Raw genomic sequence first — 57,671 nt, 5'->3', positions numbered from 1 at the left:
TGATTATAACCACACACTAATAAATTATATCATATATCTAAGTGTTTTAATAGTTTTGTAATATAATTAAATTTATGAAAAGAGTTACTTTGTTAAAGAATTCTTGTGATATTTTTATTGGGCAATTTAAAGTATAAATATAATTTTTTTGCATTTAAAAAAGCTCATCTCAAAAGAGAAGAGCTTTTTTAATATATTGTAAAACTAATTAATCATATTCAACTATTTATCTTATTTGAAATAGTTTCTAGAATAGACCCCCAAACTTAACAAATAATGGAGCAAATACTAATGAAACTATTGTCATAAGCTTAATTAATATATTAATAGAAGGTCCTGATGTATCCTTGAAAGGATCACCAACAGTGTCACCAACAACAGCAGCTTTGTGAGCTTCACTACCTTTACCACCATGATTTCCTTCTTCTATATACTTCTTAGCATTATCCCAAGCTCCACCTGCATTAGCCATAAAGATAGCCATAAGAACTCCAGTAACAAGTGCTCCAGCAAGTAAGCCTCCTAAAGCCTCAGTACCAAGAATTAATCCTGTAGCAACTGGTGCTAATACTGCAAGCACACCTGGTATAATCATTTCTCTTAAAGCAGCTGCAGTACTTATATCAACACATCTTTTATATTCTGGTTTAGCTTTACCTTCCATAATTCCAGGTATTGATTTAAATTGTCTTCTAACCTCTTCAATCATACTAAATGCAGCTTTACCAACTGCTTGCATAGTAATAGCTGAGAATAAGAATGGTAACATACCACCTATTAATAAACCTACTATTACAGTCGGTTTAGTTAAATCAATTCCATTTTCTAATAGTCCAACAGCCTGAGTATAAGAAGCAAATAATGCCAGAGCTGTTAAAGCAGCTGAACCAATAGCAAAACCTTTACCTATAGCAGCTGTTGTATTTCCTACAGCATCTAATTTATCAGTTATCTTTCTAACATTACCTGGCAATTCACACATTTCTGCTATACCACCAGCGTTATCAGCAATCGGTCCATATGCATCTACAGCAACTGTCATTCCAGCTGTTGATAACATACCTACTGCTGCTAGAGCAATACCATATAAACCTGCTATATTATAAGCAAATAAAATACCTACAGCAATAACTAATATTGGTAATGCTGTTGAAGCCATACCAACTGAAAGACCACTTATTATATTAGTTGAACTTCCAGTTTCTGATTCATCAGCAATTCTTTGAACTGGCTTATACTCAGTAGCTGTGTAGTACTCAGTAATTTTAGCAATTACTAGCCCAACTACTAAACCAGCTGTGATAGCCCAAAACGGGTTTAATGACTCTAATATTTGTCTACTTAATATAAATGCAACGATGACAGTAATTCCTGCACTTACAAATGTACCTAAGTCTAATGACTTTTGAGGATCAGCGCCTTCTTTTGCTCTCACAAAGAAAGTACCAATAATAGATGCTAAAATCCCAGTTGCAGCAAGTAATAGTGGGAATAAAGCACCATCTGCTTGAAATTCTAATAAACCTAATGTTATAGCAGAAATGATTGAACCTACATAAGATTCGAATAGGTCAGCTCCCATTCCAGCTACGTCTCCTACGTTGTCTCCTACATTGTCAGCAATAACTGCTGGATTTCGTGGATCATCTTCAGGTATTCCAGCTTCAACTTTTCCAACAAGATCAGCCCCTACGTCAGCTGCCTTAGTGTAAATACCTCCACCAACACGTCCAAATAATGCAATTGATGAAGCTCCTAGTCCAAATCCTGTTATAGTTTTTGCTGCATCTCTTAGTCCTTCTACACCTTCAACATCCCTTGTAAATATGAAATAGAGTGTTCCTATTCCTAAAAGTCCTAGACCCACAACAGACATACCCATTACTGCTCCACCAGAAAAAGCAACACTTAAAGCTTTGTTGATTCCTGATTCCTTTGCAGCATTTGCTGTCCTAACGTTTGCCTTAGTAGCTACTTTCATTCCAAAGAAACCTGCTAAAGCTGAGAAGATAGCCCCTACTAGGAATGATATGGATGTTCCCCAATCAATTCCAAATCCTAATATAATGAAAAGTACAATTACGAATATTGCCAATGATTTGTATTCTCTTGAAAGGAAAGCCATTGCTCCCTCTTGGATATGAGAAGAAATTTCTTTCATTCTTTCGTTCCCTACAGCTACTTTATTAATAGTAGAAGCTTTATATAATGCGAATAATAATGCGATGACACCAACTACCGGTGCTAAGTACAGTAGTTCCAATTTCTTATCCTCCTTTGTATTCAGTTTTATTGAACTGCTACTAATATTAGTGCGCAAACTACGAATGCTATTGCTGCTACTGCCGTAACTTTACTAAGTATACCTTCATAGCTTCTTCCTTTATTCTTACCCCATAAACTTTCTGCCCCACCTGCGATAGAGCCTGAAAGTCCAGCACTTTTTCCAGACTGTAGTAAGATACTAATTATAAGAATCAAACTTGGTATTAAAATTAAAATTTTTAAGAACGTTCCCATTTTTCCACCTCCCGATTTCTAGTAAACATCAATATTTTAACACAGGAATACGATAAAAGCAATATTTATTTCTTATCCATAAGCTTATTAATAATGTTATTTCTAGCAGTTATTAGTTAAAATTTCTACTGAAAATCTATTAATCTACTATATATCAATGCTGTACTTGATTAATTTTTCTTATAGGATTCTCACTAAAATTATTTCCATTAAATTCAATTTTAAATCTTTAAAACTAGAATTCTTTTAATAATTTACAATTACTAAAAATAATTAAATTATATGTTATTATTTCTTATTTAAAATAATAAGGGAGAATTCTCTCCCTTATTATTTGATGAAATATGCTTTTTATTCAGTCTTATCTCACTTATTTAAGGTTATAGAATACGTCCAATCCTTTATATTGTGAAGTTCCTCCTAGGAACTCTTCTAATCTAAGAAGTTGATTATATTTAGCCACTCTATCTGTTCTTGATGGTGCACCAGTCTTGATTTGACCAGCGTTTGTTGCAACAACAAAGTCTGCAATTGTAGTGTCCTCTGTTTCTCCTGATCTATGGGATACAACTGCTGTATATCCTGCTCTCTTAGCCATTTCAATTGCCTCTAAAGTCTCTGTTATAGAGCCAATTTGATTTAATTTTATAAGAATTGAGTTAGCAGATCCATTTTCTATACCTTTCTTAAGCCTTTCAGTGTTAGTTACAAATAGATCATCACCAACAATTTGGATTTTATTGCCCAACTTATCAGTCATAAGCTTCCAGCCATCCCAATCTTCTTCATCCAATCCATCTTCAATAGATATGATTGGATATTTTTCAACTAAGTTACTATAGAAATCTACCATTTCAGAAGAACTTAATTTTTTACCTTCTGCTTCTAAATTATATGTTTTGCTTTCGTTGTCATAGATTTCAGTAGCAGCTACATCCAATGCTAACATAATTTCTTCGCCTGGCTTATATCCTGCTTGTTTTATAGCTTCAACAATTGTTGAAAGTGCTTCTTCATTAGATGATAAGTTTGGCGCAAAGCCACCTTCATCTCCAACTGCTGTATTATGTCCTTTAGATTTTAGAACTTTTTTCAAGTTATGGAATACTTCTGTTCCCATTCTTAATGCTTCTTTAAAGCTAGGTGCTCCAACAGGCATTACCATAAATTCTTGAATATCAACATTATTATCTGCATGCTTACCACCATTTAATATGTTCATCATAGGAACTGGCAATGTTCTAGCATTTACTCCACCTATATACTGATATAAGTCTAAACCTACAAAGTCAGCTGCTGCTTTAGCTACTGCTAAAGAAACTCCTAATATTGCATTTGCTCCTAATTTCTCTTTGTTTGGTGTTCCATCTAACTCTATCATTGCTAAATCTATTCCAACTTGGTCTCTTGCATCAAATCCTACTATTTCAGGTGCTATTATTTCATTAACATTAGCTACTGCTTGAGTAACACCTTTTCCCATATATCTATTTTCATCGCCATCTCTCAATTCAACTGCTTCAAAAGCTCCTGTAGAAGCTCCTGATGGAACTGCTGCTGTTCCAAAGGCTCCATTTTCAGTGAAAACTTCAACCTCTACTGTAGGATTACCTCTTGAGTCTAATATTTCTCTTGCAAAAATCTCAGTAATAATTGGCATTGTACTACCTCCTTAAATTTTTATATTGAAGAAACCACACGCATTTATGCGTTAGAGCTTCCTCATTTATTTTATAACAACATCATAGATTAAGCTATTATTTAGATGTAGCTTAGCCTCTATGTTTATTTAATAATTAATGATTCTCCTGTCATTTCCTGGGGAATATTCAAGTTTAACATTTCGAGTAAAGTAGGTGCTATATCTGCTAAAATTCCTTCGCGTAATTTCAAATCACCTTCACCAACAACTATACATGGTACTTTATTTGTAGTATGAGCTGTCAACGTCTTGCCAGACTCCTTATCAAGCATCTCTTCAGCATTTCCATGATCTGCTGTAATCAAGGCATTTCCTCCAGTTTTTACTATTTCATCAATAACTTCACCCAGACATTCATCTACTGTTTCGATTGCCTTTTTAGCTGCACCAATATCACCAGTATGTCCAACCATATCGGCATTAGCAAAATTAAGTACCATAAAGTCGTACTTATCTTCTCTAATTTTTTCTAATACTTGGTTTTTCACTTCTATTGCACTCATCTCTGGCTTCATATCATATGTTGCAACCTTTGGAGATGGTATAAGCACCCTTTCTTCATTAGGATTTGGTTCTTCCACTCCACCATTAAAGAAGAAAGTAACATGAGCATATTTTTCAGTTTCTGCTATCCTTAGCTGGGACAATCCTTCTTTACTTATAAACTCTCCAAGAGTATTTGAATATTTTTGAGGTTTATATGCTACATCTACCCCCTCAATAGTTTTGTCGTATTGAGTCATACAAACAAAATGAACATCTACCTTTTTCTTTCTATCAAATCCCTCAAAATCCTTGTCCACAAATGCTCTCGTTATTTGTCTAGCTCTATCAGGCCTGAAATTAAAGAAAATTATTGAATCTTTTGATTCTACTAATCCAACTGGCTTGTCATTTTTAAATACAACTGAAGGCTTAACAAACTCATCTGTTTCATCCTCACCGTATGCACGATTAATAATTTCAGTAGACGAACCGCCTTCCATACCCGTACCCATTGTCATTGCGTCATAAGCCAGCTTAGTTCTTTGCCATCTCTTATCTCTGTCCATAGCATAATATCTTCCTGCTATAGTGGCAATCTTTCCGACTCCAATTTCTTTCATCATGCTTTCTAACTCTTCCAAATACCCTTTTGCACTTGTTGGTGGCACATCTCTTCCATCAAGAAAACAATGTACATATACGTCTTCAAAATCATTCTCTTTAGCTAATTCTAAAAGAGCATAAAGATGTCTATTATGACTATGTACTCCTCCATCGGAAAGAAGTCCCATCAAATGAAGTTTAGTATTATTCTTTTTGGCATATTGTACTGCTTCAACTAATTCTTTTTTCTTATGAAATTCTTTATTCTCTATTGCTTTAGTTATCCTTGTGAGTTCCTGATATACAATTCTTCCAGCACCTATATTTAGATGACCAACTTCTGAGTTTCCCATCTGCCCGTCGGGTAGGCCTACTGACGACCCACTTGCTGTAAGAGTAGTGGATGGGTACTCTTGGTTTAATCGTTTAAAGTTGGGGGTACTTGCTGCCGTAACAGCATTCCCCTCATACTTTTCACCTAGTCCCCATCCATCAAGAATAACTAGTGCAGTCATTTTTTTTGGCATGAAAACACCCCTTATTAAAAATTAACTATATCAAGAAAATCTTTAGCTTTTAAGCTAGCTCCACCTACTAGAGCACCATCAATATCTGACTGGTTCATTATCTCTGTCGCATTATTAGGCTTTACACTTCCGCCATATTGAATTCTAACTTCTTCAGAAATATCTACACCATATTTTTCTTCAATTATTTCTCTAATGTAAGAAATCATGTCATTTGCATCATCACTAGAAGCTGTTTTGCCAGTTCCTATTGCCCATATTGGTTCATAAGCTATAACAACCTTTAACATATTTTTTGAATCAATATCTTCTAATGCTTTAATAATCTGAGTGTTAACCTTATCTTTAGCTTTTCCATTTTCTCTTTCGTCTAAAGTTTCTCCAACGCAGATTATTGGATTAATATCATAATTTAATGCCGCTTTTACTTTTTTGTTTACTGTTTCATCAGTTTCATTAAAGTATTGTCTTCTCTCAGAATGACCTATAATTACATAGTCAACCCCAATATCCTTTAGCATAACTGGTGATATCTCTCCTGTATAGGCTCCGTTGTCTTCCCAATGCATGTTTTGAGCACCAATTTTTAATTTAGTGCCCTCTACTTCTTTTTTTATTGCACTTAATCCTACAGAAGGAGAGCAAACTACTACTTCAACATCTGTTTTATTAGTTTCATCTTTAATCTGATTTACTAGTTCTATTGCCTCTCCTATGGTTTTGTTCATTTTCCAATTTCCTGCTATAATTGGTATTCTCACAAAATCCCTCCTTACTTATCATCTATTGATTCTATTCCTGGCAAAGTTTTTCCTTCAAAGAACTCTAAAGAAGCACCTCCACCAGTAGATATATGACTCATTTTATCTGATAATCCAGTTTTTTCAACTGCTAAGGCACTATCGCCACCACCTATTATTGTTACTCCTCCAGTTTGTGACATTGCTTCAGCAATTGCTTCTGTACCCTTTGCGAAGTTCTCCATTTCAAAAACTCCCATTGGTCCATTCCATATGATTGTTTTCCCTGATTTTATCTCTTTACCAAAGATACTTCTTGTTTCTTCTCCGACATCAAGTCCCATCATATCTTCTGGAATATCGTCTATACTTACTGTTTTAATATCTGTATCATTTTTAAATTCTTTGGCAACTACAACATCTATAGGAAGTAATAATTTAACTCCCTTTGCTTCAGCCTTCTCTAATAAGCTTTTAGCTAAATCAATTTTATCCTCTTCCAAAAGAGATTTACCAATCCCATAACCTTGAGCCTTTAAGAAGGTAAACATCATTCCGCCACCTATAAGTAAGCTATCTACCTTATCAATTAAGTTTTCTATTACACTTATCTTATCTGAAACTTTTGCTCCTCCTAGAATAGCTATAAATGGTCTTTCAGGATTTGACATAGCTTTACCCATTATTTCAATCTCTTTATTTACTAAAAATCCTACTGCTGAAGGTAAATACTCAGATACTCCTACATTAGAAGCATGGGCCCTATGAGCTGTACCAAATGCATCGTTGATAAATACATCAGCTAAAGAAGCTAAGTTCTTTGCAAAATCAGGATTGTTTTTCTTTTCTTCTTTTCTAAATCTAGTGTTTTGTAATAGGATTACATCTCCATTTTTCATACCATTAGTAGCCATTATAGCTACATCATTTACTACTTCCGATTCATCAATAAATTTGACTTCTTTGTTTAATAGATTAGCTAACCTTTGTGCCACTGGAGCTAGACTGTATTTTGGATTTGCTTCTCCCTTTGGTCTTCCTAGGTGAGACATTAATATAACCTTCCCGCCCTTTTCGATTATGTACTCTATAGTAGGAAGTGCACTTTTAATTCTTCTATCGTCGGTTATATTTCCGTTTTCATCCATAGGCACGTTAAAGTCACATCTAACAAGAACCTTTTTTCCTTCAAGCTCTAAATCAGACACAATTTTTTTATTTAACATTTTAACCCTCCTAATGAAAATATAAGAATCCAGCAAAGAAGCAAACTCTCTCTGGATTCTCATACATATTTATTTTATATACTTACTATAACCCTTTTTGAGCAATATATTTAGCTAAATCTACAACTCTAGATGAGTATCCCCACTCATTATCATACCAAGATACTATCTTAATCATGTTTCCAATACCCATTGTAGATAATCCGTCAACTATGGATGAATGAGAGTCTTTTTTATAATCAACAGAAACTAATGGCTCTTCTGAGAATCCTAAAATACCTTTTAATTCTCCTTCAGCAGCTTCTTTTAATACTTTGTTTATTTCTTCTGTAGTTGCTTCTTTCTCAGTTTCAAATACTACGTCAACAACTGATACAGTAGGAGTAGGAACTCTCATTGCCATACCATTAAGTTTACCTTTTAGTTCAGGTATAACTAGTGCAACTGCTTTAGCTGCTCCTGTTGTAGTTGGTATTATTGATTCTGCTGCAGCTCTTGCTCTTCTTAAATCTTTATTATGAGTACCATCTAAGATTCTTTGGTCATTTGTATAAGAGTGAACAGTAGTCATAAGTCCTCTTTTAATTCCAAAGTTATCTAAAATAACCTTAGCAAATGGAGCTAAGCAGTTTGTTGTGCAAGATGCATTTGATATAATGTTATGGTTCTTAGGATCATAATCTCCTTCATTAACTCCCATAACTACTGTAACATCTTCACCTTTTGCAGGAGCACTTATTAGTACCTTCTTAGCTCCAGCAGTAATATGCTTAGATGCGCCTTCTTTATCTCTGAATATACCTGTAGATTCTATTACTAGTTCTACTCCTAATTCTCCCCAAGGCAATGCCTCTGGATTTCTCTCTCCTAGAACTTTAATTCTTTTTCCATTAATGATTAAATCATTATTATCAACTTCAACTGTACCTTCAAATCTGCCAAAGCATGAGTCGTACTTAAATAGATGTGCCAAATCTTCCACTTTACCAGGATTGTTTATAGCAACCACTTCAAAGTCAGTCACATTACTTTCCATAGCGTATCTTAACACGTTTCTCCCAATTCTTCCAAATCCATTAACAGCAACTTTCATAGTCATTAATATACCTCCTAAAATTTATATTTAGCTGATTTGTTCAGCTTATTTCACTATCTCTATTATTTCTCTAGCTACTCCTTCATCCATAATTAATGTCATATCCTTTTTTAAAGATGAAATAGCTATGATAGCTTCTGCTTTCTTTTTACCACATGCCACTCCTACTACATTTTTTACTTTCTTAAAGTCATCAAGTGATAACCCTACAGTACTAGATTCCCATACCTGTTCACCTTTAGTATTAAAATAATACCCGAAAGCTTCAGCTACAGCACCTTTTTCTAAAATTTCTTTTATTTTATCATCAGGAATCATTCTTCTATTTGCCATTTCTTCAGCATTACCTAGACCAAATACTAACACATCAATTTTTTTAATTAAGTTCTTCAATTCCTTAACCTCAGGTATCTGTATAATGGTATCCAATGCTTCCTTATCTAAACTATCTGGTACATGAAGGAGCTTATAGCTTCCTCCCAACTTTTTAGCTAAGTTAACAGCCACATTATTTGCTTGGCTTTCAAAATTCTTTCCTAAACCACCTCTTGCAGGTATAACTAAAATATTACTATGTATATCTTGTTTAGGCATCTCATTGGCAACTTGGGCCATTGTGCTACCACCAGTTATCCCAATAATATTATTATCCTTTAGCATTGTCTTAATACATAAAGAAGATGTCTTTCCTACATCCTTTAATATATATTCATCTTCATCAAAACTTCCAGGAACAACTAGAATCTTCTTAATATTTAGAACCTTTTCTAGTTTACTCTCTAAGCTTTTCAAATCCTTCAGACTGTGTATGAAATCCTTTAGTTTGTCTACTATTATCTGTCCCTCATCTGTTACTGTCATTCCAAGGGGATTAATTTCAACTAGATTTTGTTCTCTAAGGACATTCACTTCAGTTCTAATTACTCTTTCACCTATACCTATTTTATTTGCTAAGGTACGTCTTCCTACTGGTTGATTATAGTAAATATTTCTTAAAATGTTATATCTTTTCTCAAGAATTTCAGTTAATTCAGGAAGAATTTTCTTCTGCAATTCAAGTATTTCATCCATTATAAAACTCTCCTTTATATGGATTACAAACATATGCTACAATTTTTATCTACCCAGTATTTATTTACCCAAATACCATAAAATTATGAAACTAAATATTGACATTATTAAAATACAAATGTAAAATGGCATAGCATATGTTTATTGAGTAGAAAACTTGTCTAAGGGACATTAAATGTCCCGCATATGCCATTGGCGTCCCGTTATGCTCAAAAAAATATCCTTACACTCTTATTATAGGTTAGAGTAAAGGATATTTCAAGTAAATTAGAAAAATATTTTTTTAATATCTTCTTCTTCCAGAAGAAGAAGGTATTCTTAACTCATCTCGATATTTAGCAACAGTTCTTCTAGATATTTTTATATTTTTTTCCTTTAGTAAGTTAGCAATACTTTGATCACTTAAGGGTTTTTCGGGTTTTTCTTTTTCTATTAATTCTTCTATCATTGATTTAATACTAGTAGAAGAAACTCCACCACCCTGACCTTCTACACCACTAGTAAAGAAAAACTTTAACTCAAATATTCCTCTAGGGGTTTGAATATACTTACCAGTAGTTGCTCTGCTTACTGTAGATTCATGTACATCAATATCTTCTGCTACTTCCTTCAATGTTAGAGGTTTTAAATGCTTTTTACCCATATCAAAGAAATCCTTCTGAAACTTTACAATTGACTTTGCAACATTATAAATTGTCATTCTTCTCTGCTCAATACTTCTAATAATCCACATTGCTGAATTTAATTTATCATTTAAAAATTGAGAAATATTTTCTTCCTTTGATTTTGATAGTAACTGCTTATAATACTTATTGATATTCAGTCTAGGTGCTGTAGAATCGTTTAGAATAATGATATACTCACCATCAATAAATTCAAGAGTTAAATCTGGTGTTATAAATTTAATATCATCCTCATCACTAGCAAATCCCCTTCCAGGCTTAGGCTCTAATGTCTTTATTAAATCACAGATTCCTTGAGCTTCTTTTTTCTGAATATTTAATTCTTTAGATATATTAGATATCCTATTTTTAGCTACATCTCCTAAGTGATTGTTAATGACATTTTTAATATTATCATTTAACTGTTTTTTTATCTCCAATTGGACTAAAAGGCACTCTTGAAGGGTTCTACTTGCAACTCCAATAGGATCAAAGGTTTGTATCACTTTTAATACATTTTCTACCTTATCAATTTCTACAGATACTTGTGATGCTATTTCTTCTATATTTGTATTCAAATACCCATTTTTATTAATACTCTCAATAATTAACTCTCCTACTTCTCTCTCTATATCGGAAAATACCGTTAAATTGAGTTGGAATAACAGATGTTCCCTAAGTGTTACCTTTGAAGATAAATAGCTTTCAAATCCTTGGCTTTCATTTTTTTGTCTTTTTATACTTCCTTTGTAACTTATATCATCATATTTCCCTAAATATTCCTTCCAGTCTATATCTTCATTCTTATCTTTATAATCATCAATATTTTCTGTCTTATTGTTTTTATTTTCCATTTCGAGCAATGGATTTATTTCCATCTCAGTTTCTATAAACTGATACAATTCTTGACTGGTGAACTGTAGCATTTGAATAGCTTGTCTAAGCTCTGGAGTCATTATTAACTTTTGGGATTGCTCTAGGTTTAATTCAAAACCAAGCCTCATATTTTTCACTCCCACTATTATAAATATTTTTAAACATTAGCAATAAAGGAAAACGTTGTCATTAATGTCATTTCCTGTATTCACCAATTTTCTATCACTTACTATAAACATATGAATCTTTCTATTTTATTATACCAAAAATAGTGCTATTACAAAAGTAATGTTATTTAAAAGACATTCTTTACATAAAAGGAACAAAAAAAATAGCTAAATAAGAAAAATATTTCTTTCCTTACTTAACTATCATACTATTTTATATTTTCAATTCAAACATAATTCCACAACTAATATACCCATCTATCTCTTAGATTTATCATATGGTATACCTTCTGCCTTTGGTGCTCTCGATCTCTTTGATGTAAATGCAAGTACTATCAAGGTAGCAATATATGGTAGCATTTTATAATATGTCTGATCTATTCCTAAATTATCCAAGAATGGTATCAGAGAAATAGAATATGCCAATGTTCTAAGGAAAGCAAAGAATAGAGCTGCAAATAGAATCTTAATAGGATTCCATTGCCCAAAAATCATTACAGCTAAAGCTAAAAAACCAAATCCTGCTACTCCAGTATGACCACTTACATTTCCGTCCATTACACCAACGGAATAGAAAAATCCTCCTATTCCAGCTAAAATACCTGAGATCGTTACCCCTGCATATCTCATTTTATAAACATTAATACCTACTGAGTCAGCAGCATGAGGATGTTCGCCACACGCACGAAGTCTCAACCCAAATTTAGTTTTATAGAATACGATAACAGCAACTATAAGAAAAGCAAATCCTATCATTACTGTAAGATATGTTCTTTGGAAAAACATCTCTCCCAATACCGGAATCTTAGACAAAATAGGTATTTCCTTGATATAAAAATTCATATTTGTAGTTATACCATCACTATTAAAGAACATCTTTGAGAATAGCAATATAACTGCTGGAATAAGCATATTAAGAGAAGTACCAGTAATAACTTGATTAGCCTTCATATTAACCGATGCAAAAGATAATAACAACGAGTATATTGACCCTGAAATCGCTGCAATTAACATCCCCAAGAGTAAAATAGTTTGAGGTTCCATGCCTGAATTTTGTACGATGAAAACAAATAGTGCACCGAAAAAAGCTCCAAAAAGCATTATTCCCTCAAGTGCAATATTGATAATACCACTAGTTTCACTGTACATACCACCTAATGCAACTAAAAGTAGTGGTATTGCTACGGGAAGCATATTTTGTATCAAATAATATATAGTATCCATTATTCTGCCTCCTTTGTATCGTTATCAGATGTTTCATTAGTATCAATCTCTTCTGTATTTGCTGATACTTCCTGTTGATAGCTTTTTGTTCTAAACTTCTTCTTAATAAATTTAGTTATTGCTGCATTCATTATCATAGCAAAGGCAGAGAAGTATATAATAACAGCTATAACAACATCTATTATTTCCGGCTTATATCCTACAAGACTTGCCAAAGTACCTCCTCTTTGAATATGAGAAATAAATAATGAGGATAAAATAATACCTATAGGATGTGAATTACCTAAAAGTGCAACTGCAATACCATTGAATCCATTAGCTGCAATAATATTAATAGGTTCATATGTCATACTACTACCAGCTATTGCAGACGGTGCCAATATCGCAAATGCTCCTCCAAGTCCTGAAAGGCCTCCAGCAATTACCATTGTAATAATTATATTTGTTTTTCCTTTCATTCCTGCATACTCACTAGCATGCTTGTTAAGACCTGTTGCCTTCAATTCATAACCAAAGGTAGTCTTCTGAAGTACGATATAAAGAATAATCCCAATAATTATAGCAAGAATAATACCCACGTTCACATTAGAACCCGTAATTCCAAGGGAAGGTAGTTGTACATCACTGGGTAAGTAGTTTGTTCTCGTTTTAGTAGATATATACATAACAGAATTGCCTTGAACCAACATATCTACTAAATACATTCCTATATAATTGAGCATTATTGTTGTTATAACTTCATTTACATTTAAAAGTGCTTTAAAAATACCTGGAATCAATCCTAATAACATTCCTCCTACCATACCAGCTATAACTGCTACAATCCAGTGAACACTACTAGGTAATTCCCACATAAATCCTACATATAGGGCAAAAAACATTCCCATTGTATACTGTCCTGATGCCCCTATATTAAATAGTCCCATTTTAAATGCAAAGCCTACCGATAGACCTGTCATCAAAATCGGAGTTGCAAAATAAAAAACATCACCAAAGCGACTGAATCCTCCCAAAAGTACGTATCTAAATCCCGCTAATGCGTTCCCTGGTATAGCAAACAGCATTACAAAAAAGCCAAAAATCAAACCAAGTAAAATTGCCATACCTGCAGATGAGAATGAAGAAAATCCGCTGCTTTGAGTTATATTTTTAAAACTAATTCTATTTTTTAAAATATTTCTATTCTCCATCTTTATTCTCCTTTATGCCATCACGTTTTGCTCCTGACATGTAAAGTCCAAGTTCCTGTACAGTTGTTGTCTTTGGATCAAGTTCACCAACAATTTCTCCTTCATATATAACTAAAATACGATCACTTACATTCATTACTTCCTCAAGCTCTAATGATACTAAAAATACTGCCTTACCAGCATCACGTCTTGCAATAAGCTGTTTATGAACATACTCTATAGCACCTACATCTAGCCCTCTTGTGGGTTGTACAGCTATAAGAAGTTCGTGCTCTTTATCAATTTCTCTTGCTATAATTGCCTTCTGTTGATTTCCTCCAGACATACTTCTTGTAATAGTTTCTGACCCTTTACCACTTCTAATATCATATTCATCTATAAGTCTTTCTGCATATTTTCTTACTTCATTAAATTTAATAAATCCACTGTTTTGAAACTCTGGTTGCCAATATCTTTGAAGAACCAAATTTTCTTCTAATTTATAATCCAAAACTAGACCATGCTTATGCCTATCTTCTGGAATATGACTCATACCATCTATAGAGCGCTGTCTAATCGAAGATTTAGTTATATCTTTTCCACAAAGATTAATAACTCCTGAACTTGGTTTTTCCAATCCTGTCAAGGCATTTACAAACTCTGACTGACCATTCCCCTCAATCCCTGCAAGACAAACCACCTCTCCTGCTCTAACATCGAAGGATACATCCTTTACTGCATTATTTTTATGAGTTTTAGAAGGTACAGTAAGATTTTTCACAGAGAGAACTACATCTCCAACCTCTGGTTCCTTTTTATCTACTTTAAAACTTATATCACGTCCTACCATCATCTTTGAAAGCTCTTCTTTTGTTGTATTCTTGACATCTACTGTTCCAATGTACTTACCCTTACGAAGTACTGTACACTGATCTGCAACCTCCATTATTTCATTAAGCTTATGAGTGATAAAAAGAATGGACTTACCTTCATTAGCAAATTCTTTCATAATATGAAGAAGTTCTTTAATTTCCTGTGGAGTTAAAACAGCTGTAGGCTCATCAAAAATTAAAATTTCATTATCTCTGTAAAGCATTTTAAGAATTTCAACCCTTTGCTGCATTCCCACTGTAATATTTTCTATTAAAGCATCTGGATCTATTTTTAAACCATACTTCTCACTTAAGTCCATAACTTTTTCTCTTGCCTCTTTTTGTTGGAGAAAACCCATCTTATTAGGTTCAACTCCTAGAATTATATTTTCAAGTACAGTAAAAATCTCTACAAGCTTAAAGTGCTGATGGACCATTCCAATGCCAAGTGCATTAGCATCATTAGGATTACTAATATTAACAATCTTCCCATTCTTTTTTATTTCTCCACCTTCTGGTTGATAAAGACCAAATAGCACACTCATAAGAGTAGATTTACCAGCACCATTTTCACCTAATAGTGCATGTATTTCTCCTTTTTTTAATCTTAAGGTAATATTGTCATTAGCAATAATACCAGGAAATTTTTTTGTAATATTAAGCATTTCAACAATATAATTTTCCACGTTAACCTCTTCCCATTATAATTATTTTTTTACTTCGCATCAACTTCCTATATAAAAAATGGAGGAAAACATTTGCCTTCCTCCATTTTGTAACATAACAATTTCAATTTCATAAGGCTTAGCTTAGATTTATATTAAAATCATTCTATTACCTTGTAGTAACATTAACCTTTTCAAGATTTAATGAATTCGTAAGCTCTTCAGCTGTAGCATATCCTGTTGGATCTTCAACTTCTATTTGACGTGTAACTGAAACACTTCCATCTGCTAATTCAGCAAACACTTCATTATATGCTTGCTCATCAAAGCTCTCAAATCTATCAAATGCGTCTCCGTTGCTTTCACCTAATACAACTGTTGGAAGTCCAACTCCATCATTTGAAGCATCAAAATATGTTGTTTTACCAGCATAAGTATCCCAACTATCTGTATTGTAAATAGAATCAAGTACACTTTCTACAGAAGCTGATAAACCTTTTGTAGCTGAAGTCATAACAGTTTCACTGTCATATCTTTGGTCAACATCAACGCCAATAACTTTTGCATCTGACTCACTAGCTGCTGACATAACACTCTTACCAACTGATCCACCAGCAGCAAAAATTACTTCTACACCTTCTTGATACATAGTTTTTGCTGTTGCTTTATTAGTATCGTTCTCGTCAAAGTTTCCTGTATAATGGTATGTCACTTTGATTGTTCCATCATCTAATCCCAACTCAGTAGCAGCATCTTCAGCCCCTTGAAGGAATCCATATCCAAACGCTTGAACAGCTGGTACAGCCATACCACCCATAAATCCAAGGTCAGTCATTCCGTCCATAACAGCTGCATATCCAGCTAAGAATCCTGACTGTTCTTCTTTGTACATTATACTTGCAACATTATCTTTGATTTCATTTGATGCATAGTCTGCTGTATGTGGTGTTCCATCAAGAAGTATAAACTTAACCTCAGGGTATTTTGTTTGAGCTTCATAAACTGGAACCTCAAATAAAAATCCTGGCGTTACAACTACCTCTGCACCACCTGTAACTGCAAGGTCAATAGCTGCTAAATAGCCTGCATCTGACGCCTCTTCAGGCTTTATATATGTATGTGAAATATCTTCTTTCTCAGCAAAAGCAACTACACCCTCCCAAGCACCTTGATTAAATGATTTGTCATCAATATTACCTTTGTCAGTAATAAGTGCTATTTCAGCACCTTTATCACTTCCAGCACATCCTGCTAGACTCGTAACTAATAATAAAGCTACTAAAGAAATAGTTAATAATTTTTTCATTTTTGCCCCTCCTTTATTTAATCAAACAACCTCAATGATATTATACCCTTTTAAAAGAATAATTACAACTTCAATTTTCTCTACGGGATTATTTGTAATAATATCAATCAGCAAAGTAATTATGATAAATACAAAATACGACAGTAAACAATTGAGCGAAGCTTTGCGGATTCTAAAAAACTCTGCAGGCTTCGCTACAATTATTACTTATTTTTCATATAATGTGAAAACCAAAATGAAAATCATGGTTTTTTTTAATTAACTTATATAAATTTTATGACGAGTAATTGTCTCAAAATTTATTTTAGAACTATTACCTTAAAACTTAACAAGGATCTGATTCTTGAGCTACGTATCCTGCTTTAGCAAGTATTCCAACAGCCTTATCTAATTTTTCTTCATTTACCATTACGATAGGACCTGTACAACCCATTCCACTTTCAGCATAGATTCCATTTTTCCATAAGACCTTAACTGCATCTTCAAGATCCATTATATCTATACCCGAAACTGAACCTGTTACAACTTCTTTTGGTGGTGCAGTTATTTCTTCATCTTCACCTTCAGATTTCTTATTGTCTTTCTTAAGTCCTTTTAGAATATCTTGTAGCTTAGACTTATTTGCCTTTTTAAATTCAGCTTTGCATATTTCATTTACTTTATTCTTGGCAAGTTCCCCAGCATACTCAATAGCATTTGCTACAACTGGTACCCCTGATGCCCTAGAAAGGATTAATATTGTTCTTTCATATCCTTCACCAATTCCTGGTCCATATCCAAAGCCCATAGCTTCATAACTTCCACCTGTTGTATATGAAGAGAATATCTTCATTAAGAGATTTCCTGTTAATGAATCAGTAATCATTACATCTGGAGTTCCTGTTAGTAGGTCATTCCCTCTCATTACTGATCCACCGTCAGCCCTCATTGATTCTGAGAAGTTTATATCATATCCATTTGTTTTAAGTTCTTTTAATGCTCTTTCTACTTGTCTTGCTCCATCAACATTTAAAATTCCTACAGTTGGATTTTCAATGCCCATAGATTTTGCAGTTATTATACCGTATACACCATTTTTGACCATACCTTCCACTCTATGAGGTGATGATGTTCCTGTTGTAGTAGCTATAAACATTTCTTTCCCAACACCTGGAGTAACGACTCTTCCTATTGTTGATACTCCTATGGGGAAGTTATAGTGCATAGTTACAGCACTTTGGATTTCTCCACTGTCTAATAGCTCTTCCATTTTTTTATGTTGCTCTTCTTCAGTATTAGCTTCAACTATTTTTAAGTCAGTATCTACTTTAGGTCCTATTAGAACAACTTCCATTGTACTATTTCTTTTTTGAGCCATCTCTGCACCTTTAACAAGGTTTTCTACACCATGCTCACTTCCTAAAATTGTAATACCTACTCTGACTTTTTCTCCAAACTGACCTGTCTCCAAACCTTCAGCAATATCATTAAATACTTTCCCAATCATTTGTTTTACATTATTATCTGCCATTTTATATCACCTCTAATTTCCTAATAGATGTGACGCAAATTCTTTCATCGCCTCTGCTACTAATCCCTTAACTTCTGCTTCTGACACACCTTTTCCTTCGTCAACTTTTCCACTATTTTTTTCTAATACTATAGATACACCATCAAATAGATTAGTCATACGTCCAAGGAAAAGACTTCCTTTACCAACTATCATAGCTCTACTGATTTCACCCTTTGCCATTGCTTCTCTAGCAAATCCTGCATAAGGAATTCCCGAAGGTATATGTCCTTGAGTTGGCGCCCAACCTGGCATACCATGTTCTTTAACAAAATTAGGTAATTCTTTTCTGTCTAATTCCTTTCTCTTAACTCCAAGAGCAGCTATCATCTTATAGTTAGATGTTGGAACATCTCCTGCTCCTGCTGGCTTAGTTATATCTGGATTTTGCATTTCTACTGAGTATTTATCTATATCTGTAATCTTTAAATCACCTTTATCTAGTGGTGCAGTAATTAAAGCAGTAATTACTGCTTGAGGTGATGAACCAGTACCTACTGTATGACGACCTACTAAATCAGTTCTTAATACTGGGTTAACTCCATCGTTTTTGCTCACTAGTACAGCAAATCCCCCTAAAACATCTTCAAGGACTGGCATTTCTTTTTTAACGTGGTCTTTACCATTCATTCCTAGCTTTGCAGTTGCTCCACCAGCAACAATCACTACATTTTCATATACTCCAGCTTGAACTAATGCAGATGCTTCAATTAAAGCGTGGGTAGGTGCTGCACAGAAACCTCTTGTATCTGAACCAGTGGCATTTACACAACCTGCTACCTCTGCGATAGATTTTGCAAAGTTACCTCCGCCTCTTTGGTTCATATCTCCACATGCTTCCTCTGAACACTCTATTACATAGCCAATATCTTCTGGGTTTATATCATTTTTATTAATAAGGTTTAGCATAGCTAGTACACCAGAAGCCTTTACTACTAGATTCTCAAATATTGTATGTGCATTTAAGTTAATGTCAATTTCATGAGCTCTTTTGACACAACCAACTATTTTATTATTATTATATATTGGCTCAGCGTGAAGCTCATTTATTGCTTTATTTATATCTTCCATCTCGTCGCCTTCTTTAAGTTTAGCAACCATTTCATCAGTAATTAAAGGATGGTTCTCTAGCTTTTCTTTAGCGACTTTTGTGATTTCATTATTAAGCTTTACAAGATCAAATACATCTACTATTTTTAGAAGTCCTATAAATTCATCCTGTGGCATTATCTCACCAAATTTACCAAATCTACCTGCATCATCTATCTTTTTATCATACCAAGGCATCTTATACTCAGATAAATCTCCTGGGGTTATGTTTCCAATATATGTTTGGTTTGGTGGATAACTTACTACTTCTTCAAAACTTCTTAAATGCTCAGGTAATTTTTTTAAATACTCTGACTCTGGATTAACTATTCTCTCAGATGTTTGTGTTGTTCCATTATGAATTATCATGTCTGGCGTATGTACTAATACATATCCAGCTCCCTTTACTACAGAAAATGCCATTATATTCACCTCCGAAAATTTTAAAAAAAGTTAAAGTAGTTTAAATGAACATATCAAAAAAGTCACCGATTTTTACTAAGTATTTCATATATTCATTCAAACATACCCCTAGTTTATGAAAGTTTATTATTACTTTTAAAAGGGTGATGTTGCCATCACCCTCTATGATTTAAAAGTTAGCTAGCTAAAGCTTATAGCATATAGCCACTTTAATTACTTGTCAAAAACAGTTTGAGTATCAACTTCAGTTTCTAAAGCTACTAAAGCTTTCTCAACTAATTTTCTTCTTAAGGTTTTTTCTTCAGCTGCATCTAAGCTTGGGTTTCCAAGTGGATGAGGAATAGCAATAGTTGGAACTATTCTATTTGCACCTACTGTTAATGAGATAGGTACTACTGTACACATATGAACTACAGGAATTCCTGCACGTTCTATTTCTTTTACCATTGTTGCACCGCAACGTGTACAAGTGCCTCAGGTAGATGTTAATATAACTGCATCTACTCCATCTGCAACTAGTTCTTTAGCAAATTCTGCTGCAAATGCTTTTGAGCTTGCAACAGCAGTACCGTTACCAGTTGTAGTATAGAAGTACTTATATAATTCTCCAATCTTACCTTCTTTTTCCATATCTCTTAGTACATCAACAGGAAGTACTCTATCTGAATCATTGTTAGCATATGTTGGGTCGTACCCACCATGAGCTGTTTCATAGGTCTCTTCTGTTAAATCCATAACACCATCAATATCGTACTTACCATACTTTGAAGCACTTGAAGATTCTATATGATCTGGGTTACCCTTTGGTACAATACCTCCAGAAGTAACCAAAGCTATTTTTGCCTTAGAAATATCTTTAACAGCTGGATTTGGATCTACTCTGTCAAAGTCAGGCATTGGGAATTCTGTAGTGAAGTCCTGGCCCGTTAGTTTCTTAACAAGCATGTCAACAGCTCTTGCAGCACCTCTTTTTTCTGCAAAATAGTTCTTTCTTATACCTCTTGAGAAGTATCCTTCTTCATCTGGTGCTCCGATTTCTTCACCTTTAGCTAACTTAATAGCAAATGGAGCCATTGCTTTAACAGCTTTTCTCATACCTGCTGCACTGTTCTTAGTTGATATAATGTATACACTCTTCTTGAACATATCTGCTCCAGGGTTTTCTTCGTACATACCAGTTAAAACAGGGATACCTAATTCATTTTGTACTGCATCAGCTATAGTTCCACAAGCAACACCATATCTCCCGGCATTAAATGCTGGTCCTGCTACGAAAATATCAGGATTGTATTTCTTAACCATTTCGATTACTTCTGCTTGTGCTTCTTCTAAGTTTTCATTAAAGTAAGAGTCTCCACAGATAACAGTTGCTACTATTTCTGCTTCGTCACCGAATCTCTTGTTAAACTCCATACCTGGACCAACTATACCTTCTCTTACTTCTGGCTTGTAGTCAGCTTTTTCTTCTCCACCAATTCCAGCGAAGAACTGATTTATATAGTGAACTACTTTAATTTTACTCATTAGTTTCCCCCCTCTCTAGGTTTTTGGGTTTAGTATTTGTTATTTTAAAGTCATATTCTTCATTAGTCGTTAAATTTACAGAATTCGTCTCTAATATCTGTCATTTCTTCAATGATTTCATCTACATCAAGAACCATTTCCATCATACCAATTTGCTCGTCATAAACTTCAGCATCTACTTCATCCTTGAATTCTGGCTCTACTACGTGGAAAACTCTAAGTCCTAACTGGACTCCTGCTAATGGACCTGCAAACGTAGGGTCTCCTGCTGTAACAGTTTCAGCCGCTAAACCAGCAGCCTCTCCTTCAGCTGCACCTAAAAGAACAACTATGTTCTCAGCGCCATGCTTCTCTGTTAAATCTTTAACCCTTTGTTGATTTTCTAAGTCCATTGCTCCTGCAGCCGTTCAGACAAAACACTCAGTTGATGAGAAAACAACTTCTGCTTCTGTAGACTTTAAACATTCTTCAATAGCTGGACCTGGTATTCCATCTCTATCTCCAATAATGATAACTTTTTTGCCATCATAACGTCCCATTTTCGCACATCCTTTCAGTTTTTTATTTTATATTAATATCCTTTTGCTGTTAGCTTATTAAATCCTAGTTCATTTGTGGCTCCAGTAATAGCTTGAAGCTCAACTACAATTGAACCATCCTCTTTTAAACTACCATCAAAACCACCAGCTATACTATTAACTGGTTGTGTATATCCAATAATCTTATCCATAGGTGGTAACTCAATAACTTCGTTAGCATTACCGCCAGTAACAACTGCGTTTGCTAATGAGTCTGCATCTGCTAATGATTGAGATGCTCCATCTCTACCAGCATACTCATCTGTAACAATTACAGTTTTTATACCTTTTTTCTCAATCTTTACGCAGTTCATAATTAGATCAGTATCTGGGTTACCAAAACCTTCTTGAGATATAACTACTCCATCTACTCCTAGGTATTCAGATAATTTAGCTGCCCAGTTTGATGATCTTTCTTTATCGGCAAGGTAAACATTTTCATTAGTAATTATCATACCTACGAAGTTTACCTCTTTACCATGCTTCTCAAATAAGTCATGGATAATTGGATTATTTAAATGGTGATAAGTTGTGTTTTTATCACAAGCAGAAACACAGTTACCACTTATTATAGCTCCATCCATAATTTCAGTTGGGTTTATTAAAGTAGATAGTGTTTGTTTAGCATCTACTCCATATACATACGTATCATGTAATAACCCTTGACTTTGAAGCATTTGAACATATGCTACCTTTGGAAGGTTAGGATATTTTTCAACGCTCTTTAGAAGAGGTAATGACTCATACTCCTTAACCTCATCTGGTGTTACATCCTTACCAGCTTCTCCTAAATACGCAGCTGACTTTAACCCAGCCATTCTTAAAGCTTTTTCATGCTCATGTTGCTTTAACCCATCCTTTGGTTGACATACTAATACAACATTGTTTAGCTTTGAAAATGGTGTGTACTCAGCACCAGGTCCAGTCATATCTACAATACCTTCCTGGAAACCAACCACTTTACCAGTTGTAACTACTGCTGCGCCCTTTAATACATGAGTCTTTCCTGACCCAACTGTATCTACCTTAGAAAGTACTCCAGGGAATATCCCTCCTGGTCCTTCAACTTTAACTCTAGGCTCGATTACATCCTTTACAGGTGTAATTCTTGTGCTTTCACCAGGCTTTGCTAATTCAACTTCAACACTTTTAATGTTTTCATCTTCACATATTAAGTTAATCAATTCTTCTTTATTAACAAATAAAGTGTTGTTTTCTACTTTTGTCACATCGCCAAATTGAACATCCTTAATTAGAATGTTTCCTAATTCTAAGCGCATAGGTTCACCTCCTCTTGATATTTCCACTTTTGTTAAAATAAAATGTTACATATTATATGCAAAGTATATAAATGCTTGCGCATTTATATACTTAAAGCCATATTTTGTTTATTAGATTAGTAAGCTATTAGCTAAACCTTATTTAAATAGTTACTATAAAAAAGTAAAATTAGATATACTTTTTAATCATTTCTTCAACATTTGCTCTTGTAGCGTCTTCTTTAACTTTTTCATCTACTTTTTCGCCATCTTTATAGATAGCTATAACAGGTAATCCTAATATTTTTTGTTTTATTGCTAATCTTCTTGCTTTTGTAGTATCTAATTTACAGAATTTAAGTTGCTCACCGTATTGACCTTCTAATTCTTCAATATGTGGCATTAATGCTTTACAAGGCTCGCATCCTTCACTCCAGAAATCAACTAGAACATATCCCTCTGCATTTAATACTTCTTCTTCAAAAGTCTTCTTATCTACTGCTAACATTAAAATCCCCTCCACTTTTTATTATTTTTTTAAATTTAATCATTATGCTAACTAATTTTACTTATTCTTCAAAATTATTCTCAATATATTTCTCAGCTTGCACTGCTGCAATAGCTCCATCAGCAGTTGCTGTTACTACCTGTCTTAACGATTTAACTCTACAATCTCCTGCTGCGAATACACCATCAATGTTAGTCTTCATATTATCATCAGTTTTTATATATCCTCTTTCCATATCTACCATTTCTTCAAATAGACTAGTTTGAGGTAAATAACCAACAAATACGAATACACCAAATGTTCCATCTTCTTCATCAGCAACTATTTCAGTTTCTTCTCCTGTTTCTCTGTTTTTTAGAGTCATAGATTCTAATATTCCATCTCCTCTTAACTCTTTGATTTCAGAATTCCATATGAAATCTATTTTGTCATTCTTGAAAGCCTTTTCCTGAATTGATTTAGCAGCCCTTAAGGTATCTCTTCTATGTACTATAGTAACCTTCCTAGCAAATTTAGTAAGGAACATAGCTTCTTCAACTGCTGAGTCTCCTCCACCAATTACATATACTTCTAAATCTTCAAAGAAAGCTCCATCACAAGTTGCACAGTAAGATACTCCTTTACCTGTTAATTTCTTTTCTCCAGGTGCACCAAGTAATCTTGGCTTAGCTCCAGTAGCAATTATAACTGCCTTTGCTTGATATTCTGCTTTCTCTCCTTTGATAACTTTAATCTTGTCTTGAAGATTGATTTCCTTTACTTCATCTAAAACTTTTTCAGCTCCAAATCCTTCTGCCTGTTCTACCATTCTTGCTACAAGACTTGGTCCAGTTGCATCTTCAATTGATCCTGGATAGTTCGCAACTTCCTCAGTTGTAACAATCTGACCACCTGCTTTTTCTTTTTCAAGAATCAAAGTCTTCATGTTAGCTCTAGCAGCATACAATCCAGCTGCTAATCCAGCAGGTCCAGACCCAATTATTACTACGTCATAAATATTTGCCATTAAAATCACCCCTAATTATTATTTTTTATTTTTTAATTGATATTGTATATAGATATATTTTACAAATTCTACAAAAACTCATATTTTTTTCACTGTGTTTTCATTGTAACAATACCCATTAACAACCTATTTTATTCTACAAATCCTTATTTTATGCTACTTAAAGCATTATTAATGATTGATAAATCTATCACTTGAAAATCTTCTTTAATTTCTGAAGTCCACTCAGTAACTTCTTTACCTTTAATGAATTTTTTAGTGGTATCTATACTTTGCTCAATAATCATCAATGAATCCATATCCAATTCACCTTGTTTTTCTTCTATGATTATTGACTTATATGGAGTCTCATAAGGCTTAACACTTCCAGATAGAGGATGAGTTAGAAGTTTACTCCCTTTATGGATTTCATCTCTAACTACTTCTAAAATTTCTAGGTAATCGACTTCATAATATTTAACTGTAATTTTTTCTGATAATTCTTCCTTAACCAAAGGATTATTTGTTATTAGCAATGTTTTCAAAGTATTCACTCCCATTACTCGACCTTTATAACAATAAATATAGTGACAAAAAAAACAGATTAGAAAACACAACTAAAATTAGTATGTGCCTTTCTACTCTGTTCTAAACCTGAGAGATTCCTCTTTTTCAAGAATTGCTCCTTCGGTGCTATAAGCTTTCCAGAGAGCTGTCAAAATACGGTCCTTTTGCCTGAGAGTTTCATCGTAAAACGGCATTTTCTTACGACTTACTCCTTCGGCGCCATAAAAATGGTCTCTTCCGCATTTATCACTCAGCTACTGCAATATTTATTTGTAAAAAAAAGGTTAAAAGATTGTTAATTATTCCACAACCCCTTTCTCACTCATATTATAATATATAAATTTTACTTATACAATACTATTTTATTATTTTTTTCATCTATAATTAATTTTAGCAATTTTCTCCAAATTTCATTGCATTTATTGTCGTTATTATCCCCCATTCAACTCATAATCCCTGCTTTTTAATCCCATTTTTATCCTTATTCTAATATTCTTTTTCCTTCGACACAATTATGCACTCCTAAAATTAATCTTTTTCTAGACTAAACTTACTCTTCTAAACTATACCTCAATAACCCTTTTAGAATAATAAGTCGCTAACTCTTAATACTTTCAAAATAGATTGCCACTGCCCCAGTCCCTGCATGGGTTCCAACCGTTGCTCCTACTTCTCCCATAATAATTTCCTTGGGAGAAAAATGTTTTTGAACCTGTTCATATAACTCAATGGCAAAATCTTTGCAATCAGTATGATTTATTGCTATTGTCTGGTTTGAAAAATCAATATCTTTCTTCTTGATTTCTTTAATAAGCCAATTAATAACTTTTTTTCTACCCCTTACTTTTCCTGTCATTATAAGCTTACCCTTTTCCATGGTAAGAACTGGTTTGATTTTAAGCTTTTCACCAACATAGGCTTTTGTCGCTGATAATCTCCCACCTTTTTTTAAGTTTTCTAGGGTATCAACTACAAATATATACTCTATACTTCTTATCATTTGTTGTACTCTATCAACAATTTTATCCTTACTCTCTCCTCTTTTTGCCATTCTTGCTGCTTCCAATACCATCAGACCTTGTCCTAATGTTATCCCTTTTGAGTCTATTACAGTTACTTTATCTTCGATTTCCCCAATTTCAGCAGCAGTAATAGCAGACTGATATGTACCACTTAGTTCAAATGACATAGTAATAACTATTATATGATCATACTCATTTATATATTTCTTATAAACCTCTAAAAATTCTCCTAGTGTTACTTGAGATGTTGTTGGTAATTTGTCACATTCAGAAAGCTTTTTGTAAAATTCTTCATTGGTTATTTCTATCCCATCCCTATAGCTTCCATCTTCAAAATTAATAGTTAATGGAACTATATCTATATCCAGGTCTTTAGCTATGGATACTGGAATATCTGACACACTGTCTGTTATTATCTTTATCTTATCCATTATTTCCACCCCTATATACAATATTAATATATTGAATATTTTATTATTTCTTATTTAATTATATATTTAATACATATTTTGTACAACTAATGAAATAGAAACAAGGAAGCATTATTATTTGCTTCCTTGAAATAATTTACTTTATATTTATATATGTTTAAATTAATAGTTATGGAATTTATTTTGCTTACTATAAAAAGAATAATCAACCTAATAATTTAGAATTTCACCTATTACATTATTCATGTCACTTTCTCTTATATACTCAATTATTTCATCTTCACTAACATCAAGCCATAGTGGCAAATATGCTTCTCTCTCTTTCCCATCTATTATTCTTATTCTAGAATGCTTTTTTAATATTGCTACATAGTACTGTCTGTTGTTGCTTGCATATTCAGTCTCCACCCTAAGAATCTGTCCTTTTTTCTTGGTACTCACTAAATAATACTGTTGACCGTCTATGTTAATAGTTTTTCTTATAAGGTCATTATTGTTTAATATACTTTCTTTATCAAAGTCTTTTCTCTCAACATTAATATTGAATTCTAATATTTCATTATTATGATCAGAATTTATATATTCTAAGACAAGAAATCCTATATTATCTTTTGATAATTTTTCAAATTCATACACTTCATTTACTTTCATTTTTTCAATATTAGTTTTTTCGTCGATAAGTTTCTCACTATTATCAACAAAAACAGTAGATTTATAAAATGAGTGGCCATCTATATTTCTTAGAATGTTCATATTAGTAAAATATTTTTTCATTTCATCTACATTGTCAAATTCTGCTATACCATTGGTAATCAATTGTTTATCTCCGTTTATTTCTATTAACTTATATTGATTAAGTTTTAACTCTTGTTTTTCTTTTTCAATAATATCGTAAACTTCTTCATGATTATCTTCGACTGAATTTTTTCTATCCTTTGCTTGTTCATTGTAAAGGTTATATAAATTTTCAAAGATATCTTTTTCATTTTCTATAATATAGTTTGAAATTCTTTTACTAATATCCAATATGCTCTCATAGTCTAATTTTTCGCTGGTATCTTTATCAGTATGTATTACATCTAAATCTCGTTGTATTACACTAATCGCTATCATATTATCACTATCAAATGATGCATGGTCACTCATTCCATAGGATATATCACAATCATAACCTACATTATTAAAATAAGTTATTAACTCCCCTTGCAATATACCTGAAATATCTGTATCAGAACTTATATCTATTTGCTTTGCATTTTTTCCTCCTATACAATCAATATTAATATTTAATATCTTTTCATATTTATTTTTTATTTTATTAACAAAGCTTTTACTCCCTTGTAATCCTGATTCCTCTCCATTAAATGCACAAATAATAATATCATTACTAAAAGAGTTATCATTTGAGTATTCCTTCAGTTGTTTTGCAATAGACAAAAGTGATGAAACACCTGAACTATTATCTAATGCTCCATTAAAGACCTTATCATCAATAGCACCAACATGGTCAAAATGTGCTGATAATACTATGGCATTTTTGCCATCATTCCCCTTAATTAGACCCACTAGATTATTATCTATAATTTCTTCTTTATCTAATTTAAATTCTACTGTTATGCTCCCTTGCTCTTCCTTTAATAAGTCATATAATTCTTCACTAATTTGTATTACTTTTTGTTCTCTATTATTTATTAGATTATTAATAAGATATTTTTTGAAATTTTCTTTTTTGGATAAAATTAATTTTGCTTTATTAAAAACCTTTTGAAAATCTTTTTGGTTATCAATTACAATTGCGGAATTTTCAATATTTTTATCATCAATATTAAACGTAATTGGATATGTGGTATTTATATCTCCATCAACCATTTGAGGAAGAAAATCTTTCCCATAAATTCCTTTTTTTATAACTCTATTATTATCTTTGAAAGTAATATTGTACTTTTGACTATCAGGATTATAAAATTCATGGGTGTATTCTTGCCTAAAACTATTATTTTCGAATTTATCCAAGCCTAAATAATCAAAATATTGTTCAATATATTCCATTGCCATTTCATTACCTTTAGTACCTGTTAATCTCCCCTCTAGTTCATTTGATGCCAAATATTCACATGTTTCTTCAATAGAGTAATCATTATTATTCCTAACAGTCTCCTCTGTACAGCTTATTAAGAATAATAGACTTATAAGTATGCTGATTAATCGTACCATTCCTATTTTTCTCATTCTTACCCCCCCAAATAGTTTTTTATCTTTACTAATATATTTTATATGATATTTTTTTTACTTTCAAGTATTTACATTTTTGGTTATTTATTGCTCAAAAAAAAAGCAATAATATCAATTTATTGATATTATTGCTTCCTACTCATATATAAAATATAGAAATTCTTACTTTAGATTACTCTACTGCCTCTATAATTGAAATAGCAATGTTTGATGAATGGTCAGCTACCCTTTCAAGATTGCTAATAGTATCAAGAAAAACTATGCCTGAACTTGGATGACATTGAGATTCATTTAATCTCTTTATGTGATTTGCTCTATATTGCTTTTCTAATAAATCAATATCTTTTTCGTAAGCAATAACTCTTTTTGCAGTTTCAGCATTTGCTGTTTTAAATGCCCATAAAGATTCTTTAAATGATTCCCTAACTTTATCAAACATTAACTGTAATTCTTCTAAAGCTTGATCAGTAAAGTATAGCTTATTGTCAATCCTATATTGTGCTAATTCTGCTATGTTATCAGCATGATCTCCAATTCGCTCAAGGTCATTAATTGTATGGAATAATGTTGATACAGTGATACTTTCTTCATCACTTAAAGATTCTTTAGATAGTTTTATCAAGTACTGTGTAATGTCTTTCTCTAATTCATTAATTACTTTCTCTTCAGCAAATACTCTATGAGTTAGTTTTTCATCCTTTTTCATAAATCCTTCAATAGAAGTTTTTAGGTTTTCTTGAACTAGTCTACCCATTCTTAAAACTTCCTTAGAAGCTTGCCCAACTGCTATTGATGGAGTTTCCATTATCCTATCATCTAAATATTTAAGTCCTGTTGTCTCTTCAACTTCTCCAGGTACTAATTTTTTAACAGCTAACACGATAAATCCTGCAAATGGTAATTGTATCAAAACATTAAATATATTAAATATTGTATGTGCATTTGCAATTTGTCTTTCTATTTTTCCAGGACTTAATTGTATTATAAGTGACTTCATAGGAGTCAAGTAAATTAAAATCATAAATATTGTTGTACCAATAAGATTAAATAATAAGTGCATTACTGCTGCTCTTTTAGCAGTCTTATTAGCTCCTATACTAGATAAAAGTGCTGTTACACATGTACCTATGTTTTGACCAAATAAAATTGGAAAGGCTATGTCTAAATTAATGAGTCCAGATGCAGTAACTGCTAGTAAAAGTCCCATAGAAGCACTACTACTTTGAACTGCTACTGTAATAACAAATCCTACTAAGATACCAAGTAAGGGGTTATCAAGGCTTGTAATTAAGTTTTCAAACATTTGAGAATCACTTAAAGGCTTTAACTGGTCACTCATAAGAGACATTCCTAAAAACAGTATACCGAAACCAATTAATACCTCAGCAATTTCCTTATGTCTTTTCTTTGATGTAAAAAGCCAAATGGCAACACCTATAGCAATAACCATTGGAGCTATATCCGTTAACTTAAAGGCTATAAGTTGGGCAGTTATAGTGGTACCGATATTGGCTCCCATTATAACTCCAATGGCCTGAGTTAAGTTCATTATTCCTGCATTTACAAATCCAACAACCATAACTGTTGTGGCACTACTGCTTTGAACTAACATGGTGACAATAGCACCTACGAAGACTCCCATAACTCTGTTCTTAGTTAAAATCCCAATAAGGCTTTTTAGTCTGTCACCTGCTACTTTTTGGAGACCAGCTCCCATTAAATTCATTCCGTACAGGAATAGACCTAATCCTCCTAAAACTCCAAAGGCTATTTCCATTATAAATCCTCCTCATATCTTTTTATCTTTCTGCTATACCAGCTCGTCCATTTATTATGTTACAACATTACCTTTATGTTTGTGTTAAATCTATGTTAAATATGTTAAGATATCATTTTTTTCATTAAGTTTATGTTAATTTTAGGTAAAACTACACAAGGTTGGTAAATCCAATTTGCCTTAATGCTTCGTAAGCTATTATCGCAACAGCATTTGATAAATTCAATGATCTAGCATCCTTATTTTGAATCATTGGAATTCTCATTGCTGTTTCTTTGTTGGCATTAAGTAGCTCTTCAGGTAATCCAGCTGTTTCCTTTCCAAAGACAAGGAAACAATCATCTTCAAATTTCATATCCGTATATGTATTTCTGGCCTTTGTCGTTGAATAAAAGAATTTGCTATTAGGATACTTTGAAACTAATTCCTCGAAGGAATCATAATAACTAATATCAAGTAAATCCCAATAATCTAATCCTGCTCGCTTTAAATACTTACTATTTACAGAGAATCCCAAAGGTTTAACTAAATGTAATGAAGAACCAGTTGCTGCACAGGTTCTTGCTATATTTCCAGTATTCTGTGGGATTTCAGGTTCTACAAGAACAATATTAATTCCCAAAATATCACCTCTTTTTAAATTATACTTATTTTTCCTTAACAGAAATATTAATTTCTATAATATCTTCCTCACTCTTAAAGGGTATGCACAGCACTTGATCTTCGACTGTTTTCATTTTGATTTCTCTACCTGAAATAATACTAGGTGGAGTGATATCAATTGTTAATCCTAAATCATATAAGTTAGTAGCTGCACTACCCATTATCATATTACCCATTTCGCATATGGCGCTTTTTGCAATATCATCTAGGGTTGCTATAGGCATACCACCCATCATATTAGAAGCAATTTTTTTCCCAACTTCTGACGGAATATCTATAATAACCTGTCCCTTCAACGATCCAGTTAACCCTACTACTATTCCAATATTATTCTTTAATTCTACTTCTCTTTTTTCATAAGCATCTTCTACTTCCATCTGAATATTTCCTACTTGAGCAAAAATATCTTTACTGGATTTTGAAAATGGACCTACTAGTTCAAAATTCATCCGCAACACCCTTTCTTCATTCTTTAAGTAACATAAGCAACACCTCAAACAGTATACCATATTAATATTATCATTTTAATAATTCTTTTAAAAAAATCAGTAAATTATTGATTTCCATGAAATCCTTTTATCCCTTTACTATCTAATACAACTTTTTGATTATATGCTTTTATACTAAATATCTCTTCTGCTTCTTTTAATGAAATTCCCTTAAATCTCACATTTTCTAGCTTTCCTTCACCTAATCCTCTTTTATAAGATTCATATATATAATGAACAGCTTGAGGTAAAAACCCTAACAACCTTGCTCCAGTAGTATCACATGCCACTGGATCAGTTCCCGCTATTATTAATCCAGGAGTATCTACAGCCTTACCTGATGATGGTCCTGTACCAACCATTGTTTTATCTGCACTTATGATTGTTAAATCAATTGGTATCTTTTCCATCATTGCTACAATAAAATTATGTAAATCCTCATGAATTCCAAGGTCCTTTTTAGGAAACCCATGGATTTCAGCAGGCGGCCATCCTAAAGCTATATTCTTCATACCCGCGCTTATTGTCGCTTCTTCATGTACTTTTAACTGTGTAAAAGATATAAGAACATCCATTTCATCAAACAATTTATTTATCTTAGTTTTAGATGGAACCTCATGATTTAATTCTATTTCAATATATGGACCATAGTTCAAATCCACAAACTTAAGGTTATGCTTTTCAATAACTTTATCATATCCTACATAATTCATAACCTTATCAGTAGGATCGCCTCCTGAGCCAGTAGCAATGATAATTTCTAAGGGATTATAGTTCTTAACAATTTGAATTAATGTATCTAATGTATTTGGCCCTACAACTGTGGCGGTTTCCGGAAGCTTAGCTTTAACCCAATTAGGAGTTATAACTACTCTATCTCCTTCTTTTATAATTTTGTCCAATGGAAGATTGTGTAAACACTCCATTAATGACTTTTCTTCACTTTCATTTTTAGAGATTGATACAATAGGTTCTTTCACTTTTCTTTCTCTCATAGAAATCATCCTTTCTAGAATAATTGATACTACTAAATATCTATATTCTATTATTGTTTATCCCTATTTCTTTTATACAGGATAACTCCTATGTCTTAATGATTCATTACTAATATAATCCACTAAGTAAGTATCAGTTTTTCTAAAGCATTTGCAACTCCATTATTGTCATTTGTGTCAGTTATTATATCTGCTATTTTTTTTGCTTTTTCTTCTCCATTACCCATGGCAACAGATTTTCCCGCAAAATCAAACATAGGAATATCATTGAAGTTATCTCCTATGGCTATAACTTCACTTTTATCAACACCTAATTTTCTTGTTAATATTTTCAATGCTTCTCCCTTTGAAACTCCTTTATTCATAATATCAAAGCTTTGGGTCATAGAGCTAACAATCTCTATATGTTTGTTTTCCCTTAGCTGATTAACTACAGTATTTAGTTTATTGTCATCTTTATCCATAACAACTATCTTATACACTTTTGGTTTTCTTTCATCAATGAATTCAATTGCATCTTCAATAACTTCAATATTTATCCTATCTCCTGCCTTTTGATCCTCATTCCATCTGTAATATTTAAGAGAATTATAATTTAACTCCTTAGTATAGAAGTTCTCATTATCATAAAAATGATAATACATATTATTTTCCTCAAGAACCTTTACAACCTTTTTGTAATCAATTAATTCTAAGGCGCTTTCATATAGAACATTATTCCTATGGTATTCACAAACATAAGCCCCATTACATGCAATTATTGGAGTAATTAGACCAAGAAGCTTAGCATAATATCTTGCAGAAGCAAATAAACGACCAGTACAGATAACAACTTGAATACCTTTTTCATTTACGGCCTTCAATACATTTTTATTTTTATCACTTATTTGATTATTGCTATCAAGTAAAGTTCCATCCATATCTATGGCAACAAGCTTATAGTTCATTTTATCACCTACCTTTACAGTTTTGTCTCAATACTATAATACCCACTTAAATCCCTTATATCAATAGATTATTCAATCATTCAATACAAAAGTCATTGTCGTAATCTAACAACAATAAAGCTGAAGCATAGGTTTATACATGCTTCAGCTTTATTATTACTAATACTTTTATATTTTCTCTTAAGGAATTTCATCACTTGTATATCTCCATTAGAAAGTATTTGTATAAGAAGAATTTAATACGGCCCAGATTATTTTTTATCTTGTTTTCCGTCTTATAGTAATATCCTATTACTTGATTTACTTCATTCTTTAAAATCTCCTCTTCACTGTATCTAGCTTTATTAAAAATATCTGTTACTTCATTAAATTTATAATCCACTTCCCAAACGTCTAGCTTTAATCTACTACTATACTCAATTGTTGTCTCATACTCATTTTTCCCTTTATCCACCTTATCTAAAAGATTCACAATATACTTATAATAATCTAATATCTTATCTCTGTCTTCTTTATTATTAACTCTTCTAAATAGCTTTTTGATTTTAAAAATATTAATTAAAGTTTTAAGAAGAACTAATGCTAATACTGTTATTATTATATACATAATTATTTTAAATAATATTATGCCTTTTGATTCTTCCTCTTGTTGTAATAGTTCTCCTTCGATAAGTAATTCTTCTTCCATAGCAGGTTCCATCATATCTTGTAAGTTCCTATCAATTGCATCCAAATCAGTATCAATTTCTCCATCAATTGCTTCCTCTTCATTTTCTATTTCCTTTTCTTCATATGATACATTGGAATATCTAGGTGTAGCTTCAAATATCATCCATCCATTGCCTTCAATATATACTTCTGCCCAAGCATGGGCATTGCTACTATAGACTAGATATTGTCCATCCTCATTTACATTTTCATTTGATGCTTTAAACCCTTCCACATATCTAGCAGGAATACCAGCTGAACGAGCAAGAACAACCATAGAGGATGCAAAATAGGTACAATATCCCCTTTTTAAATCATTTAGAAAATAATCTACAAAATCTTTATTATAGGGTGTCTCAGGTGGTTGTAAAGTGTACTCAAAATTATTTCTAAGATAGGTCTTTATTGCTACAGCTTTCACATAATCATTAGTTAATCCTCTAGTTAATTTATAAGCTATATCATCAACACTAGAAGGGATAGATGTTGGTAACTGCAAATATTTCTCAAAATCTTTCTTTGGAATATACATGGAATAATCTAAAGATTTTGGATAAATATATGGTTTTACTGATGTCACAGTATATGATTTGTCTTTCAATACTAACTGATCAGTAAAAGCTTCATTCTCCTTTGTTAAATAATAATAACTACTAGCTAAATTAAAGGTTTTTGGAATATAAGCATTGAATAATGAAGATGTTACAATATTCTTATGTGTAATTGTATATCTAATCTCTTTACCTAAAATATTCTTATCATAGGAACTATTTGCTATACCTTTTAACTCTTGTTTATATGAGCTGTCACTTGATTTCCAATAAGAGCCGGTATAAAAATCTTTAACTCTTCCTTTTAAATATAACGGCTCGTCACTCTTTACAGTCATTATTAATATGTCCTTTTGATTAACAGGACCCCCAAGTCTTTTATATTCTCCTTGGAAATCAGTTAGTGTTAAATCAAATTTCATTTTATTTCCATAACTAAATGATGTTTTTCTAGAGTTCCTCCAATTTGCAAAATGATCAAATCTTCCCTGAAGCTTATCATCTAGCCATCTCCATGTTATTGGACTGAAGTTTTTAGGTATTGCTGCAGCTATAAATACAATTAGAATACAAACTATTGTAGAATATATTATCCAGTTTCTAATAATATTTGTTTTTATTATCTTTCCGTCTTCTTCCCAATGCTTTTCTTTACTAATATATATATTAAAAGCCAATAGCATCAGTACGAATCCTATATAGAATATTCCATAGACTATAGCTATGTCAGAAAATTGAAACCATCTAACTACAAATATGAGTGTCCCTAGAAAAAGTAATATATAAACTCCTTTTTGTTTATAGGTTAGAGCACTTGTAAATAGTGATAATATAAAAATAGCTACACTCAACAGGATATTAAAAAATAATTTGTGCAAGAATGTTAGCCCTGCAATAAACCTATAGGACCAAGTAACAAAGTCATCGAATTTCTCTAATAACTCTAAATATAGCTCATACTGATAAAAATTCATATATGCTAATACAATTAATGCAATTACAAAAATAATAATTAAAATCAGAGGCTTTCTAAATACTACTCTCCAAAAGCTTATTGATAATATTGATACGCAAATAATTATTAATATTAAATTGAAATCCACTTCTAAATCTAAAGCGTTTATAAAAAGCATAATAAAAAAATAGTTTACTAGTACATTAATTAATCCTCTATAAGAAATTTTTAAAAACCAATTTTTAGCTTTCATCTAATCACCCCAATGCATACCTAATATCATCTTCAAGATCTACTTTATAAATATCTACACCTGATTTCTCAAGTATATTTATATCTTTTTCTAAGCTTTTATTCTTTTGAAAATCATTTGCTAGAATGAGCATTATGTTATATCCCATTTTCTTAAGAATTAATATGGATGATATAAGCTTCTTTTCTACCTTCGGTGTGACAATAATTACAGTGGTGACAGGAGAAAATGTTCTCGACTCATTAACTATAATATCTCCTAGATTTATATTATTGGTAGGCCTAATTCTAGCACTTAGTTCCAAAAACTTTCTAAAGGATACGATATCTTTTCCTCTTAGTTCAATTTTCTTATGAGTATAGGTCACAAAGTTTGTGCTTACCTTTCTATAGAGAGCATATCGCACTATACTAATTGCACATTCCACTATTTTTTCTTCTATTAATCCATCAAAGTCTTTACTATACTTGTCAGATTGAAAATCCATAAATAATTGTAGCTCTACATTTGTAGATACATCATAATTTTTGACAAACAATTCTCCTTTTCTTGCAGTTACCTTCCAGTTAACTCTCTTAATACTATCACCCTGCTGATATTTTCTAATATTCTTTATACTTGAATAATCTTCATTAAATTTTTGAGTTGTAGTTACTGAACCAAAGGACTCACTGCCAGAAATATTAAATTGCTTCAAATTATATACCTTAGGATATACGGTTAAGTCTAGAGGGTCTTTAATTAGTAATTTAGTATCTTTCAATCCAAATATATCACCTGTTACAACTTCCAATTTACCTACATCATAAATCCCTCTATGTTGACATTTTATTTTTCTAATAATATTAATAGTATCAAATGGAGTCATAAAATAAACATTTGTTTTTCTCTCTTGATTATTAAGTCTTTCTGAAATGTTATCATTAACCTCTGCATAAACAAGTGGTAATAAGGAACTATTGTATAGTTTATAATTGATTTCAACTATATCTCCTTTTTCTACCAAGTCTTTATCTGACCAAAAAACTGCTATTAAATCTTTTTTTATTTTTCTATGGGATAAAATCGAATATCCATATATAAATACTACTAAAAAAAGTAAAAGGTATGGAAAACTGCCACCAACTAGTAAAGCAAATAAGATTAAAACGATTAAAAATATAATACTCAAAATTAACCTTTTATTCATTCCCTTTCACCACTGGAACTTTAGTAGTTTCTAATATACTATTTAGTGTATCTTTTTCGGTGGCTCCTTGAACCTTAGATTCTGGTCTTAAGATTATCCTATGGGATAATACCTCTTCTGCTAAATTTTTTATATCGTCGGGTAATACGTAACTTCTGTCACTTATATAAGCAAAAGCCTTAGCTGCTCTATATAAAGCTATACCACCTCTAGGACTTACCCCTAATCTTACATTTTTATCTTTTCTTGTTTTAGTAATTATATCAACAATATAGTCTTCAATAGAAGAATCAACATGGATTTTATCTACTTCTTTTTGCATATTTATAATGTCTTCAGATTTCAAAACCGATTCAATTGTTTCTAAAGGATTGTTACTGCTAAAACGCCTTATTATTTCCTTCTCACTAAGTCTATCTGGATATCCTATGGATATTTTCATCATAAATCTATCTAGCTGTGCTTCAGGTAGTGGAAATGTACCTTCATATTCGATTGGATTTTGAGTTGCCAATACTATAAAAGGTTTGGGTAGAATATAAGTTACTCCATCCACAGTTAATTGCCCTTCTTGCATTACTTCTAATAAACTTGACTGGGTTTTAGGTGAGGTTCTATTTATTTCATCAGCTAAAACAACGTTATTGTAGATAGGACCTTTTTTAAATTCGAATACATTTGATTGCTGATTAAATATTGATATTCCTGTAACGTCTGATGGCAGTAAGTCTGGAGTGAATTGTATCCTATTAAAAGACATATTAAGGGATTTTGCTAGAGTATTAACAATTGTAGTCTTTCCTACTCCAGGGACATCTTCTAACAGTATATGTCCCCTACTTAATAGACAAACAAGTATTTTTTTTATAGTTTCTTCCTTTCCTACTATGACCTTATTAATACTATCTAATAACACCCTCACATTTTCTTTCATAAATATTCCTCCCCAATATACTTTTTGTTTGGTTAATTTTTTAAATTTTCAAAATATTCTTTATTATCCATTTCTATATATTTATTAGATTTACCTTCCGAATTTTATTAACTTTACGTAACATTGAACGTTTTAAATAATAACTTTTTTTAACATTCTCCAAGAATCTGTGAATTACAACAATCAATGGTGTTTTTTATAAAAAAAAAGTAATGAAATAAAATATCCATCACTTTTTAAATACTTTTTCTCTTTTTTCTTAATAAATAGATAAAGAAAGGACCTCCAAACATTGCTGTTATAATACCAACGGGTATTTCAGTGGGAGAAATCATAGTTCTTGCTAAAGTATCTGCAAATATCATAAAGATTCCACCAACCATTGCTGACGCTGGCATTAAAATTCTATGGTCAGATCCTACAATTAATCTAACAATATGGGGAATAATTAGTCCAACAAATCCGATTATCCCACTTACAGAAACAGCCATTGCCGTAAGAAATGCTCCTATAATTAATATTATTAGTTTTACCTTTTCTACTTCAATGCCTAAATTCTGAGCAGTTTCTTCTCCTGTTAACATAGCATTCAAATCTCTAGCAAAAAAATTGAGTACAACTATTGATATAATAATTGGAACAGCTACAGAAATAAGCTGGTCCCATCCTTTCCCTGAAAAACTTCCCAAGGTCCAGTATATTATTTTATCTAAATCATTACTATGAATAACCATAATAAAGGACATTATGGCTGTGAAGAACTGTCCTATTGCAATTCCTGAGAGTAATAATACAGTAACAGGAATTTTGTTTTTTACTCTAGAAATCATATATACAACAAAAGTCGAAGTTATAGCTCCAATAAATGCTCCAAGAGAAGTCTCTGATATACCTAAAATTAAAAAGCTCACGTTTCCAATTATAGCTAATGTAGCTCCTAATGCAGCCCCTGACGAAATCCCAATAACATAGGGATCTGCCATAGGGTTCTTAAACATACCTTGAAAAGCAGCCCCTACAGTAGATAGAGCTGCTCCAACTAACACTCCAAGTAAAACCCTAGGTATCCTTATATTCAATACTATTACTGCTGAAGATCTAGGTAAATCATTTATGTCTACTAGATTCTTCAAAACTGGAATCTTTGATATTATAATTTTAACTGTATCGAGTACTGTAATACTTGCTGAACCAATAGTCACAAATACTGCTATACTCACAACTAAAAAAATTATAAGAAATGATATGGATACTATCCATTTATTTTTTTTCTTTAAGTAACTCACCATATCTCAGCTCTTTATTACTCAAATAGCTCTGGGTGTAATGTCTTAGCCATAAGTTCTAAACCATCTACAATTCTAGGTCCCGGTCTTGAGATAATATTTGGTTCAAGTAAATAAATACGGTCATTATTAATGGCATTAATTTCATCATAACCAGGTCTATTGATTATTTCTTCCTTATCGCTGTCTTTTGTAGCTATATATACATCTGGATTCTTTTCAATTAATTGTTCCGTATCAAAAAGTGGATATCCTTCTTCAGCATCTGCAGCAATATTTTCTCCACCAGCCAAAGTAATAAGTTCATTTAAAAATGTTCCTGGTCCAGCTGTCATTAAAGGATCGTTCCATACTTCATAAAATACTTTTGTTTTCTCTGCATCTTCTACTACCTGAGTAATATATTCAAGCTTACTTTGCATAACAACTGTTTCCATCTTAGCAGTTCTCATAGTATCAGTAATTTTCCCTAACTCTGTTATGAGATTAATAACATCATCAATTGATTCTGGCTCATAGCTTAATAGTGTTATTCCTGCATCTCTAAGACTTTTGTTTACATCCTCAGCACCAGGTCCATACTGTATTACTAAATCTGGATCAAGCTCAATTATTTTTTCAATATTAATTGTTTCAGAGTCTCCTACTTTTTCAATTTCTTTAGCTTCAGCAGGATAATCAGAGTAGCTGTCAACACCAACAATCCTATTTCCAAGTCCTAGTTTAAAGAGAATCTCTGTATGATTTGGAGCTAATGAAATTATTCTCCAAGGCTTACCATCTAAAGTAACCTTATTACCAAAGCCGTCTTCTATCTCCATTGGATATACAGAATCTGGCAACTCAATCTTTGATAAATCATCATTATCTTGATCTTTTTCTCTATACTCTTCTTTAACCCTAACGCACCCTGAAATTAAGGATGTAATTAATAGTAAAGATAATAATAGTAGTAATACTTTGTTTCTTCTTATGTTCACTTTATCATTCCTCCATTATCCTTTATTGTTATGGTACATCAATATTATAACATACTGTATCTATAAAAATAATAACAGATAAATTTCTAACCTTCAATACTCTTTATATTCTATCTTATGCTCAAAATATAGGTTTCTTCTATCTCTATTTCTGTCTTTTCTTCATGATTACTATCTTCATTTCCCCTTAAAATTATTAGTTTCCCCTTGGTTTCACTTAATGGTATTATTCTAATTATTGTTCTAGCAAGATATTCAGGATCATATACCATCCAGTAGCTATTCTCATCTATTTTCTTAATAATTAGTCTATCATCATATGTTCTAATATCGCCATTTACTTTTAACCTCTTTCTTCCTTTATGGATATATAATTCTGCTATTCCTTTCACAAGTATCATATTTAGATTTTTGTTTTCTTCCATGTATCTTATATCTCTATACTGAACAACTTCTCTATTTAGAATTTTGCCAAGAACTTCTTTACTATTCTCTAATATTCCTGTGTGACTTTCATTAATATAATAATTTCTTTCAAACACACCAGCACAACTCTTGGTAGTTACAGTGCCATCACCTTTATAAGTATTTGAAACATATTTAGGTATACCATCCTCCCATAGCATACTATCTGTTTTTTTTCTATCAACTCCAATATACATTTCTGTCTTATTTCCTTCTCCAATGATGGAATACGCATTTACTCCTCTCATATGAATAAGTGATGAACTCTTATTTAGATTATTTAGGAAGTCATTTTGAACCTTCATTCTATTGATAGGTATAAACCTATTGACTCCATCTTCATCCTTACTATATAGATAGTTGCCATATTCATAGCTTGGCATTAGTTGCTTTATAGAAGGAAACATTTCTCTAAGAGTAATAAGATCACTTTTCATTCCCTTGATATTTTTTAATATCCAGACAAAGCCCTCCCATAATAATCTAAAAAATATATTTTTGTTTACTCTTTCATAGGGTAGCTGTCCTCCCTCCCAAAAGAAGTAAGAGCTTACTGAACCATGATTAGGCGTTCCCAGCATTATTAGCTTATCAACATCATATTTATACGAATTTCCCTGGATATATGCCCTTGCCATTAATCCTCCCATACTATGGCAAAGCAAATTCACCTTTTTCTTTTTAGTCTGTTTCTTCACTTTTTCAATCATTGGAATCAGATATTGCTGGACACTATATTGATTTTCTTTTTTCCAATCATAGAAACATACATACAAGTCTTCATCAAGCTTATATCCCAATGATTTTAAATTATCTAGCATAGGTCTATATACTGGTTCAGCCAAACCGAAACCCAAGTTCCCTGTACCTGGGATTATTTCATTTCCCATTGAAGATAAAATCCCTGGTATAAATACAATTGGATAATCCATAATTACCACACCCCTTAAAAGCTACAAAATTATTTATTATATAATATGCTTATGTAGCCTTTTCGGGAGATAAAAAAAAGACCCTTAAAAGGGTCTTTAGTGATGAACTTATTCTGCTACCTTTGTATTAGGTAATATTAAGTTTAAAAGTAACGCAGTTATTGTTCCTGTCGCTATACCAGAGCTAAGAACTACTTGTAATCCATTTGGTAAATGACTTAATACATCGGGTCTAACAACCACTGCCATACCTAATCCTATAGATATTGCTACAACAAGACTATTTCTTCTTGTAAAATTAACTTTTTGAAGAATCTTGAATCCTCCTACTGCTATCATACCAAACATAATAATTCCTGCTCCCCCAAGCACTGCATTTGGCATTATCGCAATTAGAGCTCCTAATTTAGGTAATAGCCCAGAAATCATTAGAATTACTCCTGCAATTATAATTACAAATCTACTTGCAACTCCAGTAACAGGAATAATCCCAACATTTTGGCTAAAAGAAGTATTTGGTCCAGCATTAAATATACCTGCAAAGAAGCTACCTACACCATCTGCTAATAATCCTCCACCTAGCTCTTCACCAGAAACATCATGTTGACTGGCTTCTCCTACTGCTAAAAGGTCACCTATACTTTCAACTGTAGTAACTAAATAAGCTGGTATAAAAGCTAATAGTGCTGGAAGACTAAATTTAACACCATATTTAAATGGAGTCGGGAATGACACCCAACTAGCATTTGTAACTTGACTAAAGTCTAATTTTCCCATGAAATACGAAACAAAATAGCCAACAATTATACCTATTAATATTGCCCCTGCACGAGTGAATCCTTTCCCCCATTGATTTAATACAACTATTATTGCCATAACCACTAATGCAAGGAAAATGTTTTCCAAGCTACCATAATCAGACGCTCCAGTTCCACCTGCAGCCCAATCAACTGCAACTGGCATAATTGTTAGCCCTATTAGAGAAACAACTGTCCCAGTAACAACCGGTGGGAAGAACCTCATTAATGGCTTAATAAATCTACTTAAGATGATTTCTACAAAAGAACCTAGTATTGTTGCTCCAAAAATCCCCGGTAATCCCATAGTACTACCAACAGCGATTGATGGTCCAACAAAAGTAAAGTCAGTACCCATAATACATGGTAATTTCGAACCAATAGGTCCTATTCCATATGCTTGAATAAAAGTTGCTACTCCTGCCATAAATAAGGTTGCATTAACGATAAACGTCATTTGTTCTGGTGTTAGTCCGATTGCTGAACCTACTACCAGTGGAACTGCAATAATGCCACTAAAAGCTGCAACAATATTTTGGATTGCCAACGGTATAGCAACTGCTAATGAAGGCTTATCATTAATATGATATAATAGCTCATCCTTTTGCTCTACCTCTGTGTTCACGATCTTTCCTCCACTATCCATCTTACCCCTCCATTTTATATTTAATGATGAAACTAAATTGCATTACACTAATTAATTCCATCAAACTTTTAAAATCCCTTTGTATGTTTTGACTAAACAATTCAAGTTTTACATAATCTATATCTATTAAATTAGAAACTATAATTTACTATAAGACTAGATTTTATTTGTGTTTTTGGTAAATCATACAAAATTCTACCTTTTTTCTTCTAATATACGGATAGTTTTTTGTAGTATTTAACCAATTGTAAAACAGTTACAATTTTATGAATTGTCAGAATATTTATCTTTTAGTAAGACTGCCACTTATAGAAGTGGGAGATAAGACTTCCTTCAGGTGAAGTAGAGTCTCCATCTGAAACCTGATGTTCTCTGCTTTAGCAGAACAAATTCACTCGAAAGATAAATAGATATATGCTTAGCATATATCTATTTATCTTAAAAAATATTCAGTTTTATCTCCCTTTTCTACTATAGTGATTTTATTACCCTCTAATTCTAAAAGTTTAATCTTAGTATGTAATCCGCCACCATAACCTACTAAGTTTCCATTACTGCCGATAACCCTGTGACAAGGTATTACTATAGGTAAATGATTTCTATTATTGGCCATACCAACGGCACGGGATGCTTTTTCATTACCAATTGCAGATGCAATTTCTTTATATGTTCTAACTTCGCCAAATGGAATTGCTGTAAGTGCTTTCCATACTCTCTTTTGAAAGTCTGTTCCGACTAACTTGAAAGGTATATCTATCTCTTTTCTTACTCCATTAAGATATGACATTATCTTTTCTTTATAGAATTTATCTTCATTATAATTACCAGTTTTGTCAAAATTCTTTTTAATCCATTCCATAAGTTCTTTTTTATCCTTCTGTTTGTCTCCAGATGGCAAACTTAATTTCAATATTCCCTCATGACTATATGCAATCCATATTTCACCTATATCTGTGGGAAAATTATCATAATATATGTTCATTTTATTCACCCTTTTTGATTTTCTCTAACTAAGTTCCATTGTTCTCTAGCTAATTTCTTAATTTTAGGTTTTGTGCTTATCAGCGAATGAGAAACTACATTACTAAACCATTTAATTGCTTCATCAGTATTCCCTAATCTTCTTTGTATTTCACCAATTAAATAAGCTAGAGTAATTTCATCAATCGAAGAGTTAATCAGTGATTCAGTTGAATAAGCTTCAACAAATAGGTTAAGAGCGAATCCAAGAAATTTCCCTTCATTTTTCTTATCATTTTTCATCCTATATAACCAAGCTATACTTAGGCATAATCCCCCGTTATATGCTTTCTTAAAAGCTAAAACATCTCCACAATTTAGAGCCAGCTTATAGCACATAATTGCTTCATCAATGACTCTAGGAGTAGAAAATTCTCTTTCTTTCCATCTTGAAGTTATTTTATCCCTAACTATAGCTTTTTTATCATTACTAATATCATTATATTTTTCTTCCGTTGCAGCATATCCACACATCGGACATATAAAAACATTATATTTTAAAGGATTCTCTCCTTTATAATAGGTTAATAGGTCGCTATCCTTACTTTTAACTCTTAATTTTGAATATTTAACTTTTTTGGATGTGAACTGGGTTTCACATACTGGGCACTTTACCTTTTTGTCATATAGTTCTTCTACAGCCATAGGCTACCCCCTTGTTATCTATTGAACTAATCTTCCTTTGTAATTGTTATCTTGAATGCTACTTGTTTTAGAGTTACCTGGACCAACTCTTATTATATATTTTTTAGGTTTATAAAAATCATCTGAAATTAATTCCCTTTTTACAACCTCACCATCTTCATAAAAAACTCTATATGTTTTAACTTTATAGCCATATCTCCCTTGCTGAAGTATCTCTGTTGACCAAGGAGCTAAATTATTATCTATTCTCTTTTCAACATCTGGTTCAACTCTTTCTTCTATTTCAGAAACTATATCAATAGACCTACTACCACTAATTTGCCCACCATATATCTGAAAAGTAACCGCATATGAATTAGCTAAACCCCTAATATAGATAGGAAAATCATAATTGTTTTTAAACTTTAAGTCAAGATATCCATATGATACTGTTGCATCTGCACCCTTAGGTACATATCCAACAGGTAACGAATGGTGAGTTCTTTCAACAATTTCTAGTCCAGCTCTTAAAACTGCATTATATAAGGTGGTAGACACTTGACAAACTCCTCCACCTATGTCATCAACAAACTTACCATCAACAATGACTTTAGATATCATATATCCAGTTTCTCTATTCCTAAAACCTGTAGCTTTGTTAAATGAAAAAACTTCTCCAGGTAAAATCAATTGACCATTAATCTTCATTGTTGCCACCTGTATGTTATTTTTTCTGGCTTCACTACTTCCTCCAAAGGACGTACTGAACCCTCCTACATTTGCTTTTATTTTATCTAGCATTTTCTTCGTAATCTTTGGTAAGTCTTTTTCTACTGGAACCTTTACCTCTTTACTGGATTTAAGTGCAGCAATTATTCTCATTCTAAAAACGTCAATGTTTATTTTCTGTCCAATTACTTCTGGAGTAATATTAAAACTGCCATTAATATATTCAATTTTAGCATCTTCACTATTTATACATATATCTTTTCTGACATCCTCTATAATTCTATCTATTTTCTTATCATCATATAATAATCCTAACCCAATATTCCCACCATTTATTCTAACATGGAGAATATCTTTTAATTTTTCAATTATACTTTTTTGTCTTCCAATTGCCAAGCTATCTTCTACAGCTTTATAGTAATCATATCCTACTCCAAGGTCACTGTATTTTGCTTTATAAATATAGTCTTCATACCTCAATATCAATACTGATTTATTAATCTCATCTTCAAATTCATTCTGTAGCTTTTCAATGGCTTCCATTCTATTAAGTTTACTAACATCTACACCACTGATATTTATTCCTTCGTATATAGTTGTTCTATTGAGTAAAATATATGAAAAAATCATAAGGGCAACTACAATAGTTAGAATTATTCCTATACTTATCTGAAAAAATTTCTTGGCATTTATATCAAACATTTATTAACCTCCTTATTATAAAGACAAGTACATATTGCATAAATACAAAATTAGCTTACTAAATTGTATTATTATAATTTTGTCTTTATGAATAAGAGGCCGATTAATGCCATTAGAAAATCTAAATTTCTGGCTTTTCCCAGTAAATTTCTATATTATCACCATCTTTTAGTTTTTGAGCAAACTCAGCTTTTTTTCCATTCACCTTAAGGATAATAATCCCCTTTGGTTTTGATAAATCAAAATCAATATAATTAAATAAGTCAACAAATATTAGATCTTTCTTTACGTATTCTATCATCTTTGCACTACCATTTATTATCAATTCAATTGTTTTCTTAACTGGAATATCCTTATTGTTTTTTATATCCATATTTTCCTTGTTATAAGAATTGCTGTTTTTATCTGCTATTTCTTCTTTATTCTCATTTGATGCATTATTTTCCATTTTGATTTTCTTAGTAACAATTTTATCTCCATGATGCAATAAATAGTTTTCCTCTACTTCATTCCCATTTACCCTCACATTATATTCAGTAATACTTAAATCTTGAGCTTTAAATAGCTCTCCAAGTATATCGATTTCTTTAACCTCTATTTTATCATGTTCATTTATAGTTCTATCTTCTGTTATTAACTCATTATTAACCTTTATTGATTCAATAAGTTTTACTTCATGATCATTAAATAAAACTCTTTTCACCATTTTTACACAATCATAAATCCTAGGAGCTTGTGGCTTTTCTCCTGAAGTAGATTTAATGACCTTTATGTTATCTCCGTTTAATAGTCTATATTCTAAGTTAGCTTCACTTCCATTAACATATATTTTAGCTGGTTCACCTACATCGCCTTTAATAACTTTTTTTTCACTATTGACATAGTAAGTAAAGTCTTCTCCGCGCTTAGGAATTAAATCTCTTGGGTTATACCCAATTAAAATAAGAGCATTAGATACTTTTATTTGTTTTGAATTAAATAGCTTAACCTTTTGTCCATTGATAACTACTTCTAAAAAATCCTTATATTTACTGTCTATTGCCGTTTTAGCAATACCTATAGGTGTTATTGCATTAGGTCCATTTAGAGCTTCAGGTATACCCTTGACGTTTTCAATAATTGATGTATCTCTAACAACCACTCTTGGCTCAGGCATTTTTAAATAATTAGCGATATAGTTTGTTAATCTTGGTATCTGACTACCACCACCAATAAGGAAAATAACACTGGGAGCCTTCTCATTATATTTCAATATCTTATCTCCTATTTCTCTAGCTAAATCTTCAATTGCGTCATTTATCCTATCTAATACTTCTTCTGTGGTTAAATTATGTTCTATACCTACAACATCATAAAATTTATGCTCATCTTTGGAGTTTAAACTAATCTTTAATTTTTCTGCTATGTCATAATCTAACAAAAACGTCTTTGCTATTTTCTCTGTAATCTCATCTCCAGCCACTGAAGCCATAGCATAAGCAATAATTGTTCCATCCTTTGTTATTGCGATATCTGAAGTTCCAGCTCCTATATCAACTAAAGCTAAATTCAACAGTCTAAGACTTTTTTTAATGGCCACATTTATAGCAGCTATAGGCTCTAAAGTCAGATTTACTACTTCCAAACCTACCCTACTCATAACTGTATAGAGACTATCTACAACTGTATGAGGAAGAAAAGTAGCCAAAACATCGGCTGAAACCTTACGTCCTCTATGACCTTCTAAATTCTCAATGATATTTCCATCTAATAGATAGTTTACAACTGAGTATCCAACGCAATAATATTGTGATCCTCCATCAGATGACTGATTTTCTACAGCTCCTTGAGCTTTTTGTATTGCTTCCATTTCTAGACCTTCAATAATTCTTTTATTGACTTCTTGCATATTTTCAATGTTTTTTTCTACTATTACTCTATATGTCTCAAGAGCCCTACCAGCTGCAGCTATTGAAACCTTGTCCAGTTTTTGCCCAAGCTTATTTTCTAATCTGTCTTTTATTTTCCTAACGATTTCTGTAACTCCTCCGATATCATGAATCTGTCCATCATACATATTTCTCTCATCATGTTCAATTATATCTGACTCTACTATCTCTAGGTTATTATCTTTATATTTACCTACTAATCCAATTACCGTTCTAGTTCCTATATCTAGAGAAAATACTAGCTCGTCAGTATTCATTTTAGTTACTTTGTTAGTTTCCATCCTAACACCTCTTTATAATAATTTCATATTAATTTATTTCTCTATTATACGCAGTTTTTCCTCTATATTTGACATTTTTTTTAATAAGTTTAATAAGTAAAATAAGTGATTACTTTTTTAACAAATTACTTTTTCACATTTTGATTGAAATATAGACAATAATCAGTTAAAGAACACTCTTCACATTTTGGTTTTCTAGCTTTACAAACTCTTCTCCCATGGAAAATCAACCAATGATGAGCATCTGACCAGTCTTCCTTCTTAATATTTCTCATTAAATCCTTTTCAGTATTCATAACATTATCACTTGAGGCAAGACCAATTCTATTTGATACCCTAAAAACATGGGTATCAACGGCGATAGCTGGCTTATCAAATACATTACTAATTACCACATTAGCCGTTTTTCTCCCTACTCCTGGAAGTTCTTCAAGCTCTTCTCTAGTTTGAGGTACTTTTCCACCATATTTATTAACAAGTATTTCACAAGTCATTAATATATTTTTACTCTTATTTCTATAGAAACCACAGCTTCTAATTAATTCTCCTAATTCATCTTGAGTAAGAGTGAGAAAATCTTCTGGTTTTTTATATTTTTTATATAATTCCTTAGTTATCTTATTAACTCTCACATCTGTACACTGGGCAGCTAATATCGTTGCAATTAATAGCTCAAAAGGGCTTGTAAAATTCAATTCTGATTCAGCATTGGGATAAAGCTCCCTTAATATATCAAGTACTTCTTTCATTTCCTTTTTAGTAAGTTTCTTTTTCATAATATCATCCTTTCTCTACAGTATTTCTATTTCATGACGAATTATTTCTACCCTTCCATCTCTATCTATAAACTTTATGACGCTAGATATCATTTTCTTTGCATGAATTGTATCATTTGAAACACATGCTATACCTAAAACTGCACTCCTCCAAATATCATTTAATCCAACTTCAGCAATGGATACATTATATCTTGATTTGATCCTTTCAACTATACTCTTTATTACCTGCCTTTTTTCCTTTAAGGAATTTGCTTCATATATCATCAATTCTAATGTGCATGCACCTATTATCATTTTATCACTCCGTTCACATGTCTATACTAAACACATTATCATTATTTTACCATAAAAAGTAGACTTCCATATAATTCTTCTATGTTTTACTTATAAAAAAAAGACACCGGTAATCACCAGTGTCCCTTAGGAATCTATATTATATAATTCCCATTTCCTTTCCAACCTTTTCAAATGTAGCAACCGCTCTATCTAATTGTTCTTCTGTATGTCCTGCTGTTACCATACATCTAACTCTACCTGTTCCCTTTGGTACTGTTGGGAATACAATAGCAGAAACAAATACTCCATTTTCTTTAAGCTTTCTACTGAACTCCATAGACTTAGCTTCATCACCTATAATAACTGGCGTTATTGGAGTTTCGCTTTTTCCAGTATCAAATCCTAATTTACCTAGTTTTTCTTTAAAGTATTTTGCATTACTCCATAATTTATCGGTATACTCAGTAGTTTCCATAAGTATAGTAACAGCTTCTATTATTGCTCCCACTGCTGCTGGTGGTAACGAAGTACTAAACAAGATAGGTCTACCTCTGTGATTTAACCATTCTTGACCTGCTTTACTAGTAGCAACATATCCGCCAATAACTCCAATAGCTTTAGATAATGTTCCTATTGAAAAGTCAACCTTTCCATGTAAACCAAAATGATCGACAGTTCCTCTACCACTCTCACCTAATACGCCTGAACCATGGGCATCGTCTACATAAGTCATACACTTATATTTTTCTGCTAATTCAACCATTTCTGGAAGCTTAGCTATGTCTCCGTCCATACTGAAAACTCCATCAGTTATAATTAAGCAATTATTATATTGATCTCTTTTTTCCTTTAATACCCTTTCAAGGTCTTCCATATCAGAGTGTTTAAATATAGCCTTATCAGCTCTACTTAACCTAACTCCATCTATGATACTAGCATGATTTAACTCATCAGATATGATTAAATCTCCCTTTTCTGTTATAGCTTGAATAGTTCCAGCATTACAATTAAAACCTGATTGGAATACCATTACAGCTTCTTCTCTTTTAAACTTAGCAAGTATTTCTTCAAGTTCTTCGTGGATATCCATATTACCTACTATAGTTCTTACTGCACCAGACCCTACTCCATACTTTTCAACAGCTTCAATAGCTGCTTTCTTTAATCTTGGGTGATTAGCAAATCCTAAGTAGTTATTTGATGACATGTTTATTACTTTTTGTCCATCTAAAATTATTTCCGCTTCATTTGCGCCTTCTAGAACTGGTAGCTTTCTGTAAACTCCTTGGTCTTTTAAGTCTTGAATTTTTCCTTCTAAAAAACTATGGTTATTTCCCATTACATATACCTCCTTAATTTAAAATTATATTGAAAATATACTGCAATTAACTTGATATGTATTTCACAGTTATTAGTATAACATATTTGATTTGATTTTTCTTTTTTTATCCTACATATTAAAAATTTGTTAATATCCTTTATGATTCTTTATGAAAAAAATCTAAGCTGAGCATTTATTAGCTCCTCAGTGAGCTCTAATACTATATATGAGAACCATCTCTCTCTTCTTTTATCAGTTGGTGAGCCTGGATTCAGCATAAGTCTTTGATTTTTAGTTTTTATAATAGGTTGATGACTATGTCCAAAAACTAATATATCTACATCATCATTCTTAAATTCATCATATACCCTTTCAATGGTAGTCTTTCTATTACCATCACCATGAAATATTCCTATTTTATGTCCTAATATTTCAATAAATTCTTTTTGCTTTAACATATCTTTAATTTCAAGACCATCTACATTTCCATACACACCAACAAAGTCATTTGTTTTTTTAAGTTTATCAATCAAATCTATGGTAGTATAGTCTCCTACATGAATAATAGCATCTAAATCCTTTAAATATTTTTCTATAAAGCTATCTATTTTACTATAATCCTTTCTTATGTGAGTATCTGATATTATGCCTATTCTCATTTATTATCACCTTCGAAGTATTTAAGTAGCTTTATTAACTCATTCTTTACATCAACTTCTTTTTCTTTATCAATGTATTTTCTAATTAGCTTAATACCTAACCCTTTATCTATTTTAAGCAAAGCCCATGCAGAATATTCTCTTATAATAGAACTTTGGTCCTCTAGGCCTTTAATTATAAAGTCTAAATTCTCTTTGTCCTTAATATTACCCATAGCTATTATACAATTTCTCTTTAGAATATTTTTCCCTCTCCAACTCCCTGCCATATGACCATACTTCTTCTTAAATTCTCTATTGGACATGTTAAACAGCTCTCTTAGTTCTATTTTACCATTAGTTATTTTGGGATAAAAACTTTCATTTTCCCCTAAAACAGTCTTTTTATTTATAGGGCAAACTAATTGACAAGTATCACACCCGTATATTTTCGTTCCCATCTTTTCTCTTAACTCATATGGAATTTTTTCTTTAGTCTGTGTAAGATATGAAATACATCTTCTAGCATTAACTATATTATTTCCTTCTATTGCCCCTGTAGGACAAGCATCTATACAATTGGTACAGAATCCACATTTATTATCAATTGGTCTATCGGGCTCTAAATCTATATCTGTAAGCATATAACCAATAAAAATAAAAGATCCATATTTATCGTTTATAATGGAATTATTTTTTCCGTACCATCCAATGCCAGATCTTTTAGCAATCTCTCTATCAACTAAAGGTCCTGTATCAACAAATACCTTATAATTAAAATTTACTACTTTCTTTATTTCTTTAGCCAATTCTTCTAATTTATTCTTTAATATAATATGATAATCTATTCCCCAAGAGGACCTAGATAAATTTCCCTTATGAGATTTTAATAAAACGTCACTTGTTATATTGTCTTTTACATCCACATTATATGAAATTCCTATGGCTATTATTGACTTACATTTTGACATAAGTCTCTTTGGTTTTGTTCTTAATTCTATGTCATTCTCCTCAAACTCTGTATCTTTTTTATTTCTTCTTCTAAGGAGCAATTTATCTCTAAGTCCATCAAATGCCTCACAATTAGAGAATCCAATTATATCAATTCCAATTTTTTTTGCTCTATGTAATATATCTTCTTTTAAATCCATTACCATCAATCCTTTTATAAATAAAAAACTACATAATTATTATTTAAGGAAATTGCATATTAGGATTCATACAATTTCCTTATTTGAAAATTTCAACTGATATATATACGTTTTGTAATAAACAGTATCAAATCAGACCTCAAATGTATATCCTATATTAACAAAGTACTGGAGGTTTTAAAATGCTTAATCTTTTTTCAAGTGGTTTATTCAATAATTCTCGCAAAAGCCTATTTGGAAATTCATCCAAAGGTTTGTTTAATAGGTCTTCTAACTCAATACTTGGCGGCTTGTTTGGCGGTTTCTCAGGTGGCCTATTCAATAATTCCTGTGGTTTTGGAGATAGAGATTATCTTGAGCTTTTCTTATTAATTGGATTAGTATTATTTGTAGAATTTAATGGTGGCTTCTGTCAATTCGGTAATGGAAATAGTAATAACTTCACTTTACTAGTTTTCCTATTAGTATTTCTAGAAACCTTTGGCAGTGGATTAAGTGATATTTTCTAATTCTCTATAAGCTATTACAGAAATAGTATTCTTTAATCTTACCATCCATTGTAACAAAAAATAATTGTATCTCTATTGTATCCGTGGGTAATTCATACATATAATATTTTTCGTGGCCTTGTATATCCACTGGACTAACCTCACCATAACTTTCAAAAATCTTTTGTGTGTCATCCCCCACCTTAATACCTCTATGAGTGGAATAATTAGTACCAATCACTTTAATAACTTCAATATATTCTTGTATAAAAGTTATATCTATGCCATCATATTTATAAGTAACAATGCTTTCGGAATCCTCATAAGTTATTTTTTCCAAAGGTTCTCCAAGTATTTCAATTGCTTCTGACTTAGTCATATTATAGTTTATAGAACCTCCATTGACTTCGATAGGTAAATCTTCTTCACCTAAAAGTACCTCTTCACTGTCCTGGTTTGAGTTACTTAAATCCTCAGCTTCACTATAATCATCTTCTTTGTCAACGTCACTATTTTCTGATTGATCTTCTTGTGAATCTTTTATATCCTCTTGCTCTCCCTGATTATCTTCATAATCAGTTTTTTCGTCAACGTCTACTGAATCTCGATCTTTACACGCTGTTAAAGGTAATAATAGAGATAAAATAACCATAAAAGCTATAATTTTTTTCATAATTTTCTCCTTTCTAATATATCCATATTTTCCTAATTCTATGAACAGTAATAAAATCCTTCTAAAATTATAAATAATTTGTTTTGTTATATAAACTTTTCATTAATTTAAAGAAAACCTACAGTTAGATTTCAAAATATATTTAATCTAAATTTCAATATGTAATTTCCTAATTATATATATTAATGATAAAAAAACCTACTATGTATTGTACCATACATAGTAGGTTCTCACTCACTTTTTTTTTACATTTTTTCATTATATCATAAAAAAATAGCGCCCTATTTTTATTGTTAAGGATCTATAACTGTAATATCTAAATGTCAAAGTCACACCTCCTATTTTCCCTGTAAAGAAATTTATTTATAGTGTCATTCTATCAAATAATATTTTTCTCTTTTGTCGAAGTTTGTTGTTAATTAAGATTTATTGAATTTTTTTATCAAAATAGGTCTAAAGTCCTATTCTCTTATTTACCAATTAGCATATTAAAGACTATCATAAGTATAAGTCCTAAAATGAAACCATAAGTAGATAGCAGTTCATTCCCCTCACAATGGCTTTCTGGGATTAATTCATTAGAAACTACATAATACATTGCTCCAGCTGTCATTGATAATATAAAAGGCATAAAATTACTAATAGCACTTAATGTCAAAATTGCTATTGTTGCCGCTATCGGTTCTCCAATTCCAGTCAGAAAAGAAACTAATATAGCTTTTGTCTTTGAGCTACCTTCTTGTAACAAAGTTGCACCTACTATTAAACCCTCAGGTATATTCTGTACTCCTATTGCCAATGCCAGATTTAATCCAGAAGTTATACTACCAGAACCATAACCAACACCTATGGCCAGTCCTTCTGGGATATTGTGAATTGCCACTGCCAATACTAGAAGCAAGGTATTTTTAACCTCTTTTCTATTATCTTCACCTGCTGCATTTTTCTCTAGATCATTTCCATGGGCATGGGGGATTGTCTTCTCTATGGCGGTTAATAATAAAGTTCCAGTGATTATCCCACTAATTACACTAATTAGACTTCCTTCTCTCATTGCAGGTTGTATAAGACTAAAAGAACTTGCAAAAACCATTATTCCTCCAGCAAATCCTAATAATCCATTTTTTGTTGCCTTAGAAATTGACTTTACAAATATTAACGGTAAAGCTCCCAACCCAGTACAAGCTCCAACTAAAATACTTATAAGAATTCCATTCAATAATTCCACCTCTTTAAAATTTTCAGTTTAGAGAATACTATTTTCTCAAAAACTCAAAAATATATTGTCCTATATTAGTATCTTTTTATTAATTTAAACTTATTCATGCTCTAATTAACTAAACTAATCTATTGAGACGAAAAAATGCTATGGGAATGTAATTACATTCCCATAGCATTTTTTCATAAATATTCTTTCAAGTTCAAAATCTCTAGCTTCATAACAACTTTAGAGTGGATTTTTCTAAATAAAAAAATCTTATTCCACAATTCAGCCCATGCTCACACTCTTATAAAACTTTTTATTTATTATAGCTTGATCTAAGTGTCTCAATTTCCTTCTTATATCCTGCTAGTTCATTAGGTGTTTCTAATAAAATTGGAATGTTCGCTATCTGAGGATGATTGATAAAATTAACCAGTGCCTCTAATCCTAGTGTCCCTTCTCCTATCTTTTCATGTCTATCTTTATTACTAGCAAATTCCTTCATACTATCATTTAAATGTATTGCCTTTAATCTATCTATCCCAATAATATTATCGAACTTTTCTAATACATTATCTAAGTCATTTACAATATCATAGCCTGCAGAATAAATATGACATGTATCTAAGCAAATTCCCATCAATTCTGAATACTTTACCTTATCTATAATCATCTTAAGTTCTTCAAATGTCTTGCCAATCTCAGTTCCCTTACCTGACATAGTTTCTAATAATACCATGGTGCTTTCATTACCTGTTATAACTTCGTTTAGAATTCCTGATATTCTGTCTATTCCATATTCCACTCCTTTACCAGTATGATTACCTGGATGGAAATTATATAAGTCACATGGTATTTTCTCAAGTCTATTTAAATCATCCTTAAAAGCCATTTTGGCAAAATCATATACATGTTCTTTGTATGAAGCAAGATTAAGAGTATATGGAGCATGTGCTAACAGGGGACCAAAATTATTTTCCTTCATAATCTTCTTTAACTTCAAAATGTCTTCAGAATCAATATCTTTTGCCTTTCCACCTCTAGGATTTCTAGTGAAAAATTGAAATGTATTTGCTCCAATTTCCACTGCCTCTTCAGCTGCATTTGCAAATCCTTTTGAAATTGATAAATGACTTCCTATATACATATATTTCACTCCTTAAAAAATAATCTTTAGTATAAAAATAACTATCATTGATGCAGCTATAGTACTATTAGCTACAACACCTAGTATATATCCAACAAAAGTTGCCAATCCTATTTTTATTGATTTTTTAGTATCCGTCCTTTTAATTAGTTCACCTATAATCGCTCCTAAAAATTGTCCTATTAAAAATCCAACTAGACTAAAAATAATAAAGCCAGTTATTCCACCAATTAAAGCTCCTGCAAGTCCAAATCTAGAAGCCCCAGCTTTTTTAGTTGTTATCAAAGACGCTATGTAATCCAATACTAAGGACACTACGGTTAATATACCCAATATTACTATAATAGTAACTGTTATTTCTGAAAACTTTGTTATGATACCATATACCAACGCAGTAATAAAAATAAGCCCAGTCCCAGGAATTGCTGGCAAAAAAACCCCTATAAAACCGATTAACATTATTACTAGTGATACTATAATTAGAATTATTTCCATATCATCCACCTACTTTCTTAATTACTATAATCTTATTATACAATATTTCATTAATTAAAGATTAATTTCAATTAGAAAACCAAAGATCATAAATATTTTTTTAAATAAACCATGACAGAGATTGTATATTTGCAAATTAAATGTAATTTTGCAAAATTGTATAAAATTTAATATATACTTTTCTCAATGTATTATTTTCTCTAAATTACAAAAAATATTTCTATGGAGGTGATATGGTGGAAATACATAATTCAAATTTTACTGAATGGAATAAGTGGAAAGAAAGTGTAGGAAAAGCAGTTAAATTAGGAGAATCTATAGGACTATCCGAGGATACTATCGAAAATATTGGAGAAAAGGTTGGCACATTTTTATCTGCAACTACCGATCCTGAAAATCGAGAGCACAGATTGCTTCAAGAACTCTGGAAAGTAGGTGACGATACAGATAGGAAATCTTTATCTAAAATGATTGTAAAAATGGTTCAAACCGATGAAAAATAATCTTTAGTGAACTCGTTCTGCTCAAGCAGAACATCGGGGCTTCAGATGGAGACTCCACTCCACCTGA

Annotated in this window: 50 protein-coding genes and 1 riboswitch; of the genes, 2 read left to right on the top strand and 48 right to left on the bottom strand. The window is 31.8% G+C overall.

What is annotated here, in order from left to right; all coding sequences use genetic code 11:
- Window positions 1-247: 247 nt before the first annotated feature.
- The 44 genes from JMO20_RS04675 to queG all read right to left on the bottom strand — a co-directional run bounded on the left by JMO20_RS04675 (window position 248) and on the right by queG (window position 53,094).
- A complete protein-coding gene (locus tag JMO20_RS04675) occupies window positions 248-2,263 on the bottom strand; it encodes a sodium-translocating pyrophosphatase (RefSeq protein WP_202708378.1) in 2,016 nt (671 codons plus the stop codon).
- Between the two features lie 26 nt (window positions 2,264-2,289).
- Window positions 2,290-2,520: a preprotein translocase subunit SecG gene (gene secG / locus JMO20_RS04670; protein ID WP_202708377.1), complete on the bottom strand. Its 231-nt coding sequence runs from the start codon at window positions 2,518-2,520 to the stop codon at window positions 2,290-2,292.
- A 370-nt stretch (window positions 2,521-2,890) separates the two neighbouring features.
- Complete coding sequence (eno, locus tag JMO20_RS04665) at window positions 2,891-4,180, bottom strand: phosphopyruvate hydratase (protein WP_202708376.1); 1,290 nt, start codon at window positions 4,178-4,180, stop codon at window positions 2,891-2,893.
- Window positions 4,181-4,305: 125 nt separating this feature from the next.
- Entirely contained in the window at window positions 4,306-5,838 is a 1,533-nt protein-coding gene (gpmI, locus tag JMO20_RS04660; protein ID WP_202708375.1) for a 2,3-bisphosphoglycerate-independent phosphoglycerate mutase, read from the bottom strand.
- A gap of 14 nt (window positions 5,839-5,852) precedes the next feature.
- Window positions 5,853-6,599, bottom strand: coding sequence for a triose-phosphate isomerase (gene tpiA / locus JMO20_RS04655; RefSeq protein WP_202708374.1), 747 nt, complete (start codon window positions 6,597-6,599; stop codon window positions 5,853-5,855).
- Between the two features lie 11 nt (window positions 6,600-6,610).
- On the bottom strand, window positions 6,611-7,804 hold the full coding sequence (locus tag JMO20_RS04650) for a phosphoglycerate kinase (RefSeq protein ID WP_202708373.1): 1,194 nt from the start codon (window positions 7,802-7,804) through the stop codon (window positions 6,611-6,613).
- Between the two features lie 85 nt (window positions 7,805-7,889).
- Complete coding sequence (gene gap / locus JMO20_RS04645) at window positions 7,890-8,903, bottom strand: type I glyceraldehyde-3-phosphate dehydrogenase (protein WP_202708372.1); 1,014 nt, start codon at window positions 8,901-8,903, stop codon at window positions 7,890-7,892.
- 42 nt (window positions 8,904-8,945) lie between these two features.
- Window positions 8,946-9,971, bottom strand: a complete 1,026-nt coding sequence (locus tag JMO20_RS04640) for a sugar-binding transcriptional regulator (protein WP_243414630.1) — start codon at window positions 9,969-9,971, stop codon at window positions 8,946-8,948.
- A gap of 283 nt (window positions 9,972-10,254) precedes the next feature.
- A complete protein-coding gene (gene rpoN, locus JMO20_RS04635; protein WP_202708371.1) occupies window positions 10,255-11,637 on the bottom strand; it encodes an RNA polymerase factor sigma-54 in 1,383 nt (460 codons plus the stop codon).
- A 297-nt stretch (window positions 11,638-11,934) separates the two neighbouring features.
- Window positions 11,935-12,900, bottom strand: coding sequence for an ABC transporter permease (locus JMO20_RS04630; protein WP_202708370.1), 966 nt, complete (start codon window positions 12,898-12,900; stop codon window positions 11,935-11,937).
- Window positions 12,900-14,090 (bottom strand): ABC transporter permease, encoded by a 1,191-nt coding sequence (locus tag JMO20_RS04625; protein WP_202708369.1) that lies wholly within the window; start codon window positions 14,088-14,090, stop codon window positions 12,900-12,902. Before JMO20_RS04625 ends, JMO20_RS04630 begins: the two co-directional genes overlap by 1 nt.
- Window positions 14,080-15,627, bottom strand: a complete 1,548-nt coding sequence (locus JMO20_RS04620; protein WP_341533980.1) for an ABC transporter ATP-binding protein — start codon at window positions 15,625-15,627, stop codon at window positions 14,080-14,082. Before JMO20_RS04620 ends, JMO20_RS04625 begins: the two co-directional genes overlap by 11 nt.
- Window positions 15,628-15,775: 148 nt before the next feature.
- Window positions 15,776-16,912 (bottom strand): BMP family lipoprotein, encoded by a 1,137-nt coding sequence (locus tag JMO20_RS04615; protein WP_202708368.1) that lies wholly within the window; start codon window positions 16,910-16,912, stop codon window positions 15,776-15,778.
- A 325-nt stretch (window positions 16,913-17,237) separates the two neighbouring features.
- Window positions 17,238-18,422: a glycine/sarcosine/betaine reductase complex component C subunit alpha gene (gene grdD, locus JMO20_RS04610; RefSeq protein ID WP_202708367.1), complete on the bottom strand. Its 1,185-nt coding sequence runs from the start codon at window positions 18,420-18,422 to the stop codon at window positions 17,238-17,240.
- A 12-nt stretch (window positions 18,423-18,434) separates the two neighbouring features.
- Window positions 18,435-19,973: a glycine/sarcosine/betaine reductase complex component C subunit beta gene (gene grdC, locus JMO20_RS04605; RefSeq protein ID WP_202708366.1), complete on the bottom strand. Its 1,539-nt coding sequence runs from the start codon at window positions 19,971-19,973 to the stop codon at window positions 18,435-18,437.
- A gap of 213 nt (window positions 19,974-20,186) precedes the next feature.
- Window positions 20,187-21,497: a glycine reductase complex selenoprotein B gene (grdB, locus tag JMO20_RS04600; RefSeq protein WP_202708365.1), complete on the bottom strand. Its 1,311-nt coding sequence runs from the start codon at window positions 21,495-21,497 to the stop codon at window positions 20,187-20,189.
- Between the two features lie 62 nt (window positions 21,498-21,559).
- Window positions 21,560-22,036, bottom strand: a complete 477-nt coding sequence (gene grdA, locus JMO20_RS04595; RefSeq protein ID WP_202708364.1) for a glycine/sarcosine/betaine reductase complex selenoprotein A — start codon at window positions 22,034-22,036, stop codon at window positions 21,560-21,562.
- 32 nt (window positions 22,037-22,068) lie between these two features.
- Window positions 22,069-23,355 (bottom strand): glycine/sarcosine/betaine reductase component B subunit, encoded by a 1,287-nt coding sequence (locus tag JMO20_RS04590; RefSeq protein WP_202708363.1) that lies wholly within the window; start codon window positions 23,353-23,355, stop codon window positions 22,069-22,071.
- Window positions 23,356-23,524: 169 nt separating this feature from the next.
- A complete protein-coding gene (gene trxA / locus JMO20_RS04585) occupies window positions 23,525-23,842 on the bottom strand; it encodes a thioredoxin TrxA (protein ID WP_202708362.1) in 318 nt (105 codons plus the stop codon).
- Between the two features lie 61 nt (window positions 23,843-23,903).
- Window positions 23,904-24,848 (bottom strand): thioredoxin-disulfide reductase, encoded by a 945-nt coding sequence (trxB, locus tag JMO20_RS04580; RefSeq protein WP_202708361.1) that lies wholly within the window; start codon window positions 24,846-24,848, stop codon window positions 23,904-23,906.
- A 146-nt stretch (window positions 24,849-24,994) separates the two neighbouring features.
- Window positions 24,995-25,372, bottom strand: a complete 378-nt coding sequence (locus JMO20_RS04575) for a GrdX family protein (RefSeq protein WP_243414629.1) — start codon at window positions 25,370-25,372, stop codon at window positions 24,995-24,997.
- A gap of 168 nt (window positions 25,373-25,540) precedes the next feature.
- A riboswitch (glycine riboswitch) is annotated at window positions 25,541-25,644 on the bottom strand.
- A gap of 348 nt (window positions 25,645-25,992) precedes the next feature.
- Entirely contained in the window at window positions 25,993-26,847 is an 855-nt protein-coding gene (locus JMO20_RS04570; protein ID WP_202708359.1) for a DegV family protein, read from the bottom strand.
- 210 nt (window positions 26,848-27,057) lie between these two features.
- Window positions 27,058-29,076 carry a M28 family metallopeptidase gene (locus tag JMO20_RS04565; protein ID WP_202708358.1) on the bottom strand — a complete coding sequence of 673 codons (2,019 nt, stop codon included), beginning with the start codon at window positions 29,074-29,076 and terminating at the stop codon, window positions 27,058-27,060.
- 175 nt (window positions 29,077-29,251) lie between these two features.
- Window positions 29,252-30,856: a Na/Pi cotransporter family protein gene (locus JMO20_RS04560; RefSeq protein WP_202708357.1), complete on the bottom strand. Its 1,605-nt coding sequence runs from the start codon at window positions 30,854-30,856 to the stop codon at window positions 29,252-29,254.
- A gap of 151 nt (window positions 30,857-31,007) precedes the next feature.
- Window positions 31,008-31,478, bottom strand: a complete 471-nt coding sequence (trmL, locus tag JMO20_RS04555) for a tRNA (uridine(34)/cytosine(34)/5-carboxymethylaminomethyluridine(34)-2'-O)-methyltransferase TrmL (protein ID WP_202708356.1) — start codon at window positions 31,476-31,478, stop codon at window positions 31,008-31,010.
- Window positions 31,479-31,503: 25 nt separating this feature from the next.
- On the bottom strand, window positions 31,504-31,968 hold the full coding sequence (locus JMO20_RS04550) for a chemotaxis protein CheX (RefSeq protein WP_202708355.1): 465 nt from the start codon (window positions 31,966-31,968) through the stop codon (window positions 31,504-31,506).
- Window positions 31,969-32,072: 104 nt separating this feature from the next.
- Window positions 32,073-33,002 (bottom strand): DUF362 domain-containing protein, encoded by a 930-nt coding sequence (locus JMO20_RS04545; protein WP_202708354.1) that lies wholly within the window; start codon window positions 33,000-33,002, stop codon window positions 32,073-32,075.
- A gap of 122 nt (window positions 33,003-33,124) precedes the next feature.
- Window positions 33,125-33,949, bottom strand: a complete 825-nt coding sequence (locus JMO20_RS04540; protein WP_202708353.1) for a Cof-type HAD-IIB family hydrolase — start codon at window positions 33,947-33,949, stop codon at window positions 33,125-33,127.
- 193 nt (window positions 33,950-34,142) lie between these two features.
- Complete coding sequence (locus tag JMO20_RS04535; RefSeq protein WP_202708352.1) at window positions 34,143-36,416, bottom strand: transglutaminase TgpA family protein; 2,274 nt, start codon at window positions 36,414-36,416, stop codon at window positions 34,143-34,145.
- A gap of 4 nt (window positions 36,417-36,420) precedes the next feature.
- Entirely contained in the window at window positions 36,421-37,605 is a 1,185-nt protein-coding gene (locus JMO20_RS04530; protein ID WP_202708351.1) for a DUF58 domain-containing protein, read from the bottom strand.
- Window positions 37,598-38,539: an AAA family ATPase gene (locus tag JMO20_RS04525; protein ID WP_202708350.1), complete on the bottom strand. Its 942-nt coding sequence runs from the start codon at window positions 38,537-38,539 to the stop codon at window positions 37,598-37,600. The genes JMO20_RS04530 and JMO20_RS04525 overlap by 8 nt, the downstream gene beginning before the upstream one ends.
- Window positions 38,540-38,775: 236 nt before the next feature.
- Window positions 38,776-39,828, bottom strand: coding sequence for a FecCD family ABC transporter permease (locus JMO20_RS04520; RefSeq protein ID WP_202708349.1), 1,053 nt, complete (start codon window positions 39,826-39,828; stop codon window positions 38,776-38,778).
- 14 nt (window positions 39,829-39,842) lie between these two features.
- Window positions 39,843-40,805 (bottom strand): helical backbone metal receptor, encoded by a 963-nt coding sequence (locus JMO20_RS04515; RefSeq protein ID WP_202708348.1) that lies wholly within the window; start codon window positions 40,803-40,805, stop codon window positions 39,843-39,845.
- 110 nt (window positions 40,806-40,915) lie between these two features.
- Window positions 40,916-42,202, bottom strand: a complete 1,287-nt coding sequence (locus JMO20_RS04510) for a lipase family alpha/beta hydrolase (RefSeq protein WP_202708347.1) — start codon at window positions 42,200-42,202, stop codon at window positions 40,916-40,918.
- A 108-nt stretch (window positions 42,203-42,310) separates the two neighbouring features.
- The gene (locus tag JMO20_RS04505; RefSeq protein WP_202708346.1) at window positions 42,311-43,645 is read right to left on the bottom strand and encodes a nucleobase:cation symporter-2 family protein; all 1,335 of its coding nucleotides are present in this window, start codon (window positions 43,643-43,645) and stop codon (window positions 42,311-42,313) included.
- A gap of 433 nt (window positions 43,646-44,078) precedes the next feature.
- A complete protein-coding gene (locus tag JMO20_RS20275) occupies window positions 44,079-44,627 on the bottom strand; it encodes a methylated-DNA--[protein]-cysteine S-methyltransferase (RefSeq protein ID WP_202708345.1) in 549 nt (182 codons plus the stop codon).
- Between the two features lie 5 nt (window positions 44,628-44,632).
- Window positions 44,633-45,310, bottom strand: a complete 678-nt coding sequence (locus tag JMO20_RS04495) for a DUF2225 domain-containing protein (RefSeq protein ID WP_202708344.1) — start codon at window positions 45,308-45,310, stop codon at window positions 44,633-44,635.
- An 18-nt stretch (window positions 45,311-45,328) separates the two neighbouring features.
- Window positions 45,329-46,720: a VanW family protein gene (locus tag JMO20_RS04490; protein ID WP_202708343.1), complete on the bottom strand. Its 1,392-nt coding sequence runs from the start codon at window positions 46,718-46,720 to the stop codon at window positions 45,329-45,331.
- Between the two features lie 121 nt (window positions 46,721-46,841).
- Complete coding sequence (locus JMO20_RS04485; protein ID WP_202708342.1) at window positions 46,842-48,929, bottom strand: cell division protein FtsA; 2,088 nt, start codon at window positions 48,927-48,929, stop codon at window positions 46,842-46,844.
- A gap of 125 nt (window positions 48,930-49,054) precedes the next feature.
- On the bottom strand, window positions 49,055-49,705 hold the full coding sequence (nth, locus tag JMO20_RS04480; protein ID WP_202708341.1) for an endonuclease III: 651 nt from the start codon (window positions 49,703-49,705) through the stop codon (window positions 49,055-49,057).
- A gap of 15 nt (window positions 49,706-49,720) precedes the next feature.
- Window positions 49,721-50,002 carry a DUF503 domain-containing protein gene (locus JMO20_RS04475; RefSeq protein ID WP_202708340.1) on the bottom strand — a complete coding sequence of 94 codons (282 nt, stop codon included), beginning with the start codon at window positions 50,000-50,002 and terminating at the stop codon, window positions 49,721-49,723.
- 139 nt (window positions 50,003-50,141) lie between these two features.
- Window positions 50,142-51,323 (bottom strand): glycine C-acetyltransferase, encoded by a 1,182-nt coding sequence (locus JMO20_RS04470; RefSeq protein ID WP_202708339.1) that lies wholly within the window; start codon window positions 51,321-51,323, stop codon window positions 50,142-50,144.
- Between the two features lie 149 nt (window positions 51,324-51,472).
- Window positions 51,473-51,964 carry a metallophosphoesterase family protein gene (locus JMO20_RS04465; protein ID WP_202708338.1) on the bottom strand — a complete coding sequence of 164 codons (492 nt, stop codon included), beginning with the start codon at window positions 51,962-51,964 and terminating at the stop codon, window positions 51,473-51,475.
- Entirely contained in the window at window positions 51,961-53,094 is a 1,134-nt protein-coding gene (queG, locus tag JMO20_RS04460) for a tRNA epoxyqueuosine(34) reductase QueG (protein ID WP_202708337.1), read from the bottom strand. Before queG ends, JMO20_RS04465 begins: the two co-directional genes overlap by 4 nt.
- A gap of 182 nt (window positions 53,095-53,276) precedes the next feature.
- Here queG and JMO20_RS04455 point away from each other — a divergent pair, with 182 nt between their 5' ends.
- Window positions 53,277-53,603, top strand: a complete 327-nt coding sequence (locus tag JMO20_RS04455; protein ID WP_202708336.1) for a hypothetical protein — start codon at window positions 53,277-53,279, stop codon at window positions 53,601-53,603.
- A 4-nt stretch (window positions 53,604-53,607) separates the two neighbouring features.
- Here JMO20_RS04455 and JMO20_RS04450 read toward each other — a convergent pair whose 3' ends face one another.
- The 4 genes from JMO20_RS04450 to JMO20_RS04435 form a co-directional block, all read right to left on the bottom strand.
- A complete protein-coding gene (locus tag JMO20_RS04450) occupies window positions 53,608-54,255 on the bottom strand; it encodes a hypothetical protein (RefSeq protein ID WP_202708335.1) in 648 nt (215 codons plus the stop codon).
- 469 nt (window positions 54,256-54,724) lie between these two features.
- On the bottom strand, window positions 54,725-55,474 hold the full coding sequence (locus JMO20_RS04445) for a ZIP family metal transporter (RefSeq protein ID WP_202708334.1): 750 nt from the start codon (window positions 55,472-55,474) through the stop codon (window positions 54,725-54,727).
- Between the two features lie 301 nt (window positions 55,475-55,775).
- The gene (locus JMO20_RS04440) at window positions 55,776-56,606 is read right to left on the bottom strand and encodes a deoxyribonuclease IV (RefSeq protein WP_202708333.1); all 831 of its coding nucleotides are present in this window, start codon (window positions 56,604-56,606) and stop codon (window positions 55,776-55,778) included.
- Between the two features lie 12 nt (window positions 56,607-56,618).
- Window positions 56,619-57,101, bottom strand: coding sequence for a DUF456 domain-containing protein (locus tag JMO20_RS04435; RefSeq protein WP_202708332.1), 483 nt, complete (start codon window positions 57,099-57,101; stop codon window positions 56,619-56,621).
- A 236-nt stretch (window positions 57,102-57,337) separates the two neighbouring features.
- Here JMO20_RS04435 and JMO20_RS04430 point away from each other — a divergent pair, with 236 nt between their 5' ends.
- Window positions 57,338-57,604: a DUF3243 family protein gene (locus JMO20_RS04430; protein ID WP_202708331.1), complete on the top strand. Its 267-nt coding sequence runs from the start codon at window positions 57,338-57,340 to the stop codon at window positions 57,602-57,604.
- Window positions 57,605-57,671 lie beyond the last annotated feature (67 nt).

Source organism: Sporosalibacterium faouarense, from assembly GCF_016765695.1.
GTDB lineage: Bacteria > Bacillota > Clostridia > Tissierellales > VENL01 > Sporosalibacterium > Sporosalibacterium faouarense.
This window is presented reverse-complemented; position numbering and strand designations above follow the sequence as displayed.

Bases quoted from the DNA above. Each gene is read 5' to 3' on its own strand.
- secG (WP_202708377.1), bottom strand. From the start codon at position 2,520: ATGGGAACGTTCTTAAAAATTTTAATTTTAATACCAAGTTTGATTCTT.
- eno (WP_202708376.1), bottom strand. From the start codon at position 4,180: ATGCCAATTATTACTGAGATTTTTGCAAGAGAAATATTAGACTCAAGA.
- gpmI (WP_202708375.1), bottom strand. From the start codon at position 5,838: ATGCCAAAAAAAATGACTGCACTAGTTATTCTTGATGGATGGGGACTA.
- JMO20_RS04650 (WP_202708373.1), bottom strand. From the start codon at position 7,804: ATGTTAAATAAAAAAATTGTGTCTGATTTAGAGCTTGAAGGAAAAAAG.
- gap (WP_202708372.1), bottom strand. From the start codon at position 8,903: ATGACTATGAAAGTTGCTGTTAATGGATTTGGAAGAATTGGGAGAAAC.
- JMO20_RS04640 (WP_243414630.1), bottom strand. From the start codon at position 9,971: ATGGATGAAATACTTGAATTGCAGAAGAAAATTCTTCCTGAATTAACT.
- rpoN (WP_202708371.1), bottom strand. From the start codon at position 11,637: ATGAGGCTTGGTTTTGAATTAAACCTAGAGCAATCCCAAAAGTTAATA.
- JMO20_RS04630 (WP_202708370.1), bottom strand. From the start codon at position 12,900: ATGGATACTATATATTATTTGATACAAAATATGCTTCCCGTAGCAATA.
- JMO20_RS04625 (WP_202708369.1), bottom strand. From the start codon at position 14,090: ATGGAGAATAGAAATATTTTAAAAAATAGAATTAGTTTTAAAAATATA.
- JMO20_RS04615 (WP_202708368.1), bottom strand. From the start codon at position 16,912: ATGAAAAAATTATTAACTATTTCTTTAGTAGCTTTATTATTAGTTACG.
- grdD (WP_202708367.1), bottom strand. From the start codon at position 18,422: ATGGCAGATAATAATGTAAAACAAATGATTGGGAAAGTATTTAATGAT.
- grdC (WP_202708366.1), bottom strand. From the start codon at position 19,973: ATGGCATTTTCTGTAGTAAAGGGAGCTGGATATGTATTAGTACATACG.
- JMO20_RS04590 (WP_202708363.1), bottom strand. From the start codon at position 23,355: ATGCGCTTAGAATTAGGAAACATTCTAATTAAGGATGTTCAATTTGGC.
- trxA (WP_202708362.1), bottom strand. From the start codon at position 23,842: ATGTTAGCAGTAGATAAGAAGACTTTTGAAGAAGAAGTATTAAATGCA.
- trxB (WP_202708361.1), bottom strand. From the start codon at position 24,848: ATGGCAAATATTTATGACGTAGTAATAATTGGGTCTGGACCTGCTGGA.
- JMO20_RS04570 (WP_202708359.1), bottom strand. From the start codon at position 26,847: ATGGATAAGATAAAGATAATAACAGACAGTGTGTCAGATATTCCAGTA.
- JMO20_RS04565 (WP_202708358.1), bottom strand. From the start codon at position 29,076: ATGAGAAAAATAGGAATGGTACGATTAATCAGCATACTTATAAGTCTA.
- JMO20_RS04560 (WP_202708357.1), bottom strand. From the start codon at position 30,856: ATGGAAATAGCCTTTGGAGTTTTAGGAGGATTAGGTCTATTCCTGTAC.
- JMO20_RS04550 (WP_202708355.1), bottom strand. From the start codon at position 31,968: ATGAATTTTGAACTAGTAGGTCCATTTTCAAAATCCAGTAAAGATATT.
- JMO20_RS04545 (WP_202708354.1), bottom strand. From the start codon at position 33,002: ATGAGAGAAAGAAAAGTGAAAGAACCTATTGTATCAATCTCTAAAAAT.
- JMO20_RS04540 (WP_202708353.1), bottom strand. From the start codon at position 33,949: ATGAACTATAAGCTTGTTGCCATAGATATGGATGGAACTTTACTTGAT.
- JMO20_RS04535 (WP_202708352.1), bottom strand. From the start codon at position 36,416: ATGAAAGCTAAAAATTGGTTTTTAAAAATTTCTTATAGAGGATTAATT.
- JMO20_RS04530 (WP_202708351.1), bottom strand. From the start codon at position 37,605: ATGAATAAAAGGTTAATTTTGAGTATTATATTTTTAATCGTTTTAATC.
- JMO20_RS04525 (WP_202708350.1), bottom strand. From the start codon at position 38,539: ATGAAAGAAAATGTGAGGGTGTTATTAGATAGTATTAATAAGGTCATA.
- JMO20_RS04520 (WP_202708349.1), bottom strand. From the start codon at position 39,828: ATGGTGAGTTACTTAAAGAAAAAAAATAAATGGATAGTATCCATATCA.
- JMO20_RS04510 (WP_202708347.1), bottom strand. From the start codon at position 42,202: ATGGATTATCCAATTGTATTTATACCAGGGATTTTATCTTCAATGGGA.
- JMO20_RS04505 (WP_202708346.1), bottom strand. From the start codon at position 43,645: ATGGATAGTGGAGGAAAGATCGTGAACACAGAGGTAGAGCAAAAGGAT.
- JMO20_RS20275 (WP_202708345.1), bottom strand. From the start codon at position 44,627: ATGAACATATATTATGATAATTTTCCCACAGATATAGGTGAAATATGG.
- JMO20_RS04495 (WP_202708344.1), bottom strand. From the start codon at position 45,310: ATGGCTGTAGAAGAACTATATGACAAAAAGGTAAAGTGCCCAGTATGT.
- JMO20_RS04490 (WP_202708343.1), bottom strand. From the start codon at position 46,720: ATGTTTGATATAAATGCCAAGAAATTTTTTCAGATAAGTATAGGAATA.
- JMO20_RS04485 (WP_202708342.1), bottom strand. From the start codon at position 48,929: ATGGAAACTAACAAAGTAACTAAAATGAATACTGACGAGCTAGTATTT.
- nth (WP_202708341.1), bottom strand. From the start codon at position 49,705: ATGAAAAAGAAACTTACTAAAAAGGAAATGAAAGAAGTACTTGATATA.
- JMO20_RS04475 (WP_202708340.1), bottom strand. From the start codon at position 50,002: ATGATAATAGGTGCATGCACATTAGAATTGATGATATATGAAGCAAAT.
- JMO20_RS04470 (WP_202708339.1), bottom strand. From the start codon at position 51,323: ATGGGAAATAACCATAGTTTTTTAGAAGGAAAAATTCAAGACTTAAAA.
- JMO20_RS04465 (WP_202708338.1), bottom strand. From the start codon at position 51,964: ATGAGAATAGGCATAATATCAGATACTCACATAAGAAAGGATTATAGT.
- queG (WP_202708337.1), bottom strand. From the start codon at position 53,094: ATGGATTTAAAAGAAGATATATTACATAGAGCAAAAAAAATTGGAATT.
- JMO20_RS04455 (WP_202708336.1), top strand. From the start codon at position 53,277: ATGCTTAATCTTTTTTCAAGTGGTTTATTCAATAATTCTCGCAAAAGC.
- JMO20_RS04450 (WP_202708335.1), bottom strand. From the start codon at position 54,255: ATGAAAAAAATTATAGCTTTTATGGTTATTTTATCTCTATTATTACCT.
- JMO20_RS04440 (WP_202708333.1), bottom strand. From the start codon at position 56,606: ATGTATATAGGAAGTCATTTATCAATTTCAAAAGGATTTGCAAATGCA.
- JMO20_RS04435 (WP_202708332.1), bottom strand. From the start codon at position 57,101: ATGGAAATAATTCTAATTATAGTATCACTAGTAATAATGTTAATCGGT.